Source organism: Flavobacterium nitrogenifigens (genome assembly GCF_003254565.1).
GTDB lineage: Bacteria > Bacteroidota > Bacteroidia > Flavobacteriales > Flavobacteriaceae > Flavobacterium > Flavobacterium nitrogenifigens.
This window is the reverse complement of record NZ_QJRI01000181.1, coordinates 173,015-230,685: the sequence shown is the minus strand read 5'-3', so window position 1 is coordinate 230,685 and position 57,671 is coordinate 173,015. Positions and strand designations below refer to the sequence as shown.

Here is a 57,671-nt window from a genome sequence, read left to right as displayed (position 1 = left end):
CTCTTCCTTGAATTGTGTTGTTGTTTATAATTAAGGTTACATCAGCTTTGGCTTTTTTGCCAATAGTATCAATGTCAAAAGTCACATAAGTTGGTTGAAAATAGTAAGCTCCGTGATTTCTAAAGTAAGTTGTAATACGGTTTTTCTCTTCGTCAAAATCTGTAGTTTTGTATTGATTTCCAGATTTTAATAAAGAAGGTTCGTTATTAGTTCTATATAATGAGTCTAGGGCAGGAGTCATTATTTTAGTTCTAATAGTATCTAATTTGTAAGCTGGACCTGTTGTGATGTTATAATTAATCTCGGCTCTCTTTTTTCCTACTGTATCAATAGTATAATCGGTTGTGACATTGAAGTAGCCACTGTTAAAATAATAGTATTTTAATCGCAGTAATGATTTTTTAGTTTTCGAAGTGTCAATTATTACAGGAGGTTCACCAGTGTTTTTTAGAAATTCATGAATTCCTTTGTAATAGAAAGATTGTCCAAGACGGTCTACCTGCTTTGCAGAGAATATTTTAGACATACGTTCATACTTTCCAGGATTGTTTTTAAATTTGGCCTGATAAGTAGAATCGGGATTTAAATTTGCTAAATTGTACAGATTTAATCGAAGCTTATAACCTAATAATTTACCATTTGGTTTTTGGTACATCTGATTTGAAGCCGTCTCATCGTTTGTCGATTTTCCGTTAACAAGAATATTATTTTTTACAAGAAGGTTTTTTCCATCGGGAACTCTTTTTACGGCATTACAAGCGCAAATTAATATTGCAATTAGAAGAAATGCTATTATTTTTGTGGAATTATTTTTCAAGTGTTTTTTAATATTTAATTCAAAAGTACATTATTTTATGGTTAGTAAAAACCAAATAAAACTAATATCAGGCTTGCATCAAAAAAAGCAGCGTTTTGCCAATCAATTATTTTTTGCCGAAGGAGTAAAAGTAATTCAAGAATTGCTGCAATCCAATTTTGAATTAGAACATTTATACACCACATTGAATGATTTTCAAACGGTTCATGCCTCAAAACGCACTGTTATTAATGAACAAGAACTGAAAAAAATAAGTGCTTTGTCGACTCCAAATTCTTGTTTGGCAGTTTTTAAAATTCCAGCCGAAAAAGAAATAATTCATTCAGGCTTAATTTTAGCTTTAGACGACATTAGAGACCCAGGAAATCTAGGTACTATTTTACGTCTTTGCGATTGGTTTGGCATTGAGCAGATTATCTGTTCTAAAGAAACAGTAGATATTTATAATCCAAAAGTGGTACAAGCTACAATGGGGTCTATTACCAGAGTAAATGTAAGTTATGTTGATTTAAAACTTTTTCTTGCTCAAACTAAACTGCCTGTTTTTGGGACCTTTATGGACGGAGAAAATATTTACCAATCAAAACTGCCTCAGGATGGAATCATTATTATGGGTAATGAAGCCAATGGGATTTCAGAAGAGATTGAAAAAACTGTCACCAGCCGTCTCACAATTCCTAGATTTGGAGAGCTTCAAAAAACCGAAAGTTTAAATGTAGCTACTGCAACAGCAATTATTCTTAGTGAATTTAAACGAAATAGTTGATACTTTGTTTTAATGAAAAGTGAAATTTATTAAAAGTGCTCTAGATTTCATCGAATCAATGTTTCCTGTCCATGGGCTGTCTGGAGTGTTATCTCTAATAAGTTCATCTGTTATGCCAAACATTCCTCTAACAGAAGGAGAGAAGATAAAGTATTCGGTAAAAATATCAATTCCTAAACCTAATTCGTAAGCAGCAGTCCATTGTTTTACTCTAAATTTCTGCTCAAAGTTATCGTCTTTAGATTTAGCATTGCTAGATAGATTTAAAGTAGTAGACATACCGCCAACCAAATATGGGCGTATATTCCCTGTACGCAAAGCAGAAAATTTCAATAACAAAGGAAAGTGAATGTAAGTACTGTTTACTTCTCTCAAATAATCACTTTCTTTGTTGCTTATGCCAGGGAAATATAAATCTCGTTTTGTGTAATACAAACCTGGTTCAAAGCGCAGGTTAATATATTCCTGAAGTCTTAAATCGGCCACAACACCCACATTAAAACCAGTTGTTTTTTTAACCTGAATATCTTCTTGTACAGGAGTTTTGTAATCAAATTTAAAGTCGAAACTATTAAAACCTAAATAGTAACCAAAGTAGATACGTTGCTTTTGCCAGTTTTCAAGATTAATAATAGGATCTTTGCTAAACATGTTTTTAGCAAATTGCGAATGTCCTTTTGTCGTTAAGACCAATAAAAATAAGATTACAACTTTTTTCATACTATTTTTTAGATGCAGAATAAATTGTTGCGACACCAAAAGTTTGAGGCATTGCCACAACATCTATAAACCCAGTTTTTCTTAAAATATTGTTTAAGGCTTCTCCATAAGGAAAAGCAGCAGCTGATTCAGACAAATAGCCATAAGCATCATTATCTTTAGAAAATAATTTTCCAATTAACGGAAGTATGTTTTTACTGTAGAAATTGTAGCCTTGTTTATAAGGAAATTTATCCGGAACAGAGGTTTCCAATATAACAAATACGCCATTTGGCTTTAAAACTCTTAAGATTTCTGAGAAGCCTTTCTCTAGGTTTTCAAAATTTCTTACTCCAAAACCAACTGTGATAGCGTCAAAATAATTGTCCTCAAATGGCATATTTTCAGAATCACCTAAAACTAGTTCAATTACATTCGAAAGTTTTTTTTCTTCTACTTTCTTTTTTCCCACTTCTAGCATTCCTGCAGAAATATCTAGTCCAATAATTTTTTCGGCATTAGTTTGTGAAAGTAAAATGGCCAAGTCGCCAGTTCCAGTTGCAATATCAAGAATAACTTTTGGTTTTTTGTCTGATACTATTTTTAATACTTTTTTGCGCCATTTAACGTCGATTCCAAATGAAATTACACGATTAAGATTATCGTAATTTCCAGAAATGGTATCGAACATTTGGGTTACTTGCTCTTTTTTACCTAAAGAAGAGTCTTTATACGGAGTTATTTTTTCAGACATTTTTTTTATTTAGGCAAATATAAACAATCTAGTTTAACTGTAATTGAGTTTTTTAATTTGTAAAATAAATGTTTTGGAGGATTTGTTTTAAAAGAGATTAAGCCAGCATTTTGCCATCCCTAAATCTAGGTATTTTGCCAAAATCCCTAAATCTTGGTATTGTCTAATAGCGTTATTATGAGCAACTTTGTTCAAGTAAAAATGATTAAGTTTTAATGATTGATAATGTCGCCATGACTTAAACAGATGATTACTTTTTTTGTGCTGGTAATTTCATTTGTTCATGAAAGAGTTTTGTAAGTATTGTTCTTGGGGGGAAATACTATATTTAAGCACAAAGTACGTTCTTAGGATTAAATTTGTTTTTGGAAATTTTAATTTTCTGCCTTTAATATCTTAGTGGTATTTGTTATTAGAGGCGTTTGAGGCTTAGGTCTCAAATAACATTAAATGTTATTCAGTTTTACATATGTTTCTCGACATTTGTGATTTTTTTTAAACAAAATTCTTCTTGAGCGAGTTAGGCTTCAAAAATCAATTATTTAAAAACATCCTCCCTAAAAAGAGGATGTTTTTTATTTATTTTCTAATGTAAGTTTCATACGTATAATCATAAAGGTGTTTTTCATCTTTATAATTTTCTTCAGATTCTACCAAGACCCATTCGCTTTTATTTATTTTAGGAAAAAAAGCATCTGCATCAAAAGAATGATGCACTTTGGTTAGTTCAATGATATCAGTAAATGGAAGGGCAAGATTGTAAATTTCACCACCGCCTATAACATAACTGTCGTCATTTTCAGGGCAAATAGCAATTGCTTTTTCAATACTATCTACTACAATACATCCTTCTGGTTTATAATTTTCTTGACGTGAAATTACAATATGAACGCGATCTGGTAACGGTTTCGGAAAACTTTCAAAAGTTTTTCTTCCCATAATAATATGGTGACCAGTTGTAAGCGATTTAAATCTTTTAAAATCATTTGGCAGATGCCATACTAATTCGTTGTTTTTTCCAAGCGCATTATTTTCGGCCGCAGCCGCTATCATTATAATCATGGTATGCTTAACTAAATTTTATTTTCATTCTCTTCGTTGATAGAAGATTCAAGCTGGCTGATTCTTTTTTGCTGTAAAGCAACTAAGCGGTCAATTTGTTCTCTTTCCCATTTTTTATTCATAAAACGGTCGGTTATATACACTTTTATGAAATGAAGAATAAAAAGGAAAAGCCAGATAGTGATTCCCCAAATACACCAGTTTTGACTTGTGCCTTGTCCAAAGCCAAAAAATCTATTGGCAATAAATAAAAATAAACTTCCAAGCAGGAAAAGTACAAAATGAAAATATAAGACCTTTTTTTGTCTTAATCGGCGTCTAGCGTATTCGTATTGTTCGTGCACTTCTTTTTCCATAAGATAAAAATGAGATTATAAAGTTAGAATTTATTTTCGAAAGACAATATTTTGGGTATAGAATATTTGCTTTTTAATAATCTAAGAATTTGAAAAACAAAATTTTAACCGCTTTAAATTACCAATAAAGCGAAAAAAATATGTTGTTTTTAGTATTATCATAAATCGGTTCTAGCGGTAGTTAGTGTTTCGCTGAATTTAATTAATTTTAGATGTATAAATCTAAAAACGAAATAGTTATGTCTTTGAAAAAACAATTTATCAAAACGAAGCCGGTTGTTAAAGTTACATTTTCAATAGATGCCAAAGATGCTGATTCGGCAGCGGTGGTTGGAGATTTTAATAACTGGAATGCCTCAGAAGGAGCTTTGAGCAAGTTGAAAAACGGAACGTTTAAAGCAACTTACGATTTGGTGAAAGATGCGATTTACGAATTTAAGTATCTAGTTGACGGGAATTATGTGAATGATCCAGAAGCCGATTCTTATAAATGGAATGACTTTGCTGGAAGTGAAAACAGTGTTTTAATTGTATAAAAAAATCCGCTTTAATTTTTAAAGCGGATTTTTTGTTTTATACAGCGACACTACCTTTAATGGCAGGATGCGGATCGTAATCTACAAGTGTAAAATCATTAAAATCAAAATCAAAAATGTTTTTAATCTCTGGATTTAAAATCATTTTTGGTAATGGTTTTGGTTCACGCGTTAATTGCAGTTCCAATTGTTCAAAATGATTGTTGTAAATATGCGCGTCGCCAAATGTGTGAATAAATTCACCTGGTTCTAAGTCGCATACTTGTGCAATCATCATGGTCAACAATGCGTACGAAGCAATGTTAAAAGGCACTCCTAAAAAGATATCGGCACTTCGTTGATATAATTGACAAGAAAGTTTTCCTTTTGTTTCACCTTTTTCAGGATCTGGGCTTGCTACATAAAACTGAAAAAATGCATGGCAAGGAGGTAAAGCCGCTTTGTTATTGGCTACATTTTCCTCAAAAGATTTTTTGGTATCTGGCAGAACCGAAGGATTCCATGCAGAAACCAGCATTCTTCGGCTGTTCGGATTTGTTTTTAATTCAGTGATTAATTCCGAAATCTGATCGATTTCTTCGCTGTTCCAGTTGCGCCATTGATGACCATAAACGGGCCCTAAATCGCCATTAGAATCTGCCCATTCATCCCAGATTTTTACTCCGTTTTCCTGAAGGTATTTAATATTGGTGTCTCCTTTTAAAAACCAAAGCAATTCGTAAATGATGGATTTTAAATGAAGTTTTTTGGTTGTAACCATTGGGAAACCTTCACTTAAATCAAAACGCATTTGGTAGCCAAAAACGCTTTTAGTTCCTGTTCCGGTACGGTCTCCTTTTTGATTGCCGTTTTCTAAAACGTGTTTTACTAAATCTAAGTATTGTTTCATTTTTGCTTTAGGCTTTAGGCTTTAAGCTTTAGGCTTTTTACCTAATGCTTTTAGCTTGTTTTTGTATTGCTTTAGGCCTTAAGCTTTAGGCTTTAAGCTTTTTTATATTGTAATCGTTTGCTGTATCTTTCGTCTTTTAGCTTATAGCCTATTGCTTATAGCTTAAAGCTTAAAAATTATCTTCTAGAGATTTCGTCTCTAATTTTTGCTGCTTTTTCGTAATCTTCCTGAGAAACGGCTTGGTCTAAAAGCTCGTTTAATTCTTGTAAAGAATGTTTTGCGTAAACGTCTCCAGATTGGTTGCTTTCTTCTTCATGTCCAAAAGTTTCAGGGTTTGAAAGGACATCATCAATTTCTTGAGCGCCAGAATCTGTTTCAGCAGTATTTGATTTTAAATAAATACCAGCTTTGTCCAAGATGTTTTTATAGGTAAAAATAGGAGCGTTGAAACGCAGTGCCAAAGCAATAGCATCAGAAGTTCTTGCGTCGATAATTTCTTCGATTTTATCTCTTTCGCAGATTAAACTTGAATAAAAAACACCGTCAACCAATTTGTGAATGATAACCTGTTTTACCACGATATCAAATCTTTCGGCAAAATTTTTAAATAAATCGTGTGTTAACGGACGTGGCGGTTTTATTTCTTTCTCTAGAGCAATAGCGATCGACTGGGCTTCAAAAGCGCCAATAACAATAGGTAATTTTCTTTCGCCGTCGACTTCATTCAAAATTAAGGCATAAGCGCCATTTTGAGTTTGACTGTATGAAATTCCTTTTATGGATAATTTTACTAGACTCATATATGTTTGTAAAAAAGGCACTTAGCACCTTATTTTAATACTATTTTGGTTTGGAAAATAAAGCTGCAATTTTAATCAAAAAATATGGAACAAAAAAGCTGCCTATAAACAAAGATACAACATCTTGTTTTTAGGCAGCAATATTTTTAAAGAGAATTCTTTGTATTAAGAATGCTGAGCTTTGAAAGCTTTTAATTTCTCTGTTAATTGTGGCACAATTTCAAAAGCATCTCCAACTACACCATAATCAGCAACTTTGAAGAAAGGAGCTTCTGGATCGTTATTGATCACTACTTTTACTTTAGAAGAGTTAATACCAGCAATGTGCTGAATTGCTCCAGAAATACCTATAGCAATATATAAGTTGGTTGCAACTGGTTTTCCTGTTTGCCCAACGTGCTCGCTATGAGGTCTCCATCCTAAATCTGAAACTGGTTTAGAACAAGCAGTGGCAGCGCCAAGAACAGCAGCAAGATTTTCTACTAATCCCCAGTTTTCAGGGCCTTTTAATCCGCGTCCACCAGAAACTACGATATCTGCGTCAGCAATAGAAACTTTTCCAGATACTTTTTCTACAGATTCTACTTTTACTCCAAAGTCATTGTCACCAACAGTTGGATTGAAGTCTTCTGCGGCAGCAGCTCCTGTGCTTTCAAAAAGTCCGTAAGAGTTTTTAGCTAAACCAAGAACTTTTACATCTGTATCGATTTGTGTAATGTTGAAAGCTTTGTTTGAGAAAGCGTTTCTTTTTACTTGAAATGGAGAAGTGCTAACTGGCAATCCTACAACATTTGAAGCAAAACCAGCATTTAAAGCCACAGCAACTAGCGGTGAAAGATAAATGCTATCTGTTGTAGAAGAGAGCAATACTACTTTTGTTCCTTCTTTTTCAGCAGCTTGTTTGATAACATCAGCGTAAGCTTTTGCATTAAAACCAGCTAATTTGTCGTTGCTTACTTTTAAAACTTTATCAACTCCGTATTTGCCTAACTCGCTAACATCACTGATGTTTACTGTTAAAGCAGTAACAGTTGTTCCTAATGATTCAGCTACTTTCTTAGCGTAAGAAGCTAATTCGAAAGCAACTTTTTTAAATTTTCCTTCTGCAGATTCTGCGTATATTAATATTGACATGATTTTTTGTTTTGAGGTTTAAAGTTTCAGGTTTCAAGTTGAAAACCGCGACTGAAAACTGATTACTAGATTACTTTCGCTTCGTTGTGTAATAAATTGATTAACTCATCTAAATTATCTGCAGAAACTAGTTTTACTGCTGATTTTGGAGCTGGTTTTTCAAATTTTACCGCTTTTGTATTTACCGCTGCATCAACTGGCTCAAGAATAGTAAGCGCTTTTGTTCTTGCAGTCATAATTCCTCTCATGTTTGGGATACGTAAGTCTTTTTCTTCAACAAGGCCTTTTTGACCTCCAATGATTAAAGGAAGAGTAGTGCTTACAGTTTCTTTTCCGCCATCAATTTCACGAACAGCTTTTACATTGTTTCCATCAACAGTTAAAGCTGTACAAGAGTTTAAGAAATTGTATCCTAAAATTCCAGCAATCATTCCAGGAACCATTCCTCCGTTATAATCTAAAGATTCTTTACCAGCAATTACAAGATCGTAACCGCCATTTTTAATTACTTCTGCTAATTGTTTTGCAACGAAGAAACCATCTGTAGGATTAGCATTCACACGAATTGCTTCGTTTGCTCCAATTGCTAATGCTTTACGTAAAGTTGGTTCAGTATCAGGACCTCCAACGTTTACAACCGTTACATTTGCACCTTGTTGCTCTTGAAACCAGATAGCGCGTGTAAGACCGAATTCGTCGTTAGGGTTAATTACATATTGTACTCCATTAGTGTCAAATTCTGAGTCACCGTTGGTAAAGTTGATTTTTGAAGTAGTATCAGGCACATGGCTGATGCAAACTAGTATTTTCATAAGTATATATTTTGAATTTATAATATGCTTTTACAAATTTAGAATTTAATTTGGAATAATTATACTATGCATGCATAATATTTTTTAAAACTATTACGATTTCGCTGATTATGCAGTTTGGAGTGAATTTCATCGGAATCTAAAAATAAAACAATATTCATTTTGTCTGATTGTTAGGAATTTTGCAATAACCGATAGTTGGAGAGCAAATTAATTATGTATGAGAAATACTAACTTTTGGTTTTTTACGTTTAGATGAATGAATTTTGGAGAGACAAGAATTAAACAAATCGATAAAAGTTTGTCTAAAAAATATTTTAGAAAGAATTAAGTGTTGATAATACGCTATTATATCGATTTCGTAATTATCACAATAAAGTTTAAAAAGTTAAAACCTGAGAACAGATAGAAGTTCATGCGATTTTAAATTCAATTTTTGCTTTTAAGTTATTTAAAATATTTATTTTTGCTTTTCAGAAAATTCAACATACAATATAAAATATGAGAACAATACAATTTAGAGAGGCCATTTGTGAAGCGATGAGCGAAGAAATGCGTCGCGATGAATCCATATATTTAATGGGAGAAGAGGTTGCAGAATACAATGGAGCTTACAAAGCTTCTAAAGGAATGCTTGCTGAGTTTGGTGAAAAAAGAGTAATCGATACTCCAATCGCTGAGCTTGGATTTTCAGGAATTGCAGTAGGTTCTGCAATGAACGGAAACCGACCTATTGTAGAATATATGACATTCAACTTCTGTTTAGTTGGTATTGATCAAATTATAAATAACGCTGCTAAGATGCGTCAGATGACAGGAGGACAATTTAATGTGCCTATCGTTTTCCGCGGACCAACAGCTTCTGCTGGTCAATTAGGAGCTACTCACTCACAAGCTTTAGAAAACTGGTTTGCTAATACTCCAGGTTTAAAAGTTGTTGTTCCTTCAACTCCTTATGATGCAAAAGGACTTTTAAAATCTGCTATCCGTGATAACGATCCAGTTATTTTCATGGAATCTGAGCAAATGTACGGAGACAAAGGTGAAGTGCCAGACGGAGAATACACAATTCCTCTTGGTGTTGCTGATGTTAAACGTGAAGGAACTGATGTAACTATTGTTTCTTTCGGAAAAATCATCAAAGAAGCTTTTATCGCTGCTGATGAATTAGCTAAAGAAGGAATCTCTTGTGAGATTATCGATTTAAGAACTGTTCGTCCAATGGACAAAGATGCGATCTTAAAATCGGTTAAAAAAACAAACCGTTTAGTTATTCTTGAAGAAGCTTGGCCAGTTGCCAGCCTTTCTTCTGAGATTTCTTATATTGTTCAAGAGCAAGCATTCGACTTCCTTGATGCGCCAATTCAACGTATTACAACTGCAGATACTCCTGCACCGTATTCTCCAGTATTGCTAAAAGACTGGTTACCAAATGCAGGTGATGTAGTAAAAGCAGTAAAAAAAGTATTATACAAATAATACAAATATAAAATACTCATAAAACTTCATCAGACAGAATGGATTGGTGAAGTTTTTTTTTACTTTATAATGAACAAATTAACTCTACTTCTCTTATATTTTTTATTTGCTTTTGCGAATGTCGCTACTGCACAAACTAAGGTGAGTGGAGTTGTTTTGGACAAAAGCAATCAGCCGATACCTTTTGCAAATGTGGTATTTAAAGGTTCTAATATTGGAATCGTTTCTAATGAAGACGGACGTTTTTATTTAGAGTCGCCAAATACTTATACAGCACTTATGGTAACTTCGGCAGGATTTTCAGATAAGGAAGTTCCTTTGGAAAAAGCAGTCAATTACAATTTCAAAATTGTTTTGTTTGAAGAACAAGTACTTAATGAAGTTGTAATTTATACCGGAAAAACGTCAAAGAAGAACAATCCAGCATTGGATATTTTGAGAAAAATCTGGGAAAGAAAACGTAAAAACGGTCTGTACCTGTTTAATCAATATCAAATGCAGAAATATGAAAAAGTAGAATTTGACATGAACACTATTGATAGTGCATTCATGAAGAATAAGCTTTTTAAAGGAATGGAGTTTATCTTTAATCATGTTGATACTTCTGATGTTACAGGGAAAACTTATTTGCCAATTTTTATCAACGAATCGGTTTATGATGTTTATGGAGATAACAAATTAAAGAAAGTAAAAGAAAATCTGACTGGAAATAAAATGTCTGGTTTTAACGGAAATCAGCAGATCCTGTCTTTTGTAAAAGATCTTTATTCAGATTATAATATTTACGATAATCATCTTAAATTTTTTGATAAAAGTTTTACAAGTCCACTTTCAAGAACAGGAATCGATGTTTACAATTATGTTCTAAAAGATAGTGCATTTGTAGATAAAAAATGGTGTTATAATATTGTATTTTATCCGAGACGTAAAAATGAATTGACTTTTAAAGGTGACTTCTGGGTTAACGATACCACTTTTGCCATCAAGAAAATTAATATGGGTGTAACTAAAAGTGCCAATATTAACTGGGTAAAAGATATTTATATCGAACAGGAATTTGAGGTTGAAAACGATTCTGTATTCCTTTTGACTCGTGATTACATGATGTCTGATTTTGCTTTAAACAAGAAAGAAAAATCAAAAGGAGTTTACGGTAAAAGAACAACTTTATACCGCAACCATAAATTCAACATTCAGAAACCTGAGAAGTTTTATAAAGAAGAAGTCAATTTTATAGACAATGCCGTTTATGAACGACCGCCTGAATTCTGGGAAGAAAATCGTTTTGAAAAACTAAATAAAGACGAACAGGGAATTTATAAAATGCTTGATACATTGCAAACCGTCAAGCGATTTAAACAGCTGTATAATCTCGTTTCGATTTTAGGAAGCGGTTACATTGAATTTAAAAACTTCGATTATGGACCAATTTTCTCCACTTTCGGATATAATGAAGTCGAAGGTATAAGGCTAAGAGTTGGTGGAAGAACCTATTTTGGACCAAATGATCCTTGGCGTATTCAAGCTTACACAGCTTACGGATTTGATGATAATAAATTTAAATACGGTGTTTCTGGAAAATGGATGGTTGATAAGAAAAACCGAGTTATTATTTCTGGAGGAAACAGGCGCGATATTGAACAAATAGGTGCCAGTTTAACCACCACAAATGATGTTTTAGGACGAAGTTTTGCCTCTTCTGCGCTGTTTACGACAGGAAGTAACGGAAAATTGACCAATATTAATTTGAGTAACGTTTCTGTAGAAATGGAGCCTAAAAAGAATTTTATTGTCTCGGCAGGACTTTCATATCGAACATTAGAATCGGCATCAAAAACATTTAGTTTAGATTATTATACAACTTTACCAACCGCGGCAAATCCAGCTGGAGTTGTTGAAAGCATGGTAAAACAATCTGAAGCTAATATTCAGTTTGAGTTTATGCCAAACAGAAAAACTATCGGTTATGGTGTAGAAAGGAGTTTGGTTGATAGCCCTTTTAGCCATTTCTTCGTGAATTTTAGCTACGGATTAAAAGGAGTTTTTGATAGTGATTTTGCGTACGAAAAGATTCAAGTTTTCTATAGACAGCCAATTATTATCGGGCCTTTAGGAAGAACGAATATTACAATCGAAACAGGGAAAACTTTTGGTACAATCCCGTTAGGTTTGATGAGTGTAATTCCGGGTAACCAAACTTATTTTACGATTGAGAATACTTTCAGCAACTTGAATTTCTATGAATTCGTTACAGATCAATATACAACTTTGCAGTGGAATCATGATTTTGGAGGTAGGTTGTTTGCCAGAATTCCATTCATGAGAAAACTGAATTGGAGAGAGTTTGTCGGAATTAGAGCGGTACATGGAACCATTTCTGATGCCAATCGTGCCATTAATGCTTCGGGATTACCTTATAACGCTCCTGAAAAAGTATACTGGGAGTACAATGCAGGAATTGGAAATATCTTTAAAGTTTTCCGTCTTGATTTTTCTTGGAGAGGAAATTATCTAGATATGCCAGACGCGCACAAATTTGCAATTAAAGGATCTTTCGGGTTTTATTTTTAATTGTATTTTAGAGACAAAGGTTCAAAGTTACAGAGTCGCAAAGGTTTAAAAATCTTTGCGACTTTTTTGTGTTTAAATATTTTGTCTCACGCAGATTTTGCAGATAAAGCAGATTTGATATTCTTTAAAAATTTTAATTTATCTGCTAGATCTGCGTGAAAAAAAACTTAGCGACTTGGCGTCTTTGCGAGAACTAATTTCATTTTTCTTATTTTTGATTTACTTTCGAAATCCAGAACCATGCAAGAAGCTATCGACTTTCTAACCAATAAAAATCCAATATTTCTAGAAATTATTGAAAAATACGGATTGCCGCCAATTCCAAGGCGCCCGCCTGGATTTGAAACTTTGGTTTTATTAATTCTAGAGCAGCAGGTTTCTATAGATTCGGCGAAAGCCACATTCTTAAAAATCAAAGCTTTTACAACTTGTAATCCTGAAAACATGGCTGTTCTTTCTGATGAGGAATTTAGAAGTCTTGGAGTAAGTCGACAAAAAACGAAATACATCAAGATTTTAGCGGAAGCAGTTTTAAACAAAGAATTAGATATTGAAAGTTTGGCTTCAAAATCGGCAAAACAAGTTCGAGAAGAGCTTATTAAATTAAAAGGAATTGGCAATTGGACAATTGATATTTATTTAATGTTCTGTTTGGAAGAACCCGATTTGATTCCGCTAGGGGATATTGCAGTTATTAATACAATTAAAGAATTATTGAATATTCATGACAAACAAGAAATGGAAATTCATGCCAAACAGTGGAGTCCGTATCGTTCTTACGCAACCTATTTGCTGTGGCATTATTACCTGAAGAAAAGAAATCGAACAATTACCTATTAAATGCTTGTTTTTTAAACCCTAATGAAGATAATTTAACCTTGTTTTTTATTGTAAAACTAGATTCTTTAGTTATTTTTGCAACCGAAATTATAGAAACAATAAAAAACGAAAATGACCGCAGACAAATTAACGACTTTCGATGTATTAATCGAAATACCAAGAGGAAGCAGAAATAAATACGAGTACGATTTTGAAATTAAAAGAATGCGTTTCGACAGAATGTTATTCTCTTCAATGATGTACCCAGCTGATTACGGATTTATTCCAGAAACTTTAGCTTTAGATGGTGACCCTCTTGACGTATTAGTTTTGGTAAACGAACCAACTTTTCCTGGATGTGTGATGGAAGTTAAGCCTATTGGTGTATTCCACATGGCAGATGATAAAGGACCAGACGAGAAAATTATTTGTGTACCAGTTTCAGATCCAATCTGGAATTCATTAAACGATCTTTCTGATATTAATGCTCACTTATTAAAAGAAATCGAGCACTTTTTCCAAGTTTACAAAGACCTTGAGAACAAAAAAGTAGATGTAGAAGGATGGGGAGATGTGAAAGAAGCTTACGATATTATCGCTGAGTGTACAAAGCGTTTTGATGACATTGAGAATAAACCAGCAGGATTATTTAGCATTAAATAATTTTAACCGTATTCTAATATAAAAAAAGCAATACTGCCGTCAGGAGTATTGCTTTTTTGTTTAAATTCGTTTTAGTTAGATTGTTGACTATTAACCAAAACCATTAAAATATTATGAATGCATTTATGATTTACCTGCCGATTATTATGGCAGTTTTAGGATTACTTTTCATGGGAATAAAAAGGACTTGGGTTTTAAAACAAGATGCTGGAGACGGTAAGATGAAAGAGATTTCAGATTACATCTACGAAGGAGCCTTAGCCTTTCTAAAAGCTGAATACAAACTATTAACCATCTTTGTAATTATTGCCAGTTTAGCTTTGGCAGGAATTACTTTTATTCCGGGAGTAAAAACACATTTATTAATCGTAATTGCATTTATTTTTGGTGCATTTTTTTCTGCTTTAGCAGGAAATATGGGAATGAAAATCGCAACAAAAACAAACGTTAGAACTACTCAGGCGGCTCGTACAAGTCTTCCGCAGGCATTAAAAGTTTCTTTTGGAGGCGGAACCGTAATGGGATTAGGCGTTGCTGGTTTAGCCGTTTTAGGTTTAACATCATTTTTTATAATTTTCTTTCATTTATTCTCTGGTGGAGTTTGGAAAGATACCGATACAATGACAGTTGTTTTGGAGACATTAGCGGGATTTTCGCTTGGTGCAGAATCAATCGCTTTGTTTGCTAGAGTGGGTGGTGGAATCTACACAAAAGCAGCCGACGTTGGAGCCGATTTAGTAGGTAAAGTTGAAGCAGGAATTCCAGAAGATGATCCACGTAATCCTGCTACAATTGCAGATAACGTAGGAGACAACGTGGGAGACGTTGCAGGTATGGGTGCCGATTTATTTGGCTCTTATGTAGCAACTGTCCTAGCTGCAATGGTTCTTGGAAACTATGTGATAAAAGATATGGGCGGAAGCATTAATGACGCTTTTGGCGGAATTGGTCCAATTTTACTTCCAATGGCAATTGCCGGTTTCGGAATTTTGTTTTCAATTATCGGAACAACATTAGTAAAAATATCAGATGACAATGCTAAAGAAGCGCAAGTACAGAAAGCATTAAATATAGGAAACTGGGTTTCTATTGTTTTAACAGCCGTTGCTTGTTTCTTCTTAGTACAGCACATGCTTCCTGAAACAATGCAAATGACTTTCTTTGGAGAAGGTTCTAAAGCGATTTCATCAATGCGTGTTTTCTACGCTACTTTAGTCGGATTAGTAGTTGGTGGAGCTATTTCATCAGTGACAGAATATTATACAGGATTAGGAACAAAACCAGTTTTGGCAATTGTTCAAAAATCTTCTACAGGAGCAGGAACAAACGTGATTGCTGGTTTAGCAACAGGTATGATTTCTACTTTTCCAACCGTATTATTGTTTGCGGTGGCAATTTGGATTTCGTATGCTTTAGCAGGATTTTATGGGGTGGCTTTAGCAGCTTCTGCAATGATGGCTACAACAGCAATGCAATTGGCAATCGATGCTTTCGGACCAATTTCGGATAACGCTGGAGGAATCGCCGAAATGAGTGAATTGCCAAAAGAGGTTCGTACTAGAACTGATATTCTAGATTCAGTAGGAAATACAACGGCAGCAACCGGAAAAGGATTTGCAATTGCTTCTGCGGCTTTAACTTCATTGGCCTTGTTTGCAGCTTATGTTACCTTCACAGGAATTGACGGAATTAATATCTTTAAAGCACCAGTTTTAGCGATGTTATTTGTTGGTGGAATGATTCCGGTGGTTTTCTCAGCTTTAGCGATGAATTCTGTTGGAAAAGCAGCAATGGATATGGTGTATGAAGTTCGTCGCCAGTTCAAAGAAATTGCTGGAATTATGGAAGGAACAGGAAAACCAGAATATGGAAAATGTGTTGAAATTTCTACAAAAGCCGCTTTACGCGAAATGATGCTTCCAGGAGTTTTAACTATCGGTTTTCCAATTTTAATTGTTATTATTGGCAAATTGGTTTATGCAGATAACAATCAGTTAATTGCTGAAATGTTAGGAGGATATATGGCTGGAGTTACGGTGTCTGGTGTACTTTGGGCAGTTTTTCAAAATAATGCTGGAGGAGCTTGGGATAACGCTAAGAAATCTTTTGAAGCAGGAGTTATGATCAATGGAGAAATGACTTATAAAGGTTCTGATGCACATAAAGCAGCCGTAACTGGAGATACAGTTGGAGATCCGTTTAAAGATACTTCTGGGCCATCAATGAATATCTTGATTAAATTAACTTGTTTGATTGGATTGGTTGTTGCTCCAATTTTAGGAGAAGGACATTCTGAGTCAAACATTGCAGGAAAAGCTTCTTGCTGTGCTAAAACAGAAATGCATGCAGGAATGTCGAAATGCGGTGATATGTCTGGAATGACAAAAGAAGAATGCATTAAAATGTGTAAAGAAAAAGGTTGTTCTGAAGAAGAAACAGCTAAATGTCTGGCTCATTTTGATAAAACTGGAAAATATCAAAAAACAGATTGTTTTGATACCAGTAAATATGAGAAACAATCGGTTCGTGTTGAGGTTAAAAATATTAACGGAAAAACTACGGGAACGGTTACTAAAACAGTAGACGGAAAAACAACAACCGAAGTTTTTGAAGGAACTGAAGAAGAAGTTTTAGCGAAAGTAGAAGCTGTGAAATAATAATTTTACAAAATTTCTTAAAACATTAAAAGCCTCTAAAAGTATTTAGAGGCTTTTTTTATTGATTTAAAGCATATTCTTTAATTAATGTAGAGGCGGGAATATGAAGGGTTTCAGTTAAAACTCTTATTTGCTTTATTGTTAAGGCTCTTTTACGATTAAATAATTCCGACACTCTCGATCTGCTGTTTAAAATAATTCCTAAATCAGCATCACTTAATCCGTTTTGTTCCATCATAAATTTAATGGCTTCAATAGGATCAGGTTCAGGAATTGGATAATGGATTTGTTCGTATTTTTCGATAAGTGTTACCAGAATATCTAGCTCATCTCCTTCAGCAGTATCTGGTTTGGCGTCGAAAAGAAAATTAACTCTTTCCAATGCTAAACTATAGTCATGTTCTGTTTTTATTGGCTTTATATTCATATTATTTTACAAATTTTTAATGTCATTTAAATCATCATACTCATTATGTGTTCCTATAAAAAGAATGTATACAATTTGGGTTTCATAATTGATTTTTACAATCAAACGATAATGATTTCCGCAGATATTGAAGATTACTTTATTATTTCCAACAAAATCTGCTGTACCAAAAAAAGATTTCACAGCATTGGAATTAGAAAAGTTATTTTTATCAAAAACTTGATACCAGGATAATAATTGCTGTTTTGAATTTGGAAATCGCTCCCAAAAATTTTGCAAGGTTCTCTTTGCTATTATTCTCATAATTTAGTTTTGCAAATATATTTATTTTTTCCCAAATAGGGAAATGAATTTAAAGCAAAACAAATGTAAGAAAATATTTAAACAAAAAGCCTCTAAAATAATTTTAGAGGCTTTTTTATTTAGTGTAAATCTGTGTAATTTGTGTTTTAAAACAATCCGTTTAGTTCAGCATCAATTTTATTAATGATATCTCCTAAATCCTCAGGATTGTCAACAAAATTAATGTTGTCAACGTCAATGATTAGTAATTTTCCTTTACTATAAGTCTGAATCCAAGCTTCGTATCTTTCGTTCAAACGGCTTAGATAATCTATAGAAATAGAGTTTTCGTATTCGCGTCCGCGTTTGTGGATTTGTCCCACTAGATTTGGAATAGAACTTCTAAGATAGATTAATAAATCTGGAGCTTTAACCAAAGATTCCATTAATTCGAACAAAGACGTGTAATTTTCAAAATCACGGCTTGTCATTAATCCCATTGCGTATAAATTGGGAGCAAAAATATGGGCATCTTCATAAATCGTTCTATCCTGAATAATTTTTTTTCCGCTTTCGCGAATTTGCTGCACTTGACGGAAACGGCTGTTAAGGAAATAAATCTGAAGATTAAACGACCAGCGCTCCATCTGATGATAGAAATCATCTAAGTACGGATTATCAACTACATCTTCATAATGAGGTTCCCATTTGAAATGTTTCGCCAATAATTTGGTCAAAGTAGTTTTTCCTGCGCCTATATTTCCTGCTATTGCTATGTGCATTACGGTGTTACGATTTTATAATTTGATATATCTGTAGCTGTAAAAATAGATAAAATTTGGTCTTTGTAATAAAAATTGTCAAAGGTTTTTTCCAAAACTTTAATTTCAGAAATTACTCCGGGATTCAATTTATTCATTCCTTTAAAATACAATAAATTATCTTTACTGAAAAGATATTGAGAAGAATTAACGATAGTGATTCTGTCAAAATCAGTAATCTTTCCTAGCGAAGTGATTTTCCCAAAAATGTCGCAAGAGTACCAATTGTTTTTCTTGTCAATCCAATAGAAAGTATTAAAATCGGTTTGATAATACTGAATAGGTTCAATCAGCGGAATTGAAACCGTTTTGTATTCGTTTTTTAAATAATCAAATAGACCAATTTGCTGGTTCAGAGTGTTGTAAATCCATAACTGATTTTGAGTAGACATTCCGATGGCGCTCACCACAATTGGAGTAGCGTTTTGAGAAAAGTTAATTTCGGTCATTTTATTTAATTGATTATCTAATAAAACAACACTATTGAAATCTTCATAAAATAGAACAATCTTTAGCGGATTCTGGAGATCAACTTTTGTGATTTTTCCCAAAGAAACATTCTTGTATTCGAAGATTTCTTTTCCTTTAATCTTGCTAAAAACATTATTCGTGATCTGATACGAATATCCAAAAGCATCATATCCTAAAAACGTATCAGAAGTATTTTTATATTGAGAAATTAAAGTTGGATTTATACTCAAATCTTGAGCTGAAAGCGCATGAAAAGTGCAGAAAAGAAATACGGAGAATAAAAATTTTTGCACCATTTTACGCATTAGAAATTATTTTACAAGAGCACCAAATTACAAAAATCTCTTCTTAAAATTTCAATTTGGAGTCTTAAACCTTTTTAAATTCTAATAGTCTAAAAAATAAGCGGTTCTATCTATGCCTTAATGCCGTTTATATATTTAGTTTTTTGGGTTTTAAAATTAATAATACATTTGAATGTAAGTTTTGTCGGATTTACTCACTTAAAGAAAATGAAATGAAAAAGATATTTTTTTATATGATTATACTACTTGTTTCTTTACAGATTCAAGCGCAAAAAGATTTTCAGGGAATGGCTGTTTACGAGTCCAAAACACAGGCACCAAAATTTGAAGGCATGCGTGGGAATAGAGACATTACGCCGGAAATGCAGAAAAATATGGAAGAGCGCATGAAAAAAATGCTCGAAAAAACATTCATTTTAAATTTTGATAAAGCAGCATCAATTTACAAAGAAGAAGAAAAACTAGAAGCGCCAGGCCAACAGCAGGGAGGTTTTCGCATGATGTTTGGTTCTTTAACAGGAGGCGGAGGCACTTTTTATAAAGATGTAAAAACAAAAACGTATACGGTCGATAAAGAATTTATGGGCAAGGAATTTCTTGTTGTAGATTCTCTACCAAAATTAAACTGGAAATTGGAACAGGAAACCAAACAAATAGGTGGTTACAATTGCTTCAAAGCAACAGCAGTAAAACAGGCTAGCAAAACTGATTTCAGAAACTTTAGACCTAAAAATAATGAGGACAAAAAAGACGAAGTGAAAAAGACTTCGGGCGAGACAAAGACCAATTTTGCCGATAATTTTGAAATTCCAAAAGAAATTGTCGTGACAGCTTGGTATACACCAGAAATTCCGATCAATCAAGGACCAGAAAATTATTGGGGACTTCCGGGATTAATCTTAGAAATCAATGATGGAACAACTACAATTTTGTGCTCAAAAATTGTCTTAAATGCCAAGGATAAAGTGGAAATAAAGCCTTCTAAAAAAGGAAAAGTAATTTCTCAGAAAGAATATGACGAAACGGTAATTAAAAAAATGGAAGAATTTAGAGAGATGAATCGCGGCAGAGCAGGCGGGCCACCTCCTCCAATGGGTAGATAATATCTTTAAAATTCCAATTTTTAAATTCCAAATTCCAAATTGCTTTGCCTGTTCACTATCGCTCGGGTCCAAACTCTTAATATTCTTATAATGAATAAGATACTTTTTGTATTCGCCTTACTTTTTACCTCTATTTCTTTTTCACAAAGTATCCGTTTTGACGGTCTGATTCAGGACGAGCAGAAAAATCCGTTAGAAATGGCCAATATTATGGCTATTAATAATGGCACAAAAGCAATGGATTCTTATGGAATTACGAATGATAAAGGAAAGTTTCAGTTGACTTTGAAACCTAATACAGCTTATACGATCAAGGTGAGTTATTTAGGAATGAAATCTAAAGAAATGGCAGTATCGACAAAGTCTGAAAACATGATTCAGAACATTGTTTTGGATGGTGCTGGAATAGAATTGGAAGGTGTTGAAATTGTTCGTGAAATGCCCGTTTCTATAAAAGGAGATACAATTGTTTACAATGCTGATTCTTTTAAATCTGGAACCGAAAAAAAGCTTGAAGATGTCTTAAAGAAACTCCCGGGAGTTGAGGTAAATGCTGATGGAGAAATTGAAGTGGAAGGAAAGAAAGTGAGCAAATTGATGGTTGAAGGAAAAGATTTCTTTGACGGAGACACAAAATTAGGCGTTAAAAATATTCCAGCCGATGCTATTGATAAAGTTCAGGTTTTACGAAATTATAATGAAGTAAGCCAGTTAAAGGGGTTAGAAAATGATCAGGAAAATGTAGCGATGAATATTAAACTGAAAGAAGGAAAAAAGAACTTTTGGTTTGGAGATGTTACTGCAGGCATTGGTGTTGCGGAATTAGACAGTCGTTATCTCATTAATCCAAAACTATTTTATTACAGTCCAAAATACAGTATCAATTTGATTACCAATTTTAATAATATTGGAGAACTGCCTCTTACGGCTCAAGACTATTTCAAGTTTACAGGAGGATTCAAAAACGTGATGAAAAAAGGAGGGAGTAGCTTTAATGTTTCTTCCAATGATTTGGGAATTTCATTGCTTAGAAATAATCGTGCAAAAGAAATTGAAACCAAATTTGGCGCGACAAACTTTGCTTATTCTGTCAATAAAGCTTGGAATATTAGTGGTTTTGGAATTCTATCAACTTCAAAAACAGAATTGGAAACCAAATCGCAAACAACAATTTTAGATTCTGGAGATCAGCAGAAAAGTAACGAAAATACTAGTCAGAAAAATAATTTGGGACTTTTTAAATTAAGCTCAACTTATAAGCCAAGCGACAAATTTCAGTTTGATTACGATATCTTAACCAAACTTACTAAACAAGAAGAATATTCAGATTTATTTAGAGAGCAGATTGTTCAAAATGTTGCGACTTCAGAAGACATTTTTACAACCAAAAAACAAGATCCTACTTCGATTAATCAGAATTTGAGTTTGTATTATACGCAAAGTGCTAAAAATATATTTGCTTTTGAAATGCAGCATTTATATCAAGATGAAAATCCATTTTATAATGCTAACCTGCAAACACTTCCTTTTGATTTATCAGGATATATTTCGGGACAAAACAGAAATGATTATAATCAAGACCGATTTGTAAAAACCAATAAATTGGATGCGAAATTGGATTATTATTATATGGTTACACCAAAAAGCAATTTCAATATTACGTTAGGAAACACGTATTCGTATCAGAACTTTAATTCTCACATTTTCCAAATGTTAGATAATGGAACAAGAAATGATTTGAATAATGCTGAAAATAATAATGACGTAGATTATCGTTTTAATGATGCTTTCTTAGGTTTTCATTATAAAATCCTTACAGGGAAATTTACGTTTACGCCTGGAGTAAGCTTTCATACGTATCAAATGACAAACGGACAATTGGGAACCGATTATTCTCAGAATTTCACGAAAGTGCTTCCAGATTTCTTTGCTTTATATCAAATTAAAAAATCAGAAACATTGACGTATAATTTTTCGCTAACAAATGATTTTACAGATATCAATCAGTTGGCTTCGAGTTATGTTTTGTCTAATTATAGCAGTTTGTTTCGTGGGAATCGTTTCTTAGAAAATGCGACTTCACAAGTGCATTCGCTTCGTTATTTCAAGTATAATATGTTCAATTTTGAGAACATTTTTGCCAACGCAACCTATACAAGAAAAGTTGATGCGATTAAAACAAAAGCCAATTTTGATGGAATTAACCAATCTTCTGTTCCGTACAATTCCAATTTAGCCGATGAGACTTTTACTGGAATGGGAAATTATGGACGTTCGTTTTTAAAGAATTATAAAGCTTCTGCAAATGCAAGTTTTAATTGGTCGAAATTTAATAACATTCAAAACAATCAATTGTCGACTACCGAAAGTTTCAGCCAGAGTTATACCGTTCGAGTTTCAACAAATTATAAAAATCTTCCAAATATAGAATTTGGCTATAATCTTTTGGTCAATAAATACAGTGGCTCAACTTTTTACACTGATAAGCCATTTGCTAGATTAGATTATTATTTCTTGGATAGTTTCTCATTTGTTTCGGAATATGAGTTTTACCATTATTATAATGGAGATAAAACGGTTGATAACGAATATGATTTTTTAAGCGCTAGTTTAATTTATCAAAAAAAGAACAGTAAATGGGAGTATAAAGTCTCGGCAACCAATCTGCTGAATACTAGATATCTTAACGATGACAGCTTTTCACAATTCTCTACAAGGGTTTCTCAATATACTGTACAGCCACGTTATATCATATTTTCAATGAAATATAATTTGTAGTATTTTAATTGCAAGATTATCACCTTTTGTGATTTGTTTAAAGAAGAATCAAATATCTTTGCGCTATATTATTAACAACAAAAATGTAGTTATGCGCAATTTTATTTGGAGTGTATCGCTCCTGTTTGCTGGAATTTCTATCTCTTTCGCTCAAACAAATGGAATAGAAAAAGGCACCTATTTATCTACTAATAAAGGAGGAAAAATCAAATTGAATTTATTGGATAATAATAAATATGAATTGGTTTTTTATTCAGGAGGTTACGAGATTAAAGGCGACTCTTTAGTTTTCTTAAAAAATCAAAATACTGTAAATAATAGATTTGATCTTTCTTTTGCTAAAGATAAAAAAGCAAAAAAAATTAAGATTAAGTTTTTGAATCCGTCTTATTATTCTTTTTACATAGGAACTCAAAAAGGAACAGAAACAGTTCAATACCAAAGACTTTCAGACATAAAAGCGAAAGTAGATCCTGATTATATCAAAACAGATTTAGATTTTGAGATAGACAAAGTAGATTTCCTTTATTTGGTTTATGAAGAATATGGAGGGAAAAGTGATGTTAATAAATATGCATTGCCAAAAGATGCTTCAGAGATAACAATCAATTATGATTTTGCTGTTCTGAATGATTTAAATCTTGCAGGATCATTTGATAAGAATACAAAAGAATTAAAAATTTCGGATCAAACAGGAAAAGATCCTTTGGTATTTGTAAACGAAAAAACTCCTCTTCCTGAAAAAACTCCATCGATAATTCCTCTTGAAACGCAGAACATAACAAACTGGACCTATCCTGGAAAAGATCCATATTATGGAGATAGTTATGGAGCAGCAGCAGTTGACAGTGCGGTAGTTGCGGTTGACAGTGTAGCTGTAGTTGATGCAGCGGCGGTAGATTATCCGTATAGCACGTCAGCTTATTCGGGTTATGCTTTTAAATTAAAAATTGAGAATAGTCTTGATAAAGCAATCAAAGCGACTAAAGAAACACCAAAAAAGTTTCTGGTAATCTATGCTGACAATAAAAATAATACAGCAAAAGAAACTTTTGATGCTTTTGTAAAAGATCAGGAAACTCAGACTGGATATAATATGTACGACAAATACGATCCGCTTTATGATGTCTATAATTATTATCTTGCCGGAAACGATGATAAAAAATGGCTTAAAAATAATAAGATAACCAACGAGCCAAGTATCGTTATATTAAACGGAAAAGGCGATGTATTAGCTATTGCAAAATCAGATTTAACCTCAAAACAATATCAGTTTAGTTATTACGGAGATTTCTATCGCAAGCTATTGAGAGCAGATGCTTTTCTCTCTGTTGACAAAACATTAAAAAATAAAAAAGCATCGGATGCAGATTTAATTCAGGCTTTTAACAAAGCGGCTTTATTGGAAATATCATACGACTATGATTCAGCTTACACTTCAGAAGATCCGACAGAGTTTGTGATTTCAAAAACAACATTTGATAATAAAGAAGTAGCTCAAACATGGAAAAAATTGATTGAAGCGCATCAGAAAGATAAAAATGCCAATATGTTTTTGGTGGAAACCATTGTAAAAGAAATCAAAAATCAAGGATTTACTAAACAACTTTTCAATGAAGACAGAATCTTAAATGATACCGATTTTCTAGCAATTGATTATTTATTAAAACATTCTGACGAAATCGAAAGCAAGCGCACGACATTTAATGGTACAGATTCCAGTATTCATAATTTAGAGAATGTTATTTCTGAAATTTCTAATGCATTACAGCAAAATCTATACGCTTCTCAGGACGGACTTACAGGTGAAATGAACAAAGAAAAAATCAATTCTGTTTATAAAAAGATCATCGCATCTGGAAAAGGAAATTTTGATGTTTATAGAAATTACTTCTACTATTTAAGCCAGATTGAAGATCAGGACGGTTCTAAGACTACTTACTTGAAAGAGTTCAGTACATATTTTGATAACACTTTGGCAGGGCCAAGTCCGATAGAAAAATTAGATGCTATTTTTGGAGGTTTAGATTCTAGTTCAAGTTATTCTTATGATGGATGGAATTCATTTAAACTTTACCATTCAGATATTTGTAACAATGCGGCTTGGGCAGTTGTATTAAAGCCACAGAATTCAAACTTTATTAAAGACGCTATTAAATGGTCTGAATATAGCTTGGTAATATCTAAAAACAATCCGTACTATTTAGATACTTTAGCACAATTGTATTATAAAGATGGACAGACACAAAAAGCTATCGAAACACAGGTTTTAGCGGTAAAATATATTACTAGTGATGTTGATGAAGAAACTGCAAATCAAATGAAAGAAGTTTTAACTAAAATGAGTAACGGAACATATTAAGTATAGTACGAAACTTGTCAGGTTTGATTATAGTTGAAAACAAAAACGGCTGTCTAAAATTTTAGACAGCCGTTTTTTATATTTAAGATTTAGATTGAATTACAATCCAAATGCAGCTTTTACTTGGTCAACAAAATCAAGTTTTTCCCATGTAAACAACTCAACAGTAACTGTTTTTTCGTTTCCGCCTGGAGCAGAGAAAGTTTTAGTTACAGTTTCTGGTTTACGTCCCATGTGTCCGTATGCAGCAGTTTCACTGTAAATAGGGTTTCTTAATTTCAAACGTTGTTCGATAAAGTAAGGACGCATATCAAAGATAGCTTCTACTTTTTTAGCGATTTCACCGTTAGTTAAGTTTACTTTAGAAGTTCCGTAAGTTTCAATGAAAATTCCCATTGGCTCAGCAACTCCAATTGCGTAAGAAACCTGAACTAAGATTTCGTCAGCAACACCAGCAGCAACTAAGTTTTTAGCGATATGACGAGTTGCATAAGCAGCACTTCTATCTACTTTACTTGGATCTTTTCCAGAGAATGCACCACCACCGTGAGCACCTTTTCCACCGTAAGTATCCACGATAATTTTTCTTCCTGTTAAACCAGTATCTCCGTGAGGTCCTCCAATAACGAATTTTCCTGTTGGGTTAATATGGTAGTTGATTTTATCGTTAAATAAGTGAGCGTGCTCTGGGTTTTTAGCGATAATTCTAGGAATCAAGATTTCGATAATGTCTTTTTTGATTTTAGCCAACATTGCAGCTTCTTCATCAAAATCATCATGCTGAGTTGAGATAACAATCGCATCAATACGAGTTGGTTTGTTATCATCGCTATATTCTAATGTAACTTGAGATTTAGCATCTGGACGTAAATACGTGATTTCTTTGTTTTCACGTCTTAAAATTGCTAACTCTTGTAATAATTTATGAGATAAATCTAATGCCAATGGCATGAAGTTTTCAGTTTCGTTTGTAGCGTAACCAAACATCATTCCTTGGTCACCTGCACCTTGCTCTTCTGGCTTAGCTCTGTCAACACCTTGGTTAATATCTGCAGATTGCTCATGAATAGCTGAAAGAATTCCACAAGAATTCGCTTCAAACATATATTCACTTTTAGTATATCCAATTTTACGGATTACTTCACGTGCAATTTGCTGAACATCAAGATAAGTATTCGATTTTACTTCACCTGCTAAAATAACCTGACCAGTTGTAACTAATGTTTCACAAGCTACTTTTGAGTCAGCGTCAAATGCCAAAAAGTTGTCAATTAATGCATCCGAAATTTGATCTGCAACTTTGTCTGGATGCCCTTCACTAACAGATTCTGACGTAAATAAATAAGCCATAATAATGTAATAAAAATGTATTAATTTTAAATTTAAGCGAGGAAATGATTGCTAAAAAGGGCTAAAGGAGAGTATCTGCTTTAGCATTTTTTACTGCTGAAATTAATTTCTCAGCATTCATAACGAAATCATTTCATTATGAAGAGGTTGCAATCAGTTCAAATTTTTCCTCTATTTCGGGTGCAAAGGTATGAAACCATTTTGATTTGCAAATTAAAGTTCAACTTTTTTTATTTTTTATAGCAGAAATTTAACAGTAGCATACTATTTTGATAGGGTAATAGAAAATATTTTGTTTTTTGTTTGGTCGATTAAAAAATACTTCGCAACTTTGCCCCGTTAAAACAAAAGAAACAAATGAAATTTACAGTTTGCAATATGATGTCTTGTAAGATGCCGGAATTATCCGCAGAGACACTATTGTAATTATTTTTCAATAAAAATATAAATAGAACCTCTGCCGAACCGCAGAGGTTTTTTTTATGTCAAAATGAAACCTGTAAGATTTTTTTTAAGCCAAAAACAATAATTAATCAGTAAAGAAGAAATGAAGAAAAATGTACTAATCGTTTTAGGTCTTGTGACATTTTCAGGACTTTATGCTCAAGACAATAAAAAAGAGCAAGACAGTTTAAAAAACAACGAACTGTCTGAAGTTACTATTATTGGATCAAGAAGTAAAAACAGGGTTAAAACAGACGTGCCAGTTCCGGTTGATGTTTTTAACGTATCAGAAATAACAAAAGGAGCGCCGCAAACTAGCGTAACTCAAATTTTAAATTATGTTGCTCCCTCATTTACGAGTAATCCAACTTCTACAGCAGATGCAACAGACCACGTTGATCCTGCACAATTAAGAGGATTAGGGCCAGATCAAGTTTTAATTTTAGTAAACGGAAAAAGAAGACATACAAGTGCTTTGGTAAATATAAACGGTTCGCCAGGTAGAGGATCTGTCGGGACAGACTTAAATGCAATTCCATCTTTTGCCATAGAAAGAATTGAAGTTTTAAGAGACGGAGCTGCCGCACAATATGGTTCTGATGCGATTGCGGGAGTTATTAATATTGTTTTAAAGAAAAACGCTAATTATTTGACCGGAGGAATTCAGTATGGAGCAAATTTATCTTCTGAATCAAATAATTTTGAAGGAGGAGCAGACGGTCAAACTGCCCAAATCGATTTAAACTACGGAACTTCATTAGGCAAACCAGGAAGTTTCTTAAATATTACAGGAACTGCCGTAACTAGACAAGCCACAAGCAGAGCAGGAATTAGAAGCAATGCTATTTTTAATGCTTACAATGCAGTAGAAAACAGAGCAGCGCAAGATGGAGTAGAGATTAATTCTTTGTTTAGCAATATTAATACGACTACAAATTCAGCTCAGATTTTGTCATCATTAAAACAATATGCGCCGCAAGTAAGTTATTTTACACCAGCTCAGCAAAACGCTATTGCATCGGCTTCAACAATTGCACAGATGCAGACGGCTTTAAATTTTGATGTTACAAATAATGAACTAGCTTACAGAGGCCAGCAGAGAAGTGATTATAATATGAGTGTTGGCCAGTCAGAATTGGCTGCGGGACAATTGTATTTTAATGCTAAATATCCTTTGAGCGAAACAACTTCATTGTATTCTTTTGGAGGTGTTTCTTATAGAGGTGGTAAATCATATGCATTTAATAGACTGCCAAACGGTTCTGGAACTTTCACGCAAGTGTACCAAAATGGATTCTTGCCAGAAATTGAATCAAAAATTTTGGATGCTTCTGGAGCAGTTGGAATAAATACACAATTATTTGGGTTCGATACCGATTTAAGTACCAACTTAGGAACAAACTCATTTAACTATGATGTAAATAATACCATCAATGCAACTTTAGGAACGAATTCTCCATTTAGTTTTGATGCTGGAAAAGTTTCTTTTTTACAAAGCACGACCAATTTAGATTTCAGCAGAAAATACGATGTTCTTGCTGGACTGAACGTTGCTTTCGGTGGTGAATTCAGATATGAAAACTATCAAATAAAAGCAGGAGAAGAAGCTTCTTACGGATTATATGATGTAAACGGAAATCTGGTTTCAGGAATTTTGCCAAGCAATTCACCATTAATTGTAACAGATTTCTTCGGAAACAAGCGTGGAGCGGGAGCGCAAGGATTTTCAGGATTTCAGCCTTCAGATGCTAAAGAAAAAGACAGAAAAAGTGGCGCAGCTTATGTTGATTTAGAATTGAATGCCACTGAAAAATGGCTTATAAATGGAGCGGCACGTTATGAAAACTATTCAGATTTTGGAAATACAGTTACGTTTAAACTGGCTTCGCTTTTAAAATTAAATGATAATATCAATTGGAGAATTTCTGGACAGACAGGTTTCAGAGCGCCTTCTTTGCAGCAAAGATATTTTGAGTCAAGTTCAACACAGTTTATAAACGGTGCTCCGTACCAAGTTGGCTATTTTACAAACGATTCGCAAGCAGCAAAAAGCATTGGAATTGAAAGTTTAAAACCAGAAAAATCAAAAAGCATCAGTACAGGATTTACATTCAAAATTCCTGAAGCTAACATAACCATTGCTACTGATGCTTATTTTACAAGAATAAACGACAGAATTGTACTGTCTGGGCAATATTCAAGACCAACAGATGCACAGATCGCAGCGGCAACTTCGCCAGAACAGGCAGAGGCGTTGACTTTATTTCAACAAGCATTTGATTTGAAAGGAGTAGAAAGAGCTTCGTTTTGGACAAACGGAATCGATTCTGAAACAAAAGGAATTGATTTGGTGATTTCTCAGAAATATGATGTAATTCAAGATTTTACAATTAGAAACGATTTTGCATTAAGTTTTAACGAAACGAAAAGAGTAGGAGATCTGCATATTCCGCAATCTATCGTTAATGCTGGAGGAGAACCTTACATTTATTCTTTCTTTCCAGAATCAAGTCGAGTATATTTGGAAGAAGCTATTCCGAAATTGAAAGCCAATTTGATGACAACTTTCAATATTAAAAAACTGGATATTTATTTAAGAAACAGCTATTTCGGAAAAGTTACAGATCCAGGAGCAACAGATGTTAATCTAGACGGATTTTCTTCTGTGTACGAGCATCCAGAATACAGCGCAAAATTGGTTACCGATTTATCTTTAGGATATCAGATCAACGAGCATTTGAGAGCAACAATTGGGGTTAATAATATAGGAGATGTTTATCCGGATAGAAATAATCCTGCAACTCCTGCCTTTACAAACACAACGCCAACTTTGTCGCCAGCGCCAAGTACAGATTTAACAAATGCGAATCAGTTTGCGTATTCAAGAGCAGTTTCTCAATTCGGATTAAACGGAAGATTTGGTTTTGCCCGTTTGAGCTTTAAATTTTAATTAAAATATTTTCTTTCAAGTCTTTATTTAAAAGGCTTGAAAGAAATTTCAAAAAAATAGTACAAAATTTCAATTTTAATTTGGTCGTTAAAAAAATACTTATTACATTTACTCTATCGAATTAGTCGAATTTAAAAAATAGTCGAATTCAAATTTTAAATCAAAATGAAAACAATAGCAAAAGGAAATATGATGTGTTGTAAGATGATGCAAATGTGCATCCCAATTTGCTGTTGCCAAAAGTGAAAGAGACAATCTTTGTTATAGTTAAACTATAAGCCCTTTTGGTCGCCATCCGAAAGGGCTTTTTTTATTTCCAACATTTTAAATTTTAAATCATGAATACACTAGATATAAATACAATCGCATTTCAATACTTATTAAGAAATAATAATTCGGAAGAGACATCAACTGAAACTCCAAAATATGATCCTGCCCAGCATATAAAAACGCAGAAATCATTACTGTTTCATTTATATGACCTTGAAGAAGAAGCTGAAGATATTTTAGCTTCAATCAATTTCAAAAATTAAAATCAATTACAATATATAAACGTATTAAAAATACCTAAAAAACTAAGAAATCATGAGTACACAAAAATTTGCAACAAACGCATTACACGCAGGACACGACGTAACTAAAAACGCAGGAACTAGAGCCGTGCCAATTTACCAGACATCATCATATGTGTTTAATAACGCCGATCATGCTGCCAATTTATTTGGTCTTGCTGAAGCTGGATTTATCTACACCAGATTAAACAACCCGACAAACGACATTTTAGAGCAGCGCCTTGCAGCACTTGAAGGCGGAATTGGGGCAGTAGTAACAGCTTCTGGAGCATCTGCAATTTCTACAACTTTATTGACTTTGCTAAAAGCGGGAGATCATATCGTAGCGTCAAATAGTTTATACGGAGGAACTTATAATCTTCTAAAAGTTACCTTGCCAAGATTAGGAATTACTACCACATTTGTAGATCCTTCAAAACCTGAAAATTTTACCAAAGCAGCAAAAGAAAATACAAGAGCTTTCTTTGTTGAGTCTCTTGGAAACCCAAAATTAGATGTACTAGATTTAAAAGCAATTTCGGCAGAAGCCAAAGCATTCAAAGTACCATTTATAGTAGACAATACAGTTGCGACACCTTATTTATTAAACCCAATTAAATATGGTGCCGATATTGTAATTCACTCCTTAACAAAATATATCGCAGGAAACGGAACTTCATTAGGAGGCGTTATCATTGATGCTGGAAACTTTGATTGGGCAAACGGAAAATTCCCAGAATTTACCGAGCCATCTGCAGGATACCACGGATTAGTATATCATGAAGCTTTAGGAAATGCAGCTTTTATTGCAAAAGCGCGAATTGAAGGACTGCGTGATTTTGGTGCTGCTTTGAGTCCATTTAATGCGTTTCAGATTATTCAGGGACTAGAAACACTTCCAATTCGAATCAAGAAACACAGTGAAAATGCTTTGGCTCTAGCTGAATGGTTAGAAAAACAAGATGAGGTGGTTTGGGTAAATTATCCAGGTCTAAAATCGAATAAATATAATGCTTTGGCTAAAGAATATCTTCCTGAAGGGCAAAGCGGCATTATCACTTTTGGATTAAAGGGAGGTTTTGATGCGGCTAAAAAAGTGGTAGATGACACAAAATTATTCTCTCTGCTAGCGAATATTGGTGACACAAAATCACTGATTATTCACCCAGCAAGTACAACACACCAGCAATTGACAGAAGCAGAACAAATAGAAACAGGAGTTTCTAAAGATTTGATTCGTCTTTCTGTAGGAATTGAAGATATCGAAGATTTAATTGCAGATCTGCAAACTGTTTTTGAGAGCGTTTCGCTTTCTCAATTCAGCATCAATAAAAATTAGGTTTTTTTGTTTTTTGTTTGAAAAATTGCCTTTAGCGAGTGGTTTTGCTAAAGGTAATTTTTTATGAAAAGCATCTTTATAAAATTTAAACCATATAAGGAATATAAGTGCATTTTGTAGAGACGCACTGTAGAGACGCACCGCAGTGCGTCTAGCTTTGTGATGCAAAAAATATTAAATGAACTTACATCACTTATATGGTTTTAAAAAACTAAAATGTTAGAAATTATGTCAAAGCTTAAAATAAACATTATTCTTTTCGGAATTGGTAATATCGGAAGTACTTTGATTAATCAGATTATTGAAAGTCAGGATTTTTTTCTCGAAAGCAAAAATGTCGATTTTCATTTTCCCATTATAACCAATTCTACGGTTGCTTTTTTTGAAAAAGAAGGTGTAGGCTATTCTTGGGAAACCAATTTCAGACAATTGGCAGTTCCTTTTAAAGTAGAAGATATTGTCGAATTTGCGCATGAAAATGAATTCGAAAACTTGATTGCCGTAGACGCAACAGCCAGCGATGAATTGGTAAAACATTACAATACGTTAATTAAAAACGGATTCAATATTGTAGCAGTAAACAAAAAAGCCAACACGCTTCCGATTGACTTGTATAAAAAACTGCGAGCAGATCTTAAAAAGTACGACAAAGAGTTTCTATATGAAACATCGGTTGAAACTGGGATTCCTGTTTTGCAGACTTTAAGAGATTTGTACTATTCGGGAGAAAAAATCACCAAGATTCGAGGCGTTTTTTCGGATAATCTGAGTTATGTCTTTAATCGATTTTCATCAGAAGAAGTTTCTTTTTCATCTGTTTTAAAAGACGCAAGCCTTTTGGGATTAATGAAATCAAATTTTAAAGAAGACCTTTCAGGAAATGATACGGCAAGAAAGCTTTTGATATTGGCCAGAGAAATAGGAAAAGATTTTGAGTTTTCAGATATTAAAATTAAGCCATTTATAACCGAAGAACATTTGGAGAAAAATGGCGTATTGAACAAAGACGCTGTCGATAAATCTTTTAAAATCGCCAAGATTACTCAAGCAGAAAATCATGTGCTTCGATATGTAGGAGAATTTGATTTAGAAAAAGACACTTTAGAAACCAAATTAATTTCAGAACCAGCAGCTTCTCCAATTGGACAATTGAAAGGTTCTGACACTATTTTTGAAATTTATACTAAATCTTACGCTGATATTCCGATTGTAATTCAGAGTGCTCCGCCATGTAAACAAGCAATTTCGAGAGGAATTATAACCGATATTCTGAAAATTGTCGAGCGAATTAGGACGAAGGAAGCTGTTTGGCTGTAATTTTTTAGAAAAAAAAGAAAAAGGTTCTTTGATAAACTGATTTGTCAAATGGAATTATTAAGAAAAACAAGCTTGTTTTGTAAGTTTTTTACCTCTATTATTTCGTTTTCGTTTTTGTAAGATGTTTTTTGACGTTAAAAAACACATTTTCAACGAATTTTGTAATTAAATTCTTGATTTTAATTTGTGTAATAAAAAAAATATTTGCATATTTGTTATACCCAAAAACTACTAGAAATCAAATGAACTTAAAAGTCAACAAAATGTTTTGTGCCATTTCGGTTAAGACCGAGGCTGGGGTGTCTATTGCTTAAAAAAATTGTAAGAATACAATAATAATATAGTAAGAGCCTCCTAAGAAATATTTAGGAGGCTTTTTAATTTACAACAAATGCAGAATTTAAATAAAATACAATATAAATCACAGATGAATAAATCCTTACAGATGAACAAGATGTTTACTGTCGCGCTTATTTGCGCATACGTCTGTTGATACTAAAAGTATATATGAGTGTAAAAACTTAAACCCTTTTGGTATCTAAAAATCCAAAAGGGTTTTTTTATTCCAGAAAATGAATTAACAAAAAGATAAACGAGAAATAAAGATTATAAAACACAACTTAACTAAAACTTAATATCATGAGCACATTGAACTACTTAGCAGAAAAAATTTCAGATTTGAAAAACAGAAGGACTAGAAAAAATAATCCGCCGCCACCAACAAACGAATTAGCTCATCCAAGATTCGGAATAACAGAGGCTGGAATCACAGAGGAAGGGAAAGCAGCTGAGAAAAAAGCACCCAACTCTTTATTGTTTTTGATGTATTCAAAAGAAAATGAAACGCTTTTTATCTAAACGGAAAAAGTATCATAAACTAGGGTAAACCCTGCTTAATTTTACTGGGCATTTTTGTTCGGTAAATTTTTGCGTATAATAGTTTTTGCTAAAGTAAGTCTCAGAAATTTAACAAACACTTTTAGATAAAATTTGTTTGTTAGAGAAAATAGTAGTTAATTTGCACTCGTTAAGTTCAAACAAATATTGAAATGTTATAAAGAAAGGACGAGGGATTAGACCCGATGAAGCCTTAGCAACCCTTCGGTAAAACGAAGAAGGTGCTACATTCTACCACGCCAAACGTGGAAAGATAACAACAAGATTTTTTCTAGTTAAACCTAGTTTTTCTTTCTAATATTTCCATATACAAGTCAATAATACAATAGATTTGAAATTGGAAAATATACCAAATCCCATTATAATTCAAGATTTCATCACAGAAAGTGGTGCAACTTATCATTCTATACCATTAAGTTTTACGCTTGCAGGGCAGCCTTTGCACAGCGCGCCTATTGTTTTGGTTAATCATGCTTTAACTGGAAATTCGCAGGTGACTGGCGAAAATGGCTGGTGGAATGACTTGATTGGCGAAGGTAAAACCATTGATACTGCTGTTTATACTGTTTTAGCCTTTGATATTCCTGGAAACGGAAGCAACTCTTTCTTAATCGACAATTACCATGATTTTACTGCTAGAGATGTTGCAAGAATCTTTATTGAAGGAATTAAAGCTTTACAAATCGAAAAGCTTTTTGCTGTTATCGGAGGTTCTGTCGGAGGCGGAATTGCGTGGGAAATCTTGGCATTAGCACCAAATATTACTGAAAACCTTATTCCAATTGCGAGTGATTGGAAATCTACTGATTGGCTTATTGCAAATTGCTTTTTGCAAGAGCAAATTCTAAATAATTCTTCAAAACCAATCGAAGATGCTCGAATTCACGCCATGCTTTGTTACCGTTCGCCAGAATCTTTCAAAGAGAAATTCCAGCGTACGATCAATCAAGATCTTTTGATTTTTAATATCGAAAGCTGGCTGGCGCATCACGGAAAAAAATTGCAGAAAAGATTTCAGTTGTCTTCTTATAAATTGATGAATCAGTTGCTTAAAACAATTGATATTACTAGAAATAGTGAAAGTTTTGAAAACTTAATGTCTAAAACAAAAGCTTCAATTCATATTGTCGGAATCAATTCAGATTTGTTTTTTACAGCAAAAGAAAATGTAGAAACCTACGAAGAATTGAAGAAGTTTAAAGACAATGTTTTCTATAGCGAAATTGATTCGGTTCACGGACATGACGCTTTTTTAATCGAGTACAAACAATTAGATCATTTACTTGCCGACATTTTTAAGGCAGAAACAATAAAGAAATAAAATGAAAGTATTAAAATTTGGAGGTAAATCATTAGCAAACGGAGAAGGACTTAACAAAGTTGTTTCAATCATTTCTGATAAAGTAAATCAAGGTGAAAAAATTGCCGTTGTAGTTTCTGCACGCGGAAATGCTACAGACGAATTGGAATTTATCTTAAGCATTGCGGCTAAAAATGGCAGTTACAAAGAATTATTAGAAAACTTCAAAAAATATCAAATTTCAGATTACCCACAAGTTGATTTATCTGAAGAATTTAATGTCTTAGACAAACTTTTTGAAGGCGTAAGTTTAATTGGAGATTACAGCAAAAAAATCAAAGATCAGATTTTATCTAAAGGTGAATTGCTTTCGGCTAAATTATTGACAGCTATTTTGTTGGAAAAAGGAATTCCTGCCAATTTTGTAGATACAAGAGATTTGTTGAAAACAGATTCTAAATTTGGTGATGCTCAGCCTTTAGAACAGCTTTCTAAGAAAAATGTAGTAAATTATTTTAAAGAACATAACGGAGAAACGGTTAATATAGTTACAGGTTTCATTGGATCTAATAACAACAACGACACAACTACTTTAGGTAGAAATGGCAGTAACTATACCGCTTCGTTAATCGCCAATTATTTAAATGCTGAAGAATTACAAAACTTCACGCACGTAGACGGAATCTATACTGCAAATCCAGATTTGGTTGCAGATGCTAAGAAAATTGAATATTTATCATTTAACGAAGCAAATGAGCTGGCAAATTTTGGAGCAACAATTCTTCATGCTAAGACAATTATTCCTTTGTTGGAGAAGAATATTCCGTTGCGAATTTTAAATACTTTCAATCATGAAAATCGAGGAACTTTAATTACATCGGATTCTTCAAAAGAAGGAATTAAAACACTTTCTGTTTTAGAAAATGTTTCTCTTGTAAATCTTGAAGGACGCGGACTGCTTGGAAAAGCTGGAGTTGATGCCCGAATTTTTAAAGTAATGGGTGATCATAACATCAGCGTGAGTATAATTTCTCAAGGTTCTTCAGAAAGAGGAATCGGATTGGTTGTAGCAACAGAAAAAGCCACTCTTGCGATGGTTGAATTAGAGAAAGAATTTGAAAATGACTTTTATTCTAAAGACGTAAATCAGATTACGGTGACAGACAATGTATCTGTAATTTCGATTATCGGGCAGGATTTGAGTACTTTCCATAAACCATACACCGCTTTAATCAAAAATAAAATTGTTCCGATTTTGTTCAACAACACCGTAACAGGTAAAAACGTGAGTTTGGTTGTTAAGAAAGAGGAATTAAATAAAGCATTAAACGTAATTCACGGAGAGATTTTCGGAGTTTCTAAAAAGATCAACATTGCCATTTTCGGTCACGGATTAGTAGGCGGAACTTTAATCAATCAGATTTTAGAATCGGCTGCGGCAATTGAAAAACGTAAAGACATTAAACTGAATGTTTTCGCTATAGCGAATTCTAAAAAATTGCTTTTAAACAAGTACGGAGTTAACAGCAATTGGAAAAATGATATTGTTGCTAAAGGTGAGGCTTACACCATAAAAGATATTATTGCTTACGCTAATGAACATCATTTAGAAAACTTAATTGCGATTGATAACACCGCAAGTGCAACTTTCGTTGAGAATTATATTCCCCTAGTAGAAAGCAGTTTCGACTTGATTTCTTCAAATAAAGTTGCTAATACTTTAAGCTATGGTTTCTACAAGGAATTGAGAAAAGCTTTGGCAGAAAACCAGAAGAATTATTTATACGAAACCAATGTTGGTGCAGGATTACCGTTAATTGATACCATTAAATTATTGCACCTTTCAGGAGAAAACATCACAAAAATAAAAGGAGTTTTCTCTGGAACATTGAGTTATTTATTTAATAATTTTTCTGCAAAAGATGCGCCTTTTAGTGAAATCTTGCAGGAAGCTATTGACAACGGATATACAGAGCCAGATCCGCGTGAGGATTTATGCGGAAATGATGTTGGTAGAAAATTATTAATTTTAGCTAGAGAATTAGATTTGCAAAATGAGTTTGAAGAAATCTCAATTCAGAATTTAATTCCGGAACACTTACGTGAAGGAAGCGCTACCGATTTCTTGACGAAATTGAAAGAATTCGACCCAATTTATGCTAAAATAAAAGCAGATCAACAGCCAAATCACGTTTTAAGATATATTGGTGAATTGTCTGGAGATTTGCAGAATGATAAAGGAAATCTAGAAGTAAAATTAGTTTCAGTGCCAAAAGATACTGCATTGGGCGGATTAAAAGGTTCTGATTCTTTCTTCGAAATTTATACAGAATCTTATGGAGATCGTCCAATCGTTATTCAGGGAGCTGGTGCAGGTTCTGCGGTAACAGCGAGAGGAGTTTTCGGAGATATTTTGAGATTGTCTGATAAAGGATAATTGCACGTAGAAATTGAAAATTAAGACTTTTTTGCAGGGATGGGCTGTGGAATATTATTTCTCGGTCCTTTTGTAATAGTTGGGTTAGGAACTTTGTTTTTTAGTTTGTACGCCATAACTAAGGGAGTGCAGGCTGAAAATTGGATTCAAGTTCCAGCGAATATCGAAAAAGTCGATATGAATTCATATTCTAGAAAAGGAAGTACTTCGTATGAAGTTGCGATTAAATATTCTTATGTAATAGGAGCGCAAAAATATTGGGGAAATAGAATCGGGTTTGGCTACGGCTTGAGTAATATAGAAGATCATGATACTTTGTTTCTTGTTTTAAAAGAAAGCAAAAGAATTATGGTTTATGTTGATCCCGATGACAACAAAGAATCAATAGTAATTCCTGGTGTGAATGATAGCATTATTTTTACGTTGATTTTTTCAATATTGTGGAATTCATTGCTTCTCTTTTTGATTTTTTTGCCTTTAATAGCGAAAAGTAGAAATAGAAATATTGAGAATAGTTTTATACTGAAATATCGTATTCATGCACTAATAATTATATGGGCAATAGGTCTATTTATTTTATTAAATGACTATTTTCATATTAATATAGAAAACAAAATCAATGTTATTGAAAGAACAAAAAACATTGATTCAAATACAGAATAAAAAAACAAAAAAATAACAACACAATGAAAGTAACTTTAAACAGAGTAAATGACGCATTTCATTTTAAAGTAAAAAATGAACGCGGACACGTAGTTGACGTTGATAGCAGAGCCGAATTTGGCGGAAGCGATTTAGGTGCAAGTCCAATGGAATTAGTATTAATGGGAGTTGCAGGATGCAGCGCTATTGATATGATTTCGATCTTAAAAAAACAGCGTCAGGAAATCACTTCTTTTAATGCTGAGGTTGAAGGAACACGTGTGCAAATCGAAGAAGCAAAACCTTTTAAAGAAATTGATGTGGTTTTTTATTTAGAAGGAGAAATCAATCCTGATAAAGCAAAAAAAGCAGCACAACTTTCTTTTGAGAAATACTGTTCAGTTGCCAAAACAGTTGAACCAACAGCGACAATTAATTACAAAGTTGTCTTGAACAACGAAGCTTTATAAATTAGTTAATTAGAGAATTGGATAATTAGAAAATTAGATAATTCTTTTGACCTCTTAAAATGAAATTCGCTTTGGTTCTTAGTGAAGCTTTGTGTTTCCTTTGAGAGTCTCTGTGAAATTTATATAAAAATAGAATTAGTGCTAATTAGTGCAATTCGTGTTAAAACAAAAAAACAAAACAACACAATGAATACAGAAGAATTTGGTTTTGAAACACAAGCCATTAGAACACAATTGGAAAGATCTCAGTATTTAGAGCATTCGGTGCCATTATACTTATCGTCAAGTTTTATATTTGAAGATGCAGAAGATATGCGAGCTTCTTTTACAGAAGAAAAAGAAAGAAATATTTACAGCCGTTTTAGTAACCCGAACACTACAGAATTTGTAGAAAAGATCTGCAAAATGGAAGGAGCCGATTCTGGTTATGCATTTGCAACCGGAATGGCAGCAGTATATTCTACTTTTGCAGCATTGTTAAATTCTGGAGATCATATTGTTTCTGCAAGCAGTGTTTTTGGTTCTACTCACGCTTTGTTCATGACTTATTTCCCAAAATGGAATATCGAAACTTCTTATTTTGAAATCAATAAGCCAGAGACAATAGAAAGTTTTATTAAACCAAACACCAAAATATTATACGCCGAATCTCCAACAAATCCTGGAGTTGATGTAATCGATTTAGAATTGTTGGGAAATATTGCTAAAAAACACAACTTGATTTTAATTATCGATAACTGTTTTGCAACACCATATTTACAGCAGCCAATTAAATTTGGAGCACATTTGGTTATCCATTCAGCAACAAAATTAATTGACGGACAAGGACGCGTTTTAGGTGGAGTAACAGTTGGAGACGCAGAATTAATCAGACAGATTTATTTGTTTTCAAGAAATACAGGACCAGCTTTATCTCCGTTTAATGCTTGGGTTCTTTCAAAAAGTTTAGAAACATTGGCAGTTCGTGTAGACAGACACTGTGAAAATGCTTTAAAAGTAGCTGAGTTTTTAGAAAGTCATCCAAATGTAAACAGCGTAAAATATCCGTTCTTGAAATCGCACCCACAGTATGAAATTGCTAAAAAACAGATGAAAGCTGGTGGAAACATCATTGCATTTGAAATTAAAGGCGGAATCGAAGCAGGAAGAAAATTCTTGAATGCAATTCAACTTTGCTCATTATCAGCAAATATTGGAGATACAAGAACAATTGTTACGCATCCAGCTTCTACAACACACAGCAAATTATCTGAAGAAGATCAATTAGCAGTTGGAATCACACAAGGTTTAGTTCGTGTTTCTGTTGGTTTAGAAACGGTTGAAGATGTAATTGCAGATTTGAAACAAGCGTTGGCTTAAACATAAAATATAATACTTTTGAAGGGCTATTTTTTTTGAAATAGCCCTTTCTTTGTTATTGAAAGAACCACTTTTCTTAATTTAGTTTTGCAACATATGAAAAAACCAAGATTGCTTTTGCTGTCAGATTTGTTTGGAGGCAATCCTGAATGGATTCAGAATTATATCGAAATTTTAGAAATTAAATTTGATGTTCAATATTATGATATTTTAAAATTAGCTCAGATTGATTCTTCACGTGATGAAAAGGAAATCCATAATCAATTTTTGAATGGCGGAATTGAAAAAGCAGTAAATAACTTATTGGATTTTGAAAAAGAAAAAGTGGCCATTTTAGGTTTTAGCATTGGCGGAACTATTGCGTGGAAAGCATCTCTAAGAGGCTTAGAGATTACACAATTACTGGCTGTTTCTTCAACAAGATTGCGTTTCGAAACTGAAATTCCTAGTTGTAAAGTGAAACTTTACTATGGTGAAAAAGATTTGAATAAACCTAATATGCAGTGGTTTTTGGACTTAAAAATTTCAACTGAGATTATTGAAAATCAAGATCATATTTTGTATCAGGAAAAAGATTATGCTTTTCTTATTTGTAGTAATTTTTTGTAATTAATGCTTTAAAAGGTATATTTTTGTGGATCTAGAATATTTAATAATCAAAGTGAAAAAATGGATAATTCTACATATGTGGTGGAAAAGAAATTGTTGACATCTGATCGTGATCGTTTCTTTAATGGTATTATTGATTTTGTTTTTATTTCAGTAAGCATATTTGTTTTTACGCTTGTGATTGTAATTATGGGTAATGTTTTTCAATGGGATATTTATAGTGTTTGGGTAGAAATTATGATAAGCCTTGGGCTAGTAGGGACATATCTTTCTTTTGCAATGCTTTATTATTTGTTTTTAGAAGGTCTTTTTGGAAGAACAATTGGGAAAATTGTCACTGGAAGTGTTGTAGTAGATGAAAATGGTTTAAAACCAAGTTTCAGAATTATTTTCGTTAGAACTTTATGTCGTTTAATTCCTTTTGAAGCATTATCGTTTTTAAGTAAATCGGCAAGATTTTGGCATGACTCTTTTTCTAAAACTTATGTGGTGGAGAAAAAAGATTTAGAACAAGATATGGAAAATTTTTATTCTTTAGATTTAATTGGACAAAAGGAAGTAATCTGATAGATTTAGTAGAATTTAACTTTATTCTTTGTGATAGTTCAAACAAAAAGCATACTTTTGTTATTCAATAATTTGCAAGAGTTTGATTTGAAATTAAATTCGGCAATCTAAATTTTACATTAGTGCTTTCAAAGAAAACAAAATACGGAATTAAAGCTTTAACTTATTTAGCAAGACGTGAAAACAATGAACCGGTACAAATAGCTGAAATTGCGAAAAGCGAACATATTTCAATTAAATTTTTAGAAAGTATTTTATTGTTGTTAAGAAACTCGGGTTTTCTTGGTGCCAAAAAAGGAAAAGGCGGAGGTTATTATCTGATAAAAGATCCAAAAGATATTAGTATGGCAAAAGTCTACAGAATTCTAGAAGGGCCAATTGCATTATTGCCATGCGCGAGTCATAATTTTTACGAAAGATGTGATGACTGCGACGACGAATCAACTTGTGCGGCACGACGTTTAATGACAGAAGTTCGTGATAATACACTTAAAATATTAGAAAGTAATTCTTTAGCAGATATTGCATTTTAGAAACTACTATTAATTATAAAACAAAAGACCATTTCTGAATTTGAAATGGTCTTTTTTTATTTATGATGTATTAGAAAATCAATTTATAACCTGCTAAGAAAAGCATTACAGCAATCGCATTTCTAAGAAACTGATCGGGAACTTTTCCGCTTAACATACTTCCACAATATATTCCAGGAAGTGACCCCATTAATAATTGTCCTAGCAAACCTAAATCTAAATTTCCCATTGATGCATGTCCAATTCCAGCAACTAAAGTTAAAGGGACAGCGTGTGCGATTTCAGTTCCAACTAAACGAGGTGTTGGTAAAAGTGGATAAAGGAAAAATAAAGTCACAGTTCCTAAAGCTCCTGCTCCAATAGAAGTTAACGTTACAGTTGCTCCTAATAGTATTCCTATTCCTATTGTCAGCATATTTTGTGTAGTGCTTTCGCTATGGAATTTATCTCCAGCATGTTTTTGAGAGAACTTTAAAAGCCTTTTTTTGAAAATAATTGCAACAGAGGTAAATAGTAAAGCCCAACCTAAACTATATTTAATAACGCTATTTATAGTTTCAATATCAGTTTTAATGCTGTTTAAAATCCATAACGTTATTAAAGAAGCGGGAACACTGCCGAGAGTTAGCCAGCCTGTAATTTTCCAGTTGATATTGCCTTTTTTATTGTGAACAAAAACACCACCTGCTTTAGTAAATGCGGCGTATAATAAATCGGTTCCTACTGCGGTTGTTGGCGGAATATTAAAATATAATAAAATAGGAGTCATTAATGAGCCTCCGCCAACACCTGTTAATCCGACAATAAAACCAACTACTAAACCTGCAATTACAAGACCGATCTGAAAATCCATGAAAAATTATTTGCCGCTAAAATACAACAATTTTATAATAATCCTATCGATTTTATAGAGATTAGAAAAAGGTATTTAATAAACAAATGTTTTTGATGTATATATTGTTTGAATATCTTGGATTACGGTGTTATTTGTGAAATTATACAGTAAAATTGCTAAAACTCTCTTTTAGAATACAATAAATAGATGAAATGAGTTTTAAAAAAATAATAATATTGCTTTGTAATTTAGAAATAAGTAGTATTTTTGCAAAGTAATCTACTAACCCGATAGGGTAATAGGTTTTCGAAACAAATTCAATCATTTTTTTAATATGGAAAAAGAACTGAAAATAAATACGGCTGATTCTTTTAAAGAAAAGCTTTGGATTGGAATTCCTGTTGTTTTACTAGTAGGTTTATTATCTGTTTTAATATACAATCATCACGCAGAATTTACGTGGGATGGATTTGTGAATGGTTTTAATGAAGAGTTTTTGGTGTTTTTTGCCATTGGAGTTTTTGCTCAATTGGTCGATGGAACCTTAGGAATGGGCTATGGAGCGACTTCAACGTCATTTTTATTGGCTTACGGAGTTCCGCCAGTGGTAAGCAGTACAGCAGTTCACGTTTCAGAAATGTTTACAACAGGAGCATCGGCACTTTCTCACCATCGCTTTGGTAACATAAATAAAAAACTGGTAAAGCATTTATTGATTCCAGGAGTTTTGGGTTCTATTACAGGAGCTTATTTATTGTCTGATGTAATTGATGGAGATGTTATCAAGCCATTTATCGCAGTTTACATGATTGTTTTGGCAATTATCATTATCAGAAAAGCGTTAAAAAAGAATATTGTAAAAAAGAAAACTAAGAAGTTAGGAGCCTTAGCAGTTTTCGGCGGATTCATGGATTCAGTTGGAGGCGGAGGCTGGGGACCAATTGTGACTTCAACTTTATTAGGAAGAGGAAGAAATCCGAGATATACTATTGGTTCAGTAAACGCAGCTGAGTTTGCGATTTCATTTGCAAGTGGAATTACTTTTATGCTTTTTGGAGGAATCCACGGCTGGCAGGTTATCATCGGACTGATTTTAGGAGGAGTGGTTTCAGCACCTTTAGCAGCTTATTTAGTAAATAAAATCAAAAGAAAACCAATGATGGTTGCTGTTGGGATTCTAATTATATTATTGAGTTTAAAAACATTATCTAAATTATTATAAAAATAATTTTAGAAAGAAAAAGATATTATGAGTGCGAGTATTGTACAAGAATTATTAGAGAAAACTGCAGCTCTTTCGCTTGACGAAACTTTAGTTTTTTTAGCAAAAGAATTTCCGGGAAAAGTAATTTTCTCAACTTCTTTTGGTCAAGAAGATCAGGTAATTACCGATTTTATTGCAAAAAGTAACACAGATATTAAGGTGTTTACTTTAGACACAGGAAGATTATTTCAGGAAACGTATGATGTTTTTCATAAGACATTAAAAAAATACAAAAGACCAATTGAGGTTTATTTTCCAGAAGCGGCTTCAGTAGAAAATCTGCTTCAAACAAAGGGACCAAACAGCTTTTACGATTCCGTTGAAAACAGAAAAGAATGCTGTTTTATTCGAAAAGTAGTTCCGTTGAGAAAAGCTTTGGCAGGAAATTCAGTTTGGATTACAGGTTTAAGAGCTGAACAATCAGAAAACAGACATGATTTAAGTTTGTTTGAATACGATGGAAACTTCGAAATCATCAAATTCAATCCGTTGCTAAAATGGACTTTAGAAGAAGTTGAAACGTATTTGTCAGAAAACAATGTTCCGCAAAATGCATTGCACAAACAAGGCTTCGTAAGTATTGGATGTGCACCTTGTACGAGAGCGATTTTCCCTGGTGAAGATATCAGAGCTGGAAGATGGTGGTGGGAATCAAGCCATAAAGAGTGTGGGCTTCACAGTGCTAAGAAAGAGTAAATCTTTTTTAGTATTAAGACAAAAGAATTAAGTATTAAGAGAATAACAAAGTTGAAGATTTAGGAAAACTAAAATAAACCTGAAACTTAAAACTTGAAACAAAAAACAAAAATGAGTTCAGTATTAAAAACAAACGCTTTAGAGAGTGAAGCGATATACATTTTCAGAGAAGTAATTTCACAGTTTGACAAACCAGTTTTACTTTTCTCAGGAGGAAAAGATTCTATTACATTGGTGCGTTTGGCGCAAAAAGCATTTTTCCCTGCTAAGATTCCGTTTCCTCTTTTGCACGTTGATACGGGACACAATTTTCCTGAAACAATTGCTTTCAGAGATAAATTGGTAGAAGAATTAGGTTTAGAGCTAATCGTTCGTAATGTTCAGGATGCTATTGATGAAGGAAAAGTAGTTGAAGAAACTGGAAAATATTCAAGCCGTAACAGCTTGCAGACAACAACACTTTTGGATGCAATTGAAGAATTTAAGTTTGATGCTTGTATTGGTGGTGCACGTCGTGATGAAGAAAAAGCAAGAGCTAAAGAACGTATTTTCTCTGTTCGTGATGATTTCGGACAATGGGATGAAAAAAATCAGAGACCTGAGTTGTTTGATATCTTAAATGGAAAAATTGAAAATGGTCAAAACGTTCGTGTTTTCCCAATTTCAAACTGGACAGAATTAGATGTTTGGAGTTATATCGAGAAAGAAAAAATCGAGATTCCGTCAATCTATTTCTCACATAAAAGAAAAGTTTTTTTGAGAGACGGTTTAATCTGGTCGCATTCTCCTTTTGTGTACCAAGAAGAAGACGAACAAATCGAAGAAAGAATTGTTCGCTTCAGAACCGTTGGAGATATGAGCTGTACAGCAGCTGTTGAATCTTACGCAGCAACAATCGAAGAAGTAGTTGGAGAAATCAGATCATCAACCATTTCTGAAAGAGGAGCCAGAATCGACGATAAACGTTCTGAAGCGGCGATGGAAAAGAGAAAACAACAAGGATACTTTTAATAATTGTTTAATTATGAATTGTTAATTGTAAATGCAATTCGGAACCTTTAAAAGTAAAAATCAAGAAAACAAAAACATACAGATTTAAATTTTAGTTCAAAGACAAGCAACTTTAAACTTGAAACCTGAAACAAAAAAAATTAAACCTGAAACAAAAATATTAGAATGGACGTTTTAAAAATAGCAACAGCAGGAAGTGTAGATGACGGAAAAAGTACTTTGATCGGAAGATTATTGTATGATACAAAATCGTTGACGACTGATAAAATAGAAGCAATCGAGAAAAGCAGTAAACAAAAAGGATACGATTACCTTGATTTTTCTTTGGCTACAGATGGTTTAGTAGCAGAAAGAGAACAAGGAATCACGATTGATGTTGCGCATATTTATTTTTCGACTGCAAAGAAAAGTTACATTATTGCCGATACTCCGGGTCACGTAGAATATACAAGAAACATGGTTACAGGAGCTTCGACTTCTCAGGTTTCTATCATTTTGATCGATGCCAGAAAAGGTGTTATCGAACAGACTTACCGTCACTTTTTCATCAATAATTTATTGAGAGTAAAAGAAGTAATCGTTGCCATCAACAAAATGGACTTAGTAGATTATTCTGAAGAAGTTTTCAATAAAATCAAAGCTGATTTTGAGGCTTTAAATGCGAAGAGTACTTTCAAAGAACAAAACGTAAGCTACATTCCGTTAAGTGCAATCAACGGCGGAAACGTTGTGGATAAATCTGAGAATATGCCTTGGTACGAAGGACAAACGGTTTTAGAACATTTAGAAGGATTACATGCTTCTGATGTTTACGAAGCAGGAAAAGCACGTTTCCCAGTTCAGACGGTTATTCGTCCTAAAACAGAAGAATACCACGATTTTAGAGGTTACGCAGGAAAATTGTACGGAAATTCAATTAAAGTTGGAGATGCTGTAACAGTTCTTCCATCTTTAACAGAGTCAAAAGTTACTAAAATTCACTTTTTCGATAAAACATTTGACGAAGCTACAGCAGGTTCTTCAATCACAATCGAATTAGAAAATGATATCAATGTAACGAGAGGTGATATGATTGTAAAATCAAGCGAACTTCCAAAAATTGAAAAAGACATTACCACAACAGTTTGCTGGATGGACAGTAAAAAACTGGTTGCAGGAACTAAATATTTGGTACAACACAATACCAACAGAGTTTTAGCAAAAGTAGAAAGCATTAAAAATACAATTGCTACAGATTACTCAGGAACGACAGAAGCTTCACAATTGGCCATCAACGAAATTGGAGAAGTTACGATCAAATTAAGCAAACCGTTATATTTTGATTCATACAACGAAAACAAATCAAACGGAGCTTTCATCTTAATTGATACAGCAACAAACACAACAGCAGGAGTAGGTTTCATTAGATAGTTTGTGGTTTTTAGTTGATAGTTCTACTGTCAACAAATAACTATAAACAATCAACAACTAACTACAAACTAAGAGAAATGGAAAGTTTTAGAACAGAAATAGAAAATCCGGTAGTTCAGAAGGAGATTATCGAATTAGAAAAAAAGATTCACTTATTCCGTGGAGGAAAAATTGATGATGAGCGTTTTCGTAGTCTTCGTTTAGCGCGTGGAATCTACGGTCAGCGTCAGGAAGGCGTTCAGATGATCCGTATCAAATTGCCTTATGGAAAAGTAACCAGCGAGCAATTGGTGCGTATTACGCAAGTTTCAGACAAATATTCCACAGGACGTTTGCATATTACAACACGTCAGGATATTCAGATTCACTACGTGAGTTTAGACAGAACACCAGAACTTTGGGCAGATTTGGCTAAAGACGATATCACGCTTCGTGAAGCTTGTGGAAACACGGTTCGAAATATCACAGGAAGTGAATTGGCTGGAGTTGACGTAAACGAACCATTTGATGTTTCGCCTTATGCGCACGGACTTTTCCAATATCTGTTAAGAAACCCAATCTGTCAGGAAATGGGACGTAAATTCAAAATTTCGTTCTCATCTTCAGACGAAGATACGGCCTTGAGTTATTTACATGATTTAGGATTTATTCCGAAAATTAAAGACGGGCAAAAAGGTTTCAAAATCATGTTTGGTGGAGGTTTAGGATCTCAGCCAGCACATGCTGAATTGCTTTCGGAATTCGTTCCCGTAAACGAAATCATTCCAACAGCAGAAGGAATCATTCGTATTTTTGATAGATACGGAGAACGTGCAAAAAGAATGAAAGCGCGTATGAAATTCTTAATCAAAGAAATGGGGAAAGATGCTTTCCTTGATTTGGTTGAAAAAGAGAAAAAAGCCATCGCTTTTGAAACATACGAAATTGATACAACCGCTTTTGACGGCCCAATTGCAGAGCCAGTATTAGAAGTTCCGCAAGTTACAATCGAAGATACTGAGGCTTATGAAGCTTGGAAAAAATCGAATGTAATTAAGCAGAAACAAGACGGTTATTATGCTATCGGAATCAAAGTTTTATTAGGAGATTTTTATACTGATAAAGCTAGATTATTAGCCGCATTAATTAAAAATTACGCAGCAAACGAATTACGTTTTTCATTGCGTCAAAATATTGTAATACGTCACGTAAAAGAAGAGAATCTTCCTTTTTTTTATCAAGAATTAGCCAAACTTGACTTTGTTCAATTAGGGTATAATTCAGTTGGAGATATTACGGCATGTCCGGGTACTGATACTTGCAACTTGGGGATTGCAAGTAGTACCGGTATTGCAGAAGAATTAGAAAGAGTTTTAAGTGCCGAATATCCTCAGTATTTAAACAATACTGAAATCGAAATTAAAATTTCAGGTTGTATGAATGCCTGCGGACAGCACAATATGTCTGCAATTGGATTCCAAGGAATGTCTATCAACTCAGGAAAACTGGTAGCTCCGGCTTTACAGGTTTTATTAGGCGGAGGAAGATTAGGAAACGGAGCAGGACGTTTTGCTGATAAAGTAATTAAAATTCCAAGCCGTAGAGGACCAGATGCATTGCGTACCATCTTAAATGATTTTGATGCAAATGGAAACGGAGAAAAATTCTTGAATTATTACGATCTAAAAGGAGAAAAGTATTTCTACGAAATCTTAAAACCTTATGCAGATGTTACCAATTTAACAGAAGCAGATTTTGTGGATTGGGGTAACGCAGACAATTACGTAAAAGCAGTTGGAGTTGGAGAATGTGCGGGAGTGGTGATCGATTTAGTAGCAACATTATTGTTTGAAGCTAAAGAGAAATTGATTTTGGCTCAGGAATCTTTCGACGAGAAAAAATGGTCAGATGCGATTTACCATGCTTATGCAGGATTTGTAAACGGTGCAAAAGCATTGTTATTGGCAGAAAACCAAAAAACAAACCACCACGCTGGAATTGTTGATTTGTTTGATACTGTTTTCATCGAAACTAGTAAAATAGAATTGAATTCAACTTTTAAAGACTTGGTTTACCAAATCAATAAAAATGAACCATCTGAAGCTTTCGCTAAAGGTTACATTGCACAAGCAACTGTTTTCTTTGACAAAATCGAAACTTTCAGAGCTCAGGAATTAGCAAATGCATAATATAAAACCCAAAATAACTTTAGTCGGTGCAGGTCCGGGCGATCCCGATTTACTTACGCTAAAAGCTGTAAAAGCATTGGCTGAAGCTAATGTGGTTTTATACGACGCTTTGGCCAACGAAGAAATTCTGGATTATGCACCCAAAAATGTGATTAGAATTTTTGTTGGAAAAAGAATCGGAAATCATGCCTACACGCAGGATCAAATCAATCAATTGATTGTAGACAATGCGCTGACATACGGAAACGTAGTGCGACTAAAAGGTGGTGATCCATTTATTTTTGGAAGAGGCGGAGAAGAAATTGATTTTGCAGAAAGTTTCGGAATTGAAACGATTGTAGTTCCAGGAATTTCATCAGTAGTTGCAGTTCCTGCAAGTCAGGGAATTTCGATTACAAAAAGAGGTGTTTCAGAAAGCTTTTGGGCAATTACAGGGACAACTTCTGATAGGAAATTATCTTCAGATGTAGCCTTGGCAGCGCAATCTTCTGCAACCGTTGTAATCTTGATGGGAATGCACAAATTGCCTCAAATCATCGATTTGTTTCAAAAAGAAGATAAAGGAAACCTACCAGTTGCAATTATCCAAAACGGAACAACAGCCGACGAAAAAGTTGGAGTTGGAACAGTAGATTCGATTTTAGAAGTTGTAAAACAAAAAGAATTAGGTTCGCCAGCCATTATTGTTTTAGGCGAAGTTGTCAGTGAAAGCAATAAATTAAAAGGTTTTTACGAAGAATTTCTATCAAAAGAAGAAATTCGTTAGAATTTATATGTTCCGTTAGGAACATCTCATCGGTAGAAAATAAACGGTTTCAATAAATGTTCCGTTAGGAACAATTGATCGGTAGAAAAAAAATAAATGTTTTCACAATAATAATGTTCCGTTAGGAACATCTGATTGACACCGATTTTGTAGCGTCAGGTTTTAACCCGAAGTTTGCATTATTAATTGTTCCGTTAGGAACAACATATTGGTAACATGGAACAAAACGAATTATATCCAATATTTCTAAAGCTTCACAATTTAAATGTATTAATTGTAGGCGGAGGAAATGTAGGTCTGGAAAAGCTTTCTTTCTTGCTAAAATCAAGTCCGAATGCTAATGTTGAGGTAGTGGCAAAAGAATTTCATTTAGAAATAAAAGTTTTAGCCGAAAAGCACCCTTCGATAACATTGACAAAATCGAAGTTCAAAAAGAAAATGCTTAAAAAACGTCACATGGTAATTGCCTGTACAGACGATTTGAAAGTAAATAAAAAGGTTTACGATTTAGCGAGAAAACGCTATTTGATTTGCAATATTGCCGATACACCAGATTTATGCGATTATTATTTGGGCGGAATCGTAACTAAAGGAAATGTCAAAATTGCCATTTCAACAAACGGAAAATCGCCAACAACAGCCAAAAGGCTTAGAGAGTTTTTTGAAGAAGTAATTCCCGAAGATATCAATCAAATGGTTGAAAATCTGAATGAATATCGAAAAACCTTAAAAGGCAATTTTGAAGAAAAGGTAAAAAGAATGAATGAGATTACCTCTTCATTAAAAAATAGAGAGTAAAAAAGTTTCGGAAAGAAATTAATGATAAAAATCATTGAAAGTACAAGGATTTATTCGTTTCTTTGCGTTATTAAGAATGATTATAAACAACAACATAATGATTAAAACAGATATACTTATAATTGGAGCGGGCCCAACAGGTTTATTTGCCGTTTTTGAGGCAGGATTGCTAAAATTAAAATGCCACATTTTAGATGCGCTTCCACAACCAGGAGGACAACTATCAGAGTTATATCCAAAAAAGCCAATTTATGATATTCCTGGATTCCCAGAAGTATTAGCTGGAGATTTAGTTGACGGATTAATGGAGCAAATCAAACAATTTGAGCCAGGATTTACTTTAGGAGAACGTGCTGAAACTGTTGAAAAGCAAGAAGACGGAACATTCATTGTAACCTCAAACAAAGGAACTAAATTCCACGCACCAGTAATTGCAATCGCTGGAGGATTAGGAAGTTTCGAGCCTCGTAAACCACTTATCGAAGATATCGAGTTTTATGAAGATAAAGGAGTAAAATACTTCATCAAAAATCCTGAGAAATTCAGAGATAAAAGAGTTGTTATTGCAGGAGGAGGAGATTCAGCATTAGACTGGTCAATTTTCTTAGCAAACGTAGCTTCAGAAGTAACTTTAATCCACAGAAGAAACGAATTTAGAGGAGCTTTAGATTCTGTAGAAAAAGTACAGGAATTAAAATCAGCTGGAAAAATCAAATTAATCACTCCGGCAGAAGTTATCGGAATCAACGGTGCTGAGCATGTTGAATCATTAGATATCGAAGAAAACGGAGCACACCGTAAAATCGAATGTGATTATTTCATTCCGCTTTTCGGATTAACACCAAAATTAGGTCCAATCGGTGACTGGGGATTAGAAATCGAGAAAAATGCTATTAAAGTAAACAATGCATTAGATTACCAAACTAATATTCCTGGAATCTTCGCTATTGGAGACGTAAACACATACCCAGGAAAATTAAAGTTAATCCTTTGCGGTTTCCACGAAGCAACTTTAATGTGCCAGGCTGCTTATTCAATCATCAACCCAGGTAAAAAATACGTATTGAAATATACAACGGTTTCTGGTGTAGATGGTTTCGACGGAACTCGTAAAGAAGCGCCAAAAGCGGTTGTGAAGGCAATTGTTTAATCTGAGGGGCTGAGGTTCTAAGGGACTAAGGCGCTAAGATTTTTTAAAATATTATAAAGCCCAAACTTTAAAAAGTTTGGGCTTTTTTAATTACCATGATAATCCCAGAGGGATGACATATTTATAGAAAAGAAATGATTAGGTCTCTATAAAGCTCCAGCGGAGCGACATATCTCGAATGTATCGCTCCGCTGGAGCTTTTGCTTGGTTAATTGTTTTCTACAAATATTACGCTCCTCAGGAGCTGAATAGTATAGCAAAAAATGTATAAAACATAGCCAGTGGTTTCAACAACTGGAACGCAACGTATGAATATATCGCATAATCAATGTGCATATGATCATATAAACACAACGCATAATCACAATACGTTCCCCGCGGTTGAAATCGGGGGCTATATTTGAAAAACATAAACTAAAAAACCTTAGAACCTTAGTGACTTAGAACCTCAGAACCTTAGAAAAAAAACATTTGCAAATCGAAACCCTATTTCATACCTTTGCACTGTTCTTAAAATTATTGTTCGTTATCACGAAAGGCGGAGGGATAGACCCGATGAAACCTTAGCAACCCTTTATCATAAAGAAGGTGCTAAATTCTACTTTATACGACATTTTCCAGTATTAAAGATAGATAACACAAATACATACTAGTATTTCTCAAAACTTTTCTCGATAACATATAATATTTACTGAAACAGATTCTGTATCAGGAGCGAATCATTGGCGCATTTTTGCAGTCAGTAGTTCCCGCTTTTCGTTGCAATCATTTTGTCCGCAGTGGCGGACAAAATAATTTCCACTTCAATCGGGGCTAATGAGCCAGCAATAGTGCACTTTTGGAATTAATGTGAAAAAAATATCGAAGGTTAAACCCGACAGGTTTTAAAAACCTGTCGGGTTTAAAAGAACCTTCACAATCATAATAAAAAAACTTAGCATCTTAGAACCTTAGCGTCTTAGTAGCTAAAACAAAAAAATATGGCAATAACAATTCAAGAAGCAATAAAAAAAAATATCCTAATCCTTGATGGAGCAATGGGAACAATGTTGCAGCGCTATAATTTCTCAGAAGAAGATTTCAGAGGAGAGCGTTTCAAAGATTTTCCACATCCGCTAAAAGGAAACAACGATTTACTATCCCTAACACAACCACAAGCGATCCGCGATGTACACGCCGCGTATTACGAAGCAGGTGCTGACATTGTAGAAACCAACACCTTCTCAGGAACGACAATCGGTATGGCCGATTATCACATGGAAGATTTGGTTTACGAGTTAAACTACGAATCGGCAAAAATCGCAAGACAAGTAGCCGATGAGTTTACTGCAAAAAATCCGGATAAACCACGTTTCGTAGCCGGTTCAATTGGGCCAACAAACCGTACAGCAAGTATGTCACCAGATGTAAACGATCCAGGTTACAGAGCCGTAACGTTTGACGATTTACGAATTGCTTACAAACAACAAGCAGAAGCTTTAATGGATGGTGGGTGTGATTTGCTTTTAGTAGAAACAATCTTTGATACATTAAATGCAAAAGCTGCACTTTTTGCAATCGAAGAAGTAAAAGAAGAACGCAATCTTGATATTCCAATCATGGTTTCAGGAACGATTACAGATGCTTCAGGAAGAACACTTTCAGGGCAAACAGTTGAAGCGTTTTTGATTTCAGTTTCACATATTCCGTTATTAAGTGTGGGATTCAATTGCGCTCTTGGAGCTGATTTATTGAAACCGTATTTAAAAACATTAGCGCACAATACAAGTTTTAATGTTTCGGCACATCCAAATGCAGGATTGCCAAATGCATTTGGACAATACGATGAAACACCAGAACAAACTCAAGTTTTCATTAAAGAATATTTAGAGGATAATTTAATTAATATCATCGGAGGTTGTTGCGGAACAACGCCAGATCATATTCGATTAATGGCTGAGGTTGCGAAGGATTATAAACCGAGAGTGGCTCCGATTATTGAATGATGATCTAATCAAAGTATTAATTGCTAATTATGAGTTTAGAGAAACAACCTTATAGTGAACTTATCGATAAAATTGGCACCTTGTTGCAAAATGGTAGACAGCAAGCTGTACAATCAGTCAATACAATTTTGGTGCAGACTTATTGGTACGTAGGTCAGCACATTGTAGAGTTTGAGCAAAAGGGAAATGAAAAAGCTGAATACGGAAGTCAATTATTTGAAAGGCTTTCAAAGGATTTGGTACAAGCTCATGGTAAAGGGTTTAGTAGATCTAATCTTTTATACATGCGTAAGTTATATTTATCGTTTCCAATAAGTGAGACACTGTCTCACTTATTGACGTGGAGTCATTATTTTGAAATTTTGAAAGCTGACTCGGAATTAGAAATTAGTTTTTATACTAAACAATGTCAGCATGAGCGGTGGAGTGTAAGAGAATTAAAACGTCAAATGAAGAGTTCATTGTTTGAAAGATTAGCTTTGAGCAAAGACAAAGAAGGCGTTTTGAGATTGGCTAAAGAAGGACATATTGTAGAAAATGCAGAAGATTTAATTAAAGATCCCTTTGTATTGGACTTTTTAAATATCCCTGAACCATATCAGTATTTGGAGAATGATTTGGAAGAAAAAATCATTTCCAATTTACAGCAGTTCATTATGGAAATGGGAAAAGGATTTGCTTTTATTGGCAGACAATATCGAATGAGTATTGGGGGAAAACATTTTTACTTGGACTTGCTTTTTTATCATCGAATACTAAAATGTTTTGTTTTGGTAGATTTAAAAAGAGGCGAAATTGATCATCAGGATATTGGTCAAATGAATTTGTATCTGAATTATTTCAAAAAGGAAGAAGCAACAGAAGGAGATAATGAACCAATTGGTATTGTATTGGGAGCACACAAAAATCATATTTTGGTTGAATATGCTACTGATAGTATTACAAATAAAGTGTTGTTGAGTAAATATCAATTGTATTTGCCGGATAAAAAAACGCTTCAGAATCAATTGGATAAATTGCTGGAAGAATAAAATTGTAAAAATTATTTTTAGCATTAATTAAAATTGAAATTTGAAAAACATAAATCGTCTTATGAAACCGAGTTTGCGTGAGGGATAGAAGTGGAAAGTCCACAGCCTGACGAAGGAAGAGCGAGGACTTGCAACGGATAGCCCGACCCGGAGGGGCACGCCCAAATTATTAAAAAGATTACAGGTTTAAAAACCTAAAAGATATAGAATAAAAAACTTAGAACCTTAGTATCTCAGGATCTTAGTAACTTTAAAAAAAATGACAGAAAAAAGAAGAGACCTTGTATTATCAGGATTAGAACCGTTGATTATCACGCCGGAAAGTGTTTTCGTGAATGTTGGTGAGCGTACAAACGTAACAGGTTCAAGAAAATTCTTGAGATTAATCAAGGAAGAGAAATATGACGAGGCGCTTGATATTGCAAGACAGCAGGTAGAAGGAGGAGCGCAGATCATCGATATTAATATGGATGAAGGAATGCTTGATGGTGTTACGGCAATGACTAAATTTTTGAATTTAATTGCTGCAGAACCAGACATTTCGAGAGTGCCAATTATGATTGACAGTTCGAAATGGGAAATCATCGAAGCTGGTCTAAAAGTAGTTCAAGGAAAAAGCGTTGTAAACTCGATTTCGTTAAAAGAAGGAGAAGAAGCCTTTATTCATCACGCTAAATTAATCAAACGTTACGGAGCAGCTGCGATTGTAATGGCTTTTGATGAAGTTGGTCAGGCAGATAATTACGACCGTAGAGTGGAAATCTGCCAGCGTTCGTATGATATTTTGGTGAACAAAGTTAATTTCCCTCCACAAGATATTATTTTCGATTTGAATATTTTCCCAGTTGCAACGGGAATGGAAGAGCATAGATTGAACGCTTTGGATTTCTTTAGAGGAACAAAATGGGTTCGCGAGAATCTTCCGCACGCACATATTAGCGGTGGAGTAAGTAACGTTTCGTTCTCTTTTAGAGGAAACGATACGGTTCGTGAAGCGATGCACTCGGTATTTTTATATCACGCAATTAAAAACGGAATGACGATGGGAATCGTTAATCCAGAGATGCTTACGATTTACGATGATATTCCGAAAGACTTATTAGAATACGTTGAAGACGTAATTCTGGACAGACGCGACGATGCTACTGAACGACTTTTAGATTTTGCAGATAGCGTAAAAGGTGAAGCAAAAAGCGATGAAAAAACGGTTCAAGAATGGCGTTTTGGAACGGTTCAAGAACGTATTACACATTCATTGGTAAAAGGAATCGATGCTTTTATTGAAGAAGATGTTGAAGAAGCACGTTTGGCGGCGACAAAGCCAATTGAAGTTATCGAGATTAACTTAATGGCCGGAATGAATGTGGTTGGAGATTTATTCGGAAGCGGAAAAATGTTCCTGCCTCAGGTAGTAAAATCGGCTCGTGTAATGAAAAAAGCGGTGGCGTATTTATTGCCTTTTATTGAAGCGAGCAAACAAGCCGGAGACAAACAAGGAAACGGAAAAATCTTGATGGCAACCGTAAAAGGTGACGTTCACGATATTGGTAAAAACATCGTTTCGGTAGTTTTGGCTTGTAATAACTACGAGATTGTAGACTTAGGTGTAATGGTTCCTCCGGAGAAAATTATTTCGGCTGCAATTGAACATGAAGTGGATATCATCGGATTAAGTGGCTTGATCACACCTTCGCTTGACGAAATGGTATATCTGGCCAAAGAACTAGATAAACAAGATATTAAAATCCCAATTATGATTGGTGGTGCTACAACTTCGCGCGCGCATACAGCCGTGAAAATTGCACCTCAATACAGAGAAACTGTAATTCACGTTAACGATGCTTCGAGAGCTGTTACCGTTGCAGGAAATCTGTTAGATCATAATAGAAAAATATATGCGGCAGATATTCGTGCAGAATACGATTCTTTTAGAGAAACATTTTTAAACCGTTCAAGAGATAAAAACTTCCTGACGATTGAAGATGCCCGCAAAAACAAATTGCCATTGGATTGGTCTGAGTATACGCCGACTAAACCAAAAGTAATTGGCGCTCAAACTATTGAAATAGAATTGGATGTTTTGGTTCCGTATATCGACTGGACGCCATTTTTCCAAACATGGGAATTGTACGGAAAATATCCTGCGATTCTAACGGATGAGGTTGTGGGTAAAGAAGCAACTTCTGTTTTTAATGATGCTCAGGCAATGCTAAAAGTAATTTTAGAAGAGAAAAAATTAAAAGCAAAAGGTATTTACGGAATTTTCCCTGCGAATCAGGTAAATGATGACGATATCGAATTGCGTGATGAAAACGGAAAAGTTTTAGAAAAATTCTTAACGCTTCGTCAGCAGTCACAAAAAACTAAAGGAGCTCCAAACATCGCTTTAGCCGATTTTATTCTGCCAAAAGAAAGCGGAATCGATGATT

At 33.8% G+C, this 57,671-nt stretch carries 49 protein-coding genes and 2 riboswitches (2 of these 51 running past the window's edge); of the genes, 34 read left to right on the top strand and 15 right to left on the bottom strand.

The window, feature by feature from the left end; translation table 11 throughout:
* A protein-coding gene (gene tamL / locus DM397_RS20995; protein WP_111379464.1) for a translocation and assembly module lipoprotein TamL crosses the window boundary here: on the bottom strand, window positions 1-817 show its beginning. It extends 1,757 nt beyond the left edge of the window; only the first 817 of its 2,574 coding nucleotides appear in the window; the start codon lies at window positions 815-817; its stop codon lies beyond the left edge, outside the window.
* 37 nt (window positions 818-854) lie between these two features.
* Here tamL and DM397_RS20990 point away from each other — a divergent pair, with 37 nt between their 5' ends.
* On the top strand, window positions 855-1,583 hold the full coding sequence (locus tag DM397_RS20990) for an RNA methyltransferase (RefSeq protein WP_111379463.1): 729 nt from the start codon (window positions 855-857) through the stop codon (window positions 1,581-1,583).
* A 9-nt stretch (window positions 1,584-1,592) separates the two neighbouring features.
* On the opposite strand, the gene porT is transcribed toward DM397_RS20990, so the two are convergent.
* The 4 genes from porT to DM397_RS20970 form a co-directional block, all read right to left on the bottom strand.
* Window positions 1,593-2,303 (bottom strand): type IX secretion/gliding motility protein PorT/SprT, encoded by a 711-nt coding sequence (gene porT / locus DM397_RS20985; protein ID WP_111379461.1) that lies wholly within the window; start codon window positions 2,301-2,303, stop codon window positions 1,593-1,595.
* A 1-nt stretch (window position 2,304) separates the two neighbouring features.
* On the bottom strand, window positions 2,305-3,036 hold the full coding sequence (ubiE, locus tag DM397_RS20980) for a bifunctional demethylmenaquinone methyltransferase/2-methoxy-6-polyprenyl-1,4-benzoquinol methylase UbiE (RefSeq protein ID WP_111379460.1): 732 nt from the start codon (window positions 3,034-3,036) through the stop codon (window positions 2,305-2,307).
* A gap of 579 nt (window positions 3,037-3,615) precedes the next feature.
* A complete protein-coding gene (locus DM397_RS20975; RefSeq protein ID WP_111379458.1) occupies window positions 3,616-4,098 on the bottom strand; it encodes a dihydrofolate reductase in 483 nt (160 codons plus the stop codon).
* Window positions 4,099-4,109: 11 nt separating this feature from the next.
* Complete coding sequence (locus DM397_RS20970; RefSeq protein WP_111367760.1) at window positions 4,110-4,454, bottom strand: 2TM domain-containing protein; 345 nt, start codon at window positions 4,452-4,454, stop codon at window positions 4,110-4,112.
* Window positions 4,455-4,693: 239 nt separating this feature from the next.
* Here DM397_RS20970 and DM397_RS20965 point away from each other — a divergent pair, with 239 nt between their 5' ends.
* Window positions 4,694-4,990 (top strand): isoamylase early set domain-containing protein, encoded by a 297-nt coding sequence (locus tag DM397_RS20965; RefSeq protein ID WP_111379637.1) that lies wholly within the window; start codon window positions 4,694-4,696, stop codon window positions 4,988-4,990.
* 37 nt (window positions 4,991-5,027) lie between these two features.
* Here DM397_RS20965 and DM397_RS20960 read toward each other — a convergent pair whose 3' ends face one another.
* From DM397_RS20960 to DM397_RS20945, 4 genes are all read right to left on the bottom strand, one after another.
* The gene (locus tag DM397_RS20960; RefSeq protein ID WP_111379457.1) at window positions 5,028-5,879 is read right to left on the bottom strand and encodes a thymidylate synthase; all 852 of its coding nucleotides are present in this window, start codon (window positions 5,877-5,879) and stop codon (window positions 5,028-5,030) included.
* A gap of 176 nt (window positions 5,880-6,055) precedes the next feature.
* Window positions 6,056-6,679 (bottom strand): bifunctional nuclease family protein, encoded by a 624-nt coding sequence (locus DM397_RS20955; protein WP_008466556.1) that lies wholly within the window; start codon window positions 6,677-6,679, stop codon window positions 6,056-6,058.
* Between the two features lie 165 nt (window positions 6,680-6,844).
* Window positions 6,845-7,813, bottom strand: coding sequence for an electron transfer flavoprotein subunit alpha/FixB family protein (locus DM397_RS20950; RefSeq protein WP_111379455.1), 969 nt, complete (start codon window positions 7,811-7,813; stop codon window positions 6,845-6,847).
* A 65-nt stretch (window positions 7,814-7,878) separates the two neighbouring features.
* Complete coding sequence (locus DM397_RS20945) at window positions 7,879-8,625, bottom strand: electron transfer flavoprotein subunit beta/FixA family protein (protein WP_008466558.1); 747 nt, start codon at window positions 8,623-8,625, stop codon at window positions 7,879-7,881.
* Between the two features lie 501 nt (window positions 8,626-9,126).
* On the opposite strand from DM397_RS20945, the gene DM397_RS20940 reads away from it, so the two are divergent.
* The 5 genes from DM397_RS20940 (at window position 9,127) to DM397_RS20920 (ending at window position 16,814) form a co-directional block, all read left to right on the top strand.
* Window positions 9,127-10,104 carry a pyruvate dehydrogenase complex E1 component subunit beta gene (locus tag DM397_RS20940; protein WP_008466560.1) on the top strand — a complete coding sequence of 326 codons (978 nt, stop codon included), beginning with the start codon at window positions 9,127-9,129 and terminating at the stop codon, window positions 10,102-10,104.
* Between the two features lie 69 nt (window positions 10,105-10,173).
* A complete protein-coding gene (locus DM397_RS20935) occupies window positions 10,174-12,675 on the top strand; it encodes a DUF5686 and carboxypeptidase-like regulatory domain-containing protein (RefSeq protein WP_111379453.1) in 2,502 nt (833 codons plus the stop codon).
* 240 nt (window positions 12,676-12,915) lie between these two features.
* Window positions 12,916-13,515, top strand: coding sequence for a DNA-3-methyladenine glycosylase family protein (locus DM397_RS20930; RefSeq protein WP_111379452.1), 600 nt, complete (start codon window positions 12,916-12,918; stop codon window positions 13,513-13,515).
* A 111-nt stretch (window positions 13,516-13,626) separates the two neighbouring features.
* Window positions 13,627-14,157, top strand: a complete 531-nt coding sequence (locus DM397_RS20925) for an inorganic diphosphatase (protein ID WP_111379450.1) — start codon at window positions 13,627-13,629, stop codon at window positions 14,155-14,157.
* A gap of 113 nt (window positions 14,158-14,270) precedes the next feature.
* Complete coding sequence (locus DM397_RS20920) at window positions 14,271-16,814, top strand: sodium-translocating pyrophosphatase (RefSeq protein WP_111379449.1); 2,544 nt, start codon at window positions 14,271-14,273, stop codon at window positions 16,812-16,814.
* 58 nt (window positions 16,815-16,872) lie between these two features.
* Here DM397_RS20920 and DM397_RS20915 read toward each other — a convergent pair whose 3' ends face one another.
* The 4 genes from DM397_RS20915 to DM397_RS20900 form a co-directional block, all read right to left on the bottom strand.
* Window positions 16,873-17,241 (bottom strand): helix-turn-helix domain-containing protein, encoded by a 369-nt coding sequence (locus tag DM397_RS20915; RefSeq protein ID WP_111379447.1) that lies wholly within the window; start codon window positions 17,239-17,241, stop codon window positions 16,873-16,875.
* Between the two features lie 6 nt (window positions 17,242-17,247).
* Window positions 17,248-17,544 (bottom strand): type II toxin-antitoxin system HigB family toxin, encoded by a 297-nt coding sequence (locus tag DM397_RS20910; protein WP_111379445.1) that lies wholly within the window; start codon window positions 17,542-17,544, stop codon window positions 17,248-17,250.
* 146 nt (window positions 17,545-17,690) lie between these two features.
* Window positions 17,691-18,305 (bottom strand): deoxynucleoside kinase, encoded by a 615-nt coding sequence (locus DM397_RS20905; protein WP_111367772.1) that lies wholly within the window; start codon window positions 18,303-18,305, stop codon window positions 17,691-17,693.
* Window positions 18,305-19,120, bottom strand: coding sequence for a hypothetical protein (locus DM397_RS20900; protein WP_111379444.1), 816 nt, complete (start codon window positions 19,118-19,120; stop codon window positions 18,305-18,307). Before DM397_RS20900 ends, DM397_RS20905 begins: the two co-directional genes overlap by 1 nt.
* A gap of 212 nt (window positions 19,121-19,332) precedes the next feature.
* Between DM397_RS20900 and DM397_RS20895 the strand changes: the two genes are divergently transcribed.
* The 3 genes from DM397_RS20895 to DM397_RS20885 all read left to right on the top strand — a co-directional run bounded on the left by DM397_RS20895 (window position 19,333) and on the right by DM397_RS20885 (window position 25,363).
* Window positions 19,333-20,223: a GLPGLI family protein gene (locus DM397_RS20895; RefSeq protein WP_111379442.1), complete on the top strand. Its 891-nt coding sequence runs from the start codon at window positions 19,333-19,335 to the stop codon at window positions 20,221-20,223.
* 90 nt (window positions 20,224-20,313) lie between these two features.
* Window positions 20,314-23,001, top strand: a complete 2,688-nt coding sequence (locus tag DM397_RS20890; RefSeq protein ID WP_111379440.1) for a carboxypeptidase-like regulatory domain-containing protein — start codon at window positions 20,314-20,316, stop codon at window positions 22,999-23,001.
* Window positions 23,002-23,092: 91 nt separating this feature from the next.
* Window positions 23,093-25,363, top strand: coding sequence for a hypothetical protein (locus DM397_RS20885; RefSeq protein ID WP_111379439.1), 2,271 nt, complete (start codon window positions 23,093-23,095; stop codon window positions 25,361-25,363).
* A 99-nt stretch (window positions 25,364-25,462) separates the two neighbouring features.
* Here DM397_RS20885 and metK read toward each other — a convergent pair whose 3' ends face one another.
* Entirely contained in the window at window positions 25,463-26,713 is a 1,251-nt protein-coding gene (gene metK, locus DM397_RS20880) for a methionine adenosyltransferase (RefSeq protein WP_057117586.1), read from the bottom strand.
* Between the two features lie 547 nt (window positions 26,714-27,260).
* On the opposite strand from metK, the gene DM397_RS20875 reads away from it, so the two are divergent.
* The 13 genes from DM397_RS20875 to DM397_RS20815 all read left to right on the top strand — a co-directional run bounded on the left by DM397_RS20875 (window position 27,261) and on the right by DM397_RS20815 (window position 42,128).
* On the top strand, window positions 27,261-30,107 hold the full coding sequence (locus DM397_RS20875) for a TonB-dependent receptor plug domain-containing protein (RefSeq protein WP_111379437.1): 2,847 nt from the start codon (window positions 27,261-27,263) through the stop codon (window positions 30,105-30,107).
* 338 nt (window positions 30,108-30,445) lie between these two features.
* Window positions 30,446-30,640, top strand: a complete 195-nt coding sequence (locus DM397_RS20870; protein WP_111379435.1) for a hypothetical protein — start codon at window positions 30,446-30,448, stop codon at window positions 30,638-30,640.
* Between the two features lie 52 nt (window positions 30,641-30,692).
* Window positions 30,693-31,997: an O-acetylhomoserine aminocarboxypropyltransferase/cysteine synthase family protein gene (locus tag DM397_RS20865; protein ID WP_111379433.1), complete on the top strand. Its 1,305-nt coding sequence runs from the start codon at window positions 30,693-30,695 to the stop codon at window positions 31,995-31,997.
* 228 nt (window positions 31,998-32,225) lie between these two features.
* Window positions 32,226-33,314, top strand: coding sequence for a homoserine dehydrogenase family protein (locus DM397_RS20860; protein WP_111379635.1), 1,089 nt, complete (start codon window positions 32,226-32,228; stop codon window positions 33,312-33,314).
* 639 nt (window positions 33,315-33,953) lie between these two features.
* Window positions 33,954-34,172 carry a hypothetical protein gene (locus DM397_RS20855; protein ID WP_111379432.1) on the top strand — a complete coding sequence of 73 codons (219 nt, stop codon included), beginning with the start codon at window positions 33,954-33,956 and terminating at the stop codon, window positions 34,170-34,172.
* Between the two features lie 191 nt (window positions 34,173-34,363).
* Window positions 34,364-34,471, top strand: a riboswitch (SAM riboswitch).
* Window positions 34,472-34,548: 77 nt separating this feature from the next.
* Window positions 34,549-35,532 (top strand): alpha/beta fold hydrolase, encoded by a 984-nt coding sequence (locus DM397_RS20850; RefSeq protein WP_239457889.1) that lies wholly within the window; start codon window positions 34,549-34,551, stop codon window positions 35,530-35,532.
* Window position 35,533: 1 nt separating this feature from the next.
* Window positions 35,534-37,948 (top strand): bifunctional aspartate kinase/homoserine dehydrogenase I, encoded by a 2,415-nt coding sequence (gene thrA / locus DM397_RS20845; RefSeq protein WP_111379429.1) that lies wholly within the window; start codon window positions 35,534-35,536, stop codon window positions 37,946-37,948.
* A 39-nt stretch (window positions 37,949-37,987) separates the two neighbouring features.
* Window positions 37,988-38,611 (top strand): DUF3592 domain-containing protein, encoded by a 624-nt coding sequence (locus tag DM397_RS20840; protein WP_111379427.1) that lies wholly within the window; start codon window positions 37,988-37,990, stop codon window positions 38,609-38,611.
* A gap of 23 nt (window positions 38,612-38,634) precedes the next feature.
* Entirely contained in the window at window positions 38,635-39,060 is a 426-nt protein-coding gene (locus DM397_RS20835; protein ID WP_111379425.1) for an OsmC family protein, read from the top strand.
* 186 nt (window positions 39,061-39,246) lie between these two features.
* On the top strand, window positions 39,247-40,419 hold the full coding sequence (locus tag DM397_RS20830; protein WP_111379634.1) for a trans-sulfuration enzyme family protein: 1,173 nt from the start codon (window positions 39,247-39,249) through the stop codon (window positions 40,417-40,419).
* Between the two features lie 96 nt (window positions 40,420-40,515).
* On the top strand, window positions 40,516-41,028 hold the full coding sequence (locus tag DM397_RS20825) for an alpha/beta hydrolase (RefSeq protein WP_111379424.1): 513 nt from the start codon (window positions 40,516-40,518) through the stop codon (window positions 41,026-41,028).
* A gap of 60 nt (window positions 41,029-41,088) precedes the next feature.
* Window positions 41,089-41,595: an RDD family protein gene (locus DM397_RS20820; RefSeq protein WP_111379422.1), complete on the top strand. Its 507-nt coding sequence runs from the start codon at window positions 41,089-41,091 to the stop codon at window positions 41,593-41,595.
* A 122-nt stretch (window positions 41,596-41,717) separates the two neighbouring features.
* A complete protein-coding gene (locus tag DM397_RS20815) occupies window positions 41,718-42,128 on the top strand; it encodes an RrF2 family transcriptional regulator (RefSeq protein ID WP_008466594.1) in 411 nt (136 codons plus the stop codon).
* Window positions 42,129-42,198: 70 nt separating this feature from the next.
* Here the strand turns inward: DM397_RS20815 and DM397_RS20810 are convergent, their stop codons facing one another.
* A complete protein-coding gene (locus DM397_RS20810; protein ID WP_111379420.1) occupies window positions 42,199-42,981 on the bottom strand; it encodes a sulfite exporter TauE/SafE family protein in 783 nt (260 codons plus the stop codon).
* A 316-nt stretch (window positions 42,982-43,297) separates the two neighbouring features.
* On the opposite strand from DM397_RS20810, the gene DM397_RS20805 reads away from it, so the two are divergent.
* The 11 genes from DM397_RS20805 to metH all read left to right on the top strand — a co-directional run.
* Window positions 43,298-44,185: a sulfite exporter TauE/SafE family protein gene (locus DM397_RS20805; RefSeq protein ID WP_111379419.1), complete on the top strand. Its 888-nt coding sequence runs from the start codon at window positions 43,298-43,300 to the stop codon at window positions 44,183-44,185.
* Window positions 44,186-44,212: 27 nt separating this feature from the next.
* Window positions 44,213-44,923 carry a phosphoadenylyl-sulfate reductase gene (locus DM397_RS20800; protein WP_111379417.1) on the top strand — a complete coding sequence of 237 codons (711 nt, stop codon included), beginning with the start codon at window positions 44,213-44,215 and terminating at the stop codon, window positions 44,921-44,923.
* A gap of 111 nt (window positions 44,924-45,034) precedes the next feature.
* A complete protein-coding gene (gene cysD, locus DM397_RS20795) occupies window positions 45,035-45,934 on the top strand; it encodes a sulfate adenylyltransferase subunit CysD (RefSeq protein WP_008466601.1) in 900 nt (299 codons plus the stop codon).
* Window positions 45,935-46,099: 165 nt separating this feature from the next.
* Window positions 46,100-47,344 carry a sulfate adenylyltransferase subunit 1 gene (locus DM397_RS20790; RefSeq protein ID WP_111379415.1) on the top strand — a complete coding sequence of 415 codons (1,245 nt, stop codon included), beginning with the start codon at window positions 46,100-46,102 and terminating at the stop codon, window positions 47,342-47,344.
* Between the two features lie 77 nt (window positions 47,345-47,421).
* Window positions 47,422-49,512 carry a HEPN domain-containing protein gene (locus DM397_RS20785; RefSeq protein ID WP_111379413.1) on the top strand — a complete coding sequence of 697 codons (2,091 nt, stop codon included), beginning with the start codon at window positions 47,422-47,424 and terminating at the stop codon, window positions 49,510-49,512.
* Complete coding sequence (gene cobA, locus DM397_RS20780; protein WP_111379412.1) at window positions 49,505-50,278, top strand: uroporphyrinogen-III C-methyltransferase; 774 nt, start codon at window positions 49,505-49,507, stop codon at window positions 50,276-50,278. The genes DM397_RS20785 and cobA overlap by 8 nt, the downstream gene beginning before the upstream one ends.
* Window positions 50,279-50,494: 216 nt before the next feature.
* Complete coding sequence (locus tag DM397_RS20775; protein WP_111379410.1) at window positions 50,495-51,076, top strand: precorrin-2 dehydrogenase/sirohydrochlorin ferrochelatase family protein; 582 nt, start codon at window positions 50,495-50,497, stop codon at window positions 51,074-51,076.
* A gap of 97 nt (window positions 51,077-51,173) precedes the next feature.
* Window positions 51,174-52,226: an NAD(P)/FAD-dependent oxidoreductase gene (locus tag DM397_RS20770; RefSeq protein WP_073412897.1), complete on the top strand. Its 1,053-nt coding sequence runs from the start codon at window positions 51,174-51,176 to the stop codon at window positions 52,224-52,226.
* 523 nt (window positions 52,227-52,749) lie between these two features.
* A riboswitch (SAM riboswitch) is annotated at window positions 52,750-52,866 on the top strand.
* Window positions 52,867-53,206: 340 nt separating this feature from the next.
* Entirely contained in the window at window positions 53,207-54,211 is a 1,005-nt protein-coding gene (locus DM397_RS20765; RefSeq protein ID WP_111379409.1) for a homocysteine S-methyltransferase family protein, read from the top strand.
* 29 nt (window positions 54,212-54,240) lie between these two features.
* A complete protein-coding gene (locus tag DM397_RS20760) occupies window positions 54,241-55,242 on the top strand; it encodes a PDDEXK nuclease domain-containing protein (RefSeq protein WP_111379407.1) in 1,002 nt (333 codons plus the stop codon).
* A 259-nt stretch (window positions 55,243-55,501) separates the two neighbouring features.
* Window positions 55,502-57,671 carry the 5' portion of a methionine synthase gene (gene metH / locus DM397_RS20755; RefSeq protein WP_111379406.1) on the top strand. 506 nt of this gene lie beyond the right edge of the window, so 2,170 of the gene's 2,676 nt are visible here — the first part of the coding sequence; the start codon lies at window positions 55,502-55,504; the stop codon falls past the right edge of the window.

Coding starts and splice junctions, on each gene's coding strand:
- DM397_RS20990 (WP_111379463.1), top strand. CDS start 855: ATGGTTAGTAAAAACCAAATAAAACTAATATCAGGCTTGCATCAAAAA.
- porT (WP_111379461.1), bottom strand. CDS start 2,303: ATGAAAAAAGTTGTAATCTTATTTTTATTGGTCTTAACGACAAAAGGA.
- ubiE (WP_111379460.1), bottom strand. CDS start 3,036: ATGTCTGAAAAAATAACTCCGTATAAAGACTCTTCTTTAGGTAAAAAA.
- DM397_RS20975 (WP_111379458.1), bottom strand. CDS start 4,098: ATGATTATAATGATAGCGGCTGCGGCCGAAAATAATGCGCTTGGAAAA.
- DM397_RS20970 (WP_111367760.1), bottom strand. CDS start 4,454: ATGGAAAAAGAAGTGCACGAACAATACGAATACGCTAGACGCCGATTA.
- DM397_RS20965 (WP_111379637.1), top strand. CDS start 4,694: ATGTCTTTGAAAAAACAATTTATCAAAACGAAGCCGGTTGTTAAAGTT.
- DM397_RS20960 (WP_111379457.1), bottom strand. CDS start 5,879: ATGAAACAATACTTAGATTTAGTAAAACACGTTTTAGAAAACGGCAAT.
- DM397_RS20955 (WP_008466556.1), bottom strand. CDS start 6,679: ATGAGTCTAGTAAAATTATCCATAAAAGGAATTTCATACAGTCAAACT.
- DM397_RS20950 (WP_111379455.1), bottom strand. CDS start 7,813: ATGTCAATATTAATATACGCAGAATCTGCAGAAGGAAAATTTAAAAAA.
- DM397_RS20945 (WP_008466558.1), bottom strand. CDS start 8,625: ATGAAAATACTAGTTTGCATCAGCCATGTGCCTGATACTACTTCAAAA.
- DM397_RS20940 (WP_008466560.1), top strand. CDS start 9,127: ATGAGAACAATACAATTTAGAGAGGCCATTTGTGAAGCGATGAGCGAA.
- DM397_RS20935 (WP_111379453.1), top strand. CDS start 10,174: ATGAACAAATTAACTCTACTTCTCTTATATTTTTTATTTGCTTTTGCG.
- DM397_RS20930 (WP_111379452.1), top strand. CDS start 12,916: ATGCAAGAAGCTATCGACTTTCTAACCAATAAAAATCCAATATTTCTA.
- DM397_RS20925 (WP_111379450.1), top strand. CDS start 13,627: ATGACCGCAGACAAATTAACGACTTTCGATGTATTAATCGAAATACCA.
- DM397_RS20920 (WP_111379449.1), top strand. CDS start 14,271: ATGAATGCATTTATGATTTACCTGCCGATTATTATGGCAGTTTTAGGA.
- DM397_RS20915 (WP_111379447.1), bottom strand. CDS start 17,241: ATGAATATAAAGCCAATAAAAACAGAACATGACTATAGTTTAGCATTG.
- DM397_RS20910 (WP_111379445.1), bottom strand. CDS start 17,544: ATGAGAATAATAGCAAAGAGAACCTTGCAAAATTTTTGGGAGCGATTT.
- DM397_RS20905 (WP_111367772.1), bottom strand. CDS start 18,305: ATGCACATAGCAATAGCAGGAAATATAGGCGCAGGAAAAACTACTTTG.
- DM397_RS20900 (WP_111379444.1), bottom strand. CDS start 19,120: ATGCGTAAAATGGTGCAAAAATTTTTATTCTCCGTATTTCTTTTCTGC.
- DM397_RS20895 (WP_111379442.1), top strand. CDS start 19,333: ATGAAAAAGATATTTTTTTATATGATTATACTACTTGTTTCTTTACAG.
- DM397_RS20890 (WP_111379440.1), top strand. CDS start 20,314: ATGAATAAGATACTTTTTGTATTCGCCTTACTTTTTACCTCTATTTCT.
- DM397_RS20885 (WP_111379439.1), top strand. CDS start 23,093: ATGCGCAATTTTATTTGGAGTGTATCGCTCCTGTTTGCTGGAATTTCT.
- metK (WP_057117586.1), bottom strand. CDS start 26,713: ATGGCTTATTTATTTACGTCAGAATCTGTTAGTGAAGGGCATCCAGAC.
- DM397_RS20875 (WP_111379437.1), top strand. CDS start 27,261: ATGAAGAAAAATGTACTAATCGTTTTAGGTCTTGTGACATTTTCAGGA.
- DM397_RS20870 (WP_111379435.1), top strand. CDS start 30,446: ATGAATACACTAGATATAAATACAATCGCATTTCAATACTTATTAAGA.
- DM397_RS20865 (WP_111379433.1), top strand. CDS start 30,693: ATGAGTACACAAAAATTTGCAACAAACGCATTACACGCAGGACACGAC.
- DM397_RS20860 (WP_111379635.1), top strand. CDS start 32,226: ATGTCAAAGCTTAAAATAAACATTATTCTTTTCGGAATTGGTAATATC.
- DM397_RS20855 (WP_111379432.1), top strand. CDS start 33,954: ATGAGCACATTGAACTACTTAGCAGAAAAAATTTCAGATTTGAAAAAC.
- thrA (WP_111379429.1), top strand. CDS start 35,534: ATGAAAGTATTAAAATTTGGAGGTAAATCATTAGCAAACGGAGAAGGA.
- DM397_RS20840 (WP_111379427.1), top strand. CDS start 37,988: ATGGGCTGTGGAATATTATTTCTCGGTCCTTTTGTAATAGTTGGGTTA.
- DM397_RS20835 (WP_111379425.1), top strand. CDS start 38,635: ATGAAAGTAACTTTAAACAGAGTAAATGACGCATTTCATTTTAAAGTA.
- DM397_RS20830 (WP_111379634.1), top strand. CDS start 39,247: ATGAATACAGAAGAATTTGGTTTTGAAACACAAGCCATTAGAACACAA.
- DM397_RS20825 (WP_111379424.1), top strand. CDS start 40,516: ATGAAAAAACCAAGATTGCTTTTGCTGTCAGATTTGTTTGGAGGCAAT.
- DM397_RS20820 (WP_111379422.1), top strand. CDS start 41,089: ATGGATAATTCTACATATGTGGTGGAAAAGAAATTGTTGACATCTGAT.
- DM397_RS20810 (WP_111379420.1), bottom strand. CDS start 42,981: ATGGATTTTCAGATCGGTCTTGTAATTGCAGGTTTAGTAGTTGGTTTT.
- DM397_RS20805 (WP_111379419.1), top strand. CDS start 43,298: ATGGAAAAAGAACTGAAAATAAATACGGCTGATTCTTTTAAAGAAAAG.
- DM397_RS20800 (WP_111379417.1), top strand. CDS start 44,213: ATGAGTGCGAGTATTGTACAAGAATTATTAGAGAAAACTGCAGCTCTT.
- cysD (WP_008466601.1), top strand. CDS start 45,035: ATGAGTTCAGTATTAAAAACAAACGCTTTAGAGAGTGAAGCGATATAC.
- DM397_RS20790 (WP_111379415.1), top strand. CDS start 46,100: ATGGACGTTTTAAAAATAGCAACAGCAGGAAGTGTAGATGACGGAAAA.
- DM397_RS20785 (WP_111379413.1), top strand. CDS start 47,422: ATGGAAAGTTTTAGAACAGAAATAGAAAATCCGGTAGTTCAGAAGGAG.
- cobA (WP_111379412.1), top strand. CDS start 49,505: ATGCATAATATAAAACCCAAAATAACTTTAGTCGGTGCAGGTCCGGGC.
- DM397_RS20775 (WP_111379410.1), top strand. CDS start 50,495: ATGGAACAAAACGAATTATATCCAATATTTCTAAAGCTTCACAATTTA.
- DM397_RS20770 (WP_073412897.1), top strand. CDS start 51,174: ATGATTAAAACAGATATACTTATAATTGGAGCGGGCCCAACAGGTTTA.
- DM397_RS20765 (WP_111379409.1), top strand. CDS start 53,207: ATGGCAATAACAATTCAAGAAGCAATAAAAAAAAATATCCTAATCCTT.
- DM397_RS20760 (WP_111379407.1), top strand. CDS start 54,241: ATGAGTTTAGAGAAACAACCTTATAGTGAACTTATCGATAAAATTGGC.